Below are 57,671 nucleotides of genomic sequence, written 5' to 3' on the forward strand. Positions count from 1 at the left end.
CTGGATTCAAGGTCGCGGAAGGTGGTTCCGATCGCACGATGGGTCGGCGCCAGGCATAGGCTGCAATAAATCGCCTTGATCCAAATAAGCCCCGCTGGTTTGGCCGTGCGGGGCTTACCCCGACAGGCGAGCGAGGCGTGCGTTGATCAGGACTATGCGAGGATGCCATGGTCAAGACGCATGAGCAGCTTACAAATGTCGTCATACCCTGAAGGAGTGCACACTAGGCTGCAGGGGGCTCGAAAGCCTAGTCCACGCACAGGCCTCTTCAACCAGTCTTCCGCGATCTTCGAACTTCCGAATACCTGCAGTGCAATCATCGCAACCTGGTCATATCGGCTCCTAAAGCAGCGATGCTGACCACTCCATCCAGAGAATGACGAGTGCACACAGGGGGCGATGATTTGAAGCTCACTCATACGGCATCCTCGATAAACCTTTGATCATCACGATTGGGATTTTACGATGCCGCTCAGGTAGCTTTGATCCCGCATCGCGGCGAACATAAGCCTGTACCTGGCGGCCGGCACCAGGCCAGGCAGGTAGCTGCCGACGGCTAACGAACGACAACGCCGTGAGTGGCTAATTCGTCTACCAGCGTCTTACGACGAAGCATTTTGGGGATTTTGAACAGGCTTCTATAGCTGTAGAAAAAGCAGACAGGGATGAACAAGAGCCCGACGCCGTACGTGGCGGTCGCGATGATCAGGCCCGCGGGAATCGCCGCAAGCCCAAACACAATACCTTTCAGAACGCTTGATCTAGCGACCAGCCGCATATGGTCTAGGTCATACTCGACCTTGCCGTTACCCTTTTCAAAAGCCACGAGAACAATTGATTTTTTATTCAAATGCTTGTAGTACCAAGTTCGCGGGCTGTCAGTCACAATGGCACCATGTCGCTTTAAGTAATCCAACATCGCAACTTCTTTGAAGTGAAAAGTTTTCCCCTCACTATCTTCGCAACGTACCTGATCGTAGAGCGCGTCGATATCACCGCTCGCCTTTAGATTGTAGTTCTTGACCGTGAGGGTCATCTTTTTCAGGTCGGACATACCTTTCCTTAAGTAGTGGATGCTCTGAGGCGCCTGGTGAGCAGGCGTGTGTGCTCACCAGGCAGAAGTAATTGGCTCAGCCGTTAGGTGCCGTCAGTCATGGCCGGGTTCTTCAGGTAACAGGCCCACGGGTTGTCGAGGTGAAAGCTCAGCCGGCCTTTCACTCAACCATGCGGGTAATCGGGCGATGACGGTTCACGCACCTATTTGAGAATGCTCCGATAGGTCAGAGACAATCACGTAATGATCGAGACCAGTCATGCTTTGCACCAAGGTGTAACCCCCCCTCTGCTTCACAATACGAAGCTCGGGCGTCACAACAGTCATGCCATCGCTACTGATGCCCGACAGATCGCAATAGACCATTGCGGTGACCCGATTACCCACGCGGGCCGCGTCCATGAGGTACGCGTCAACCGTGACTCCCCAATCGATGCCGGCTGCCTGTACAACCCGCGGTGGAAGTCCGATCAATTCACAAGCACTCACGCTACTCACCATTCCTAGTCAATTTCGATAATTTTGTATGGGTCGAATCCGCAGTCTTCACCTGGATAACCGCGCTGGTTTGACAGCAAACGGCATCCACCCAGGACAGTGTCGATGGAGAAATGGGTATGGCCGAACGCCCAATAGTCGGCCCGCTCCATTAAGGAGTGCCACCTGTTGTAGTACGCAGCGCTGACATGCCCATCGTGCTCCTCCCCCGCCACCTCGGCCAATGGGGCATGGTGAGTGACGACAAACGTTTTCCCCGCGAACGGCCGCTTCAGCTCCTGGCTAAGAAACTCCCGCGTGGCGTGGTTCTTGGCAATAAGGTCGGCCGGCCGCAGGCGCCGATAATTCGAGTCCGCTCTAATCATTTTGAAGTCATTCATGGCCCGGCTGCAGATCATGGATGCGGCGGCCGTGTCGCCAGTGGCTGAAAAATCCGTCCATGCAGTCCCCACCAGAAATTTCACGTTTCCCAAGGTCAAGGACTCGTTCTCCATCACATGGACGTGGGCCGCTGCCGCCGCTCGCATCTTCTCGATTGTTCGATCGAGATGGCCCTTGTAGCACTCATGATTGCCAGCGCAGTACACAACTGGAGTCGTGAAGGTATCGTTTGCCCACAAAACACCTCGCGCTTGCACATCAATGTCGCCGGCGAGCACCACCACATCCGCCGACACATCTGGGGGGATGAAGCGGTCGAATTCGTTGTGCAGGTCTGAGTAGATGAGGACTTTCATGGACTGGTGGTTTGGCCTGGCTGCTGGCATGCGCTCACAGGGTCGAGACCCGATTCGCTGCACGCCGAAGCTGAAATTCGGTTTAAGCGTATATTGATAAAACCCGCATGGCAGAAGGGCCCGCTGTCGACGAGCATACCCAGTGCAAAGCCGCATGACTATAGTCACTTGCGTATGACGACGCAAATTCAGCATATCGTTCCGTTTGCACGGATCCGATTATGTCGCTTCGCTCTGCCTACGCATCGGCTTTGCAGTACCTCCGCAATCATCGCGACTCATCCAAGCAGGAGCTGGCCCATGCGGCCGATCCCTCCTATTTGAGCCGACTCGAAGCAGGTTCGCGCTCAGTTACCCTTGACGTCAGCCAGCAAATTGCCGAAGCGCTTGACGTGGATCCGCTCACCCTTTTGGTGCTGACATACGCCGCGGAACGCGGTGTGACGCCGCAGGAGATTCTGGAGCACCTGGAGAGCGACCTGAAAGCCACACGGCTGCTCCATTGTGAGATCCCTCCGCTACCTTCAAAGGCTATTCATCCTGTAACCGCTGCTGCTGAAGAGTTGCGCGCGCAAATTAAGGATCTTGCGGCTCAAGGTTTAAGCCAGGCAGAGGTTGCAAGGCAGCTAGGGGTCAGCCGTCAAACTGTTAGCAACCATTTGAAGAAACTCGGCTTGCAGGCCACCTGACACGTGAGTGAGTGTCAGGCTGGCTAAATACTTTCTAAACACTCAACGGAAGAAAACTGCTGGCGACTTTATTCATCTGCGATGGTTCAGATGTAAAAATCGCACGAGCCTGAGGCTCCCTTTGAAAAGTTGTGAATGGCGCAATAGATTGTGTGCCTATCGAGCCTTCGAAGCTCTACATTGCTATTGATGACCAGTCGGTGCGGGCTCTGGCACTTTCTACAAACGCTGGCTAGGACTTCTGGATTTTTCATAAATACGTAGGCGCCCTCACGCGCAGGGAGGCCACGATTGCGACCAATTTCAAAGATGCCCGAGTATCTGCATGTCCGTTTGGAACAAAAGAATTGAGAGCTGAACATGATGCATTCTGCGCCGGTTTTTTCGTAGTTTGCTAAACCATCGAGCACCTCATAAAAGGAGCGCAATACACTGACAGCGTCCAACTCAAAACTTGCCCCAATACCTCCATTATTCAAATTGATGGTTCTTTGCTTAAATCCGACTGTGCAATCATAAGAGCAAGCGCTCCAAAAAAAATAATAAGGCGGAACTTGCCAGTACTTTGCGCAAACCAAGGCATAAGCAAGGACGCCAGGGCATATCGCTCTTGCATCCATCTTTACCCACTCTTCTTTGCCAAGTTTTTTAAGCTTTTTGAGACAGGATCGATGAGGTTTCACATAGACGCGAAAAAGGTACCTGCGCAACGCCCGGACAACCGCTCGCATTTCAGTACTAGATATCACCCGACTGCCTGCAGGCATCAACTCATTATTGCAACATGCATACGCTGGAAATGTCCGTGAGCGCAAGGTGTGAGGGGGGGTATTTCTGAAGACAACAGTCGACTCAGAATGCCTAGTAGTGAAACCTGGCACGCCCAGTCGTTCAACTAAGTAGCCAAGCGCTACGTGGACATCTTGCAACGCACTGGCATGATTTACAGCGATCACATCATAAACTGTCTCGCCTAACAGTTCGTGACCTCGCTGAGCCCACGTGAAAAACGTATTGCACCAAGTCCGTATAACGTCAGCTAGATCTGCAGGCAATGGCTCGTTTTTTGCAACCCTTAAGATAATTGGGATGTGTTCACAGATACTTTCAGCGTTATAAATACCCTTCTGTATGGCCCACTGCTGATCAAGAATCTTTGAGCACTGCTCACATCGTTCTAGGGCATCTCCATGCCAAGGGCAGTGGGTGACAACGCCAAAGTAAAATACCACGGAATGGTAACCGTACTTTATACATTGAGGACAATGTCGGATCTGAACTCGCTCTCTCTGACTTGTTAAATCATGATCATATTTTTTAGGAGCCGGAAACCAACCATCGACAAATGATAGTTTCAGATCTACAGGTGACATTCCCAGTTCTGTGCTCAAGTCATGCAATGAGCCTGAGCAGTTCCACCATGTTTCCTGGATTGGGTTGCCCAATACGAAAACCTGCAGAGCATGATAGTCTGCGAGGCAATTACACCTCAGAATATCTAAGTAGACCTGCCATGAAGAAGGATATGATGCAACCATGGCAGGGTAAATGAGCATATTGCCACCTGGATAATTATTTTTTAGTCAGATTAGTTGTGTAGCTTGCCAAGTTTGCTTCCGCTACGGCTGCTTTAATGACATCCTGTGGAAGTTCAAACCCCGCATGATCGAGCTTTTTTGCGCGAATTAAGATCAGCCTGCATACTTCTAGCACATGAGCAGTCGGAAAAAGCTTCAAGCTTGCCTCGCGAATAGCTTGCTCCATTTGTAAAAAAATAAGCTTTGCGCTATCAGCCAATCTGAAACCGCCTGCGAAGGCTAGTGGTAGAAAGAACTCCGTATATGTGCATTTACTATTCGAAGGGTAGGTCATCTTCTCGTCAAAAAGTGTGAGGGTTTCCGTAAGCCATCCAACATTCTTGCAGTGCGGCAGGTCGTACACTTCATTCAAAAACCGGACAAGTAGTTCGGGTCGCCCTTGCTCCCTCAGCAAGGTAATTGAGTCATCCACCTGTGTCTGGGCGAATCCGATCACTGTCATATCGATCCCCTGCAAGGCGAGTTCGTTCTGCAAGAACTGGAGGTGTTCATATTCATGAATCAGCAATGCCTGCATTTCGTCAATCAACAGAACGAAATGCCTGCCATTCACCGACCTGAGCTTGTTCTCGATTGCCGCCATAGCATCTCGGCGCAGGTTTTCGAGTTTTGGCTGATTCGGGATTGCAAGATTCAAATTCCTCACAATCGTACGGATTATATGTTCATGGCGGCGTGGATCCGCAGTGATCATTAAGCAAAAACGATCTCTGAAACTTTGCCCTTCGTCAATGGCCGCACGTGAAAGCCGGCAGGCTGTGGACTTTCCCATTTGGGGATAAGCCCGGAAGCAGATACTCCTCTTATGCAGCATGACGCTCTCTGCGACAATATTTAACACTGGGGGTATGCTGGGCGTGACAATCGTATAGTCTTTTATAATAAGAGGATGGTTGGGGAAGTACTTAAGCTGCATCGCCAAATCTGTCGGCTCATAAACTTCCATCGACCGTTCCTCGTTAAATCTTCTTGATTAATGCGTCAATGTCTACACTATCCTCAGGCAACACCCATTCCCGCTCAGGAGCAGGGCGAGCAGGAACATCTGTCGTGGAGGTTGTCCCCCCACCATTTTCACTGTTCGTGCTCCATTCCATCTCATGCCTCAAGCGATCCAATTGCGACGCCAGTTTTTTCGACTTCGACTTGGTCTGAAGGCTGTGCTCTAGCTCCGTTGCCAGATGGTTATGAAAAACCACGACAGGACTTTGGCCCTCAACATTGCTCACAGTCTTTTTGCGTTTTCCGCTATTAACTGCTTTGCGGGTCTTCCTGGAATGTTTGACATCTTGCCAATGACCATCAACTTGGAGAGCTCCTAGAGAGCGCCCATCCAAGCGATACGCATAAATCGTCCGTAAGTCACTCTCATTGATTTTAAGAGTTATTACTTGATTGATGAGATCACTTGCCTTTCTGAGGTCGTCATTGGAATAGCGGGCCCGCTCGAAATTCACATAGGGCCTGATGCCATTTTCAATACTACCTCGTACTGTGCGCCTTTCTGATCTCAGCGCCAAGGCGATCGTATTCATCTTGTCAGTAGGTAGGAATCTAGGTATGAAATGATTATTTCCCTGACGTAGCCGCTGCTCTATAACTTGCAGCGGGGTTAAGAATGCCTTTCCTTCAGTTGGCTCTGCATTATGATTGGCAAAAACAGTGTAGCAGAGCTGCTCTAAATAGGAGCTTTTAATATTGTATCTCACTGCTGCTTTGCCTGCGCTGTCTCCTGAGTTGTCCCCAGGTCGAGATCCCACTGTGTTTACCGAGCGCTGAAACAATTCGCGTTCAAATTCTAAAAAAAGTCTTTCAATTCCAGGGCGTCTTTCAAAACGTCTAGGCGGGCCGTATTCCACAGCCCAACCTAGCTCCTTGCGAAGCTCGCAACTGACTTTTGTGGACAAATGCGCCAGTGCGTTGTCCAGCCGCAAAACTGATGGTACTACGCAGGCAAGTTCAGGATGAATCTCAGTGGGGAAGCCGGCGCCGGGTTTGAGCTCTAGATCTGGAATGAGCATATCAGGCTTTGGTAAATTTCGACTGAGCATCTCCCGTAACAACGAGATGACGTCTTCTGCATCTGCGTCCAGGCCGTACACCACATGAAACCACAACACTGCGAAGGAAGATGGTTCCAAAGCCACAATTACGTGGAGACGCTTAAGTACTACTGAGCTTACCAGGCCCAACGAATTTTCGAATGCGATTACAAACTCAGAATCGACGGTATGACTATCGATTATTGCAGAATCATACAGGTTTTTCAGGTTCGCTAGCGTGGACTTACCCCTCCCTACTGCCAAATGCGCAACTGCAGACACGTCACCTATGATATGAACGGCACGATCAAAATTTTCAGCACGAACTCTGCGAGTGAAGTCTGAAATCGTTTTAATACCGTAACTCTCGGTTGTGTAGGGCCATGCATCTTTGGGGTGGGATTTTTTCTCCAGAAACTTTATGAAGCTATGATGAACCGCTTTTGGCTTTATTGCAGTCTCATGTATGACTACATTTCCAGTGCCAGACTGAGGCTTCTCGCACTTCAAGATCAACGCTCGTAGATAGTCCTCTAGATCGGGGTATTGTTGAAATAGGAGGCCAAGCACTCCGGAAAGGCCACTCCCACCTATTCGCGGTGTAACTGGGGCCGTTCTTTTATAGATTTTTATTTGAATATTTCGTATCAACCCCGTATATCCGTACACAACGCCACGCGCATCGACGAGAAGACATTTCGCAATGAGCTTTCTCAGATAGTTGCCGCCAATCTTGGTTTGTTGCTTTATCACTGAAAGCGAAGCACCTGCCATATACATTTTCAAGGCAGAAACCCTACGATTGAACGTGTTCCGTGCATCCTCAGAAAACGAATCAGTGCAAACAGGCTCCCATGGCATCGTTGACTCAAGAAGCCGTATCGTGGTCGCACGACTGTTTCGTGCTGTCATGGTAAAGACCACCGGGTATTGTTACCAAACCCATCGACGCTTGCTTCCACTTTAATGGTGCCCGATAAGATCATTTGGCACATCGCACCAAGCGCGAGCGCAGTATCTTGAATCGGAGTGCTGGCTAGGAGTGTGCGCACATCCCCGCCCTTTTGCACTGAAATCGTCGAGTGAATTAAATCCATTTCTTGTTTAAGATTGTAGCTGCGCACCTGCGAGGCAAACGCAATGACCTTTACCCAAAAGCCGAGGTTCTTGCTCGCCAAATAAAAGTTTGTGCTTGGCAGGTCTACAAGCGTGCCTGTTGAAATGGCGCTGCCGACCTCCTTGAACCAGACGGGAACGCGGCGCACCTCATCCTTAGCATCGTCGCTTTTGAAAATCCTGTGCAGCTCAACAGCGCCATCCACGCAAAAGACTTTAGTGCATTTGATGACTTCGAATTTATCGTCTGCCGCTGGTTCCTCTGCCGAAACCTCGACCTCGACGCCAAGCTTGAAGGTAGCCACCTTTGGATTGGGCTCCAGATTTGTAACCCAGTGCAGAACCTCACAATCACCAACCAGCGCAATATCTTCCTGCAGCTTGTGGCTATAAAAAAGCCAAATGCTGTAGTTATTGCCCGTCGCCTTTCGTGAGGCTGTGAGCTGCCGTCTTAGGTGGGTTCTCGGGCTCGCCATGCTACCTACCCTGTCACTAAGGGATGTGAATTGCTTCCGAAAGCTTAGCTTTGCAGCAGGAGGGTATAGGAACTATTCGCAACAAAGTGGAGGGTTGAAATTTCAATCGGCGATGAAAACCGGGGGTTTACGGCTGTCGCTGGTGTGGATGTCTAGAAATCGTTGACTAAAGGGTTAACGGGAGTGCGGCCATAGGGTCACTATTACTTCTTTCCGCGTCCAAGGATTCACATTTACTACTGGCGAACGGAAACAACCCTAGTGGCTTACGTGCACGCGCAAGCGGCTGGCTTTTATCAAGCTGCTGATTTATAAGGGGGTTGTTGGAGGGCTAAAAGTGTCAGGTTTACTTCGGCGGACTCAATCCAATGTCGTGGCAATGCGCGAACTCTACATCCCTGCATCACAGACAATTGTCATCGAAGACAAATCGGCGGTTCAGGGATTTTGCTCGTTGCTGGACAACCAACTGGCGGCACTGTTCGTGGACCCTGACCAGCAAGGCCGTGGGCTGGGTCGTCAATTGCTCGAGCACGTCAAATCGTTGCGCACCGAATTGAGCCTGGGGGTTTACAAGGAGAATTCACGCAGCATCTCTTTTTACCAGTTTCAGGGTTTTACAGTGATCAAGGAGCAGATCGATCCGCAGACAGGCCATGCCGAGTACCTGATGAGCTACAAGAGCCACCTTTAAACGTCTGGACACCACATTCGTCCGTTGGACCCCTCAATCTTCGAGGTTTTTGCATGAAGCAATGTTTCGCCGTTCTAAGCAGCCTGTTACTGATTGCCGGTTGCGATGTTTCATTCAACACAAACGCCAGCGGTACACAGGCGTCCGCAGTCGTAGTCTCCGATCCAGGCTCTGCGCAACAGCAACGCCTGGTGGTCGATACCGCTGTGCAGTTCCTGATGTTGCTCGATGCCGGAAGAACCGACATGACCTGGGCCACAGCGGGCTCCGCGCTCAAGGCAACCACGACCGAGTCGAACTGGGTAAAAGGCATCGGGACGTTGCGCATGGGCCTGGGCGAGCTGAAGCAACGTGATCGAGCACAGATCACCTTCACCAAACAGCTGCCTGATGCGCCGCCTGGGCATTACGCTGCAGTTCAGACCCAATCGGCCTTTTCGAACCTCACCGTAACCGAGGCTGTGCTGCTGGCTGAAGAAAACGAACAGTGGCGCGTTGTCGGCTACAACCTCAGTAAAACCGTCGAAGTTGCTGCAAAAATGCGGCTCTTCTAGTAGCGTTCGTGAGGTTGGATTCGCAGCGGTTCAAAGGGCCCCTGCTACCCGCTAAACTAGCCTTTTCTTATAACTCAACTAAAGGACTATTTAGTTGAGTTATATTAAAATGTGGAAAGCAGCTGGTCACGCCTACCTGTACCCTGCCCCCTCCTGGTCAATTTGCTGCCTCATCAGGCAAACAATTTCAGCGCATCGTCATTCCACTCATGGCCCTGCTCCGACCAGCCGTTACCCACAGGTGGTGGAAATGCAGTATGGCAATAGCCCTGCTTGCCCGTGAAATCAAACACGGCATGAGGGCGATCGTTGATCAGCAATACCGCCTTGCTATGGTCCATGGACCAGCCGACCTTCACTGTCGAAGGCTTTTGCCGATCAGTTACCTCGTCCACGTTGTAGATGTGCAACGCATCCTGAATCGGGTTATCGGTAGCGGTGGTGTCAAGTGCATAGAAGTAGCCGGTCTCCTCGTCGTCCTCGAACACCACAACAAAGGCCCCCTCCTGTGCGGGCGCCTCGACTACAGTGGCTTGGCCTACGATGAGTTCCTGCTCTGCTGCGAGGTAGATGGGCATGCGAACGGTCCTTGTCACCGAATAAAAAGAAGGCGCGAATGATGCCTAGCCTTGCGTAGTGCTCGCAAGGCCCGGCACTCACATAAGTTTGCGTATGACCTGCAGCGCGCCAAGATGCACCGGGTAGAACCAGTACGCCCAATGGCGTACCGGCCAGATGCCGGTGGTGAGAGGCATGCGTAACAGCCACAGGCCGAACAGCGGTGCAAGGAACGCGGTGCCGAGTACCGCCAGTGAGTAGGCGTCCACTTCCATCGCCCTCGCCCACAAACTGCTGCGGGTATTGACCGCCACGCTGAGCAAGGCCGGCACCAGCCATACCGGCCCCGGCCGCTTGATGGCCAACAGCAGGGCCGCCGGCAGCAGGCAGCCGAGAAATCCGTACATCAGCCGCTCGTCCAGCCAGGCGGCCGCGACAGCGGCGCCCACGGCCAAGGCAGCACTGAGCGTGTTGCGATGCTGAAAGCCCCAGGCAATCAGCAGCCCTAGGGTCAGGGTGAACATCACATTGAGGGCGCCCAGCGCACTGATGGGGCGGTAAACCCCTTCGGATATCACGCTGAACACCAGCATCCAGCCCAGGTAGCGCGTGTTGCTTTGGCTGAGCAACTGGCCAGGGCGCGAACGCGCGACGTTGGCGGCGATCGCCAGGCAAAACAGCGGGAACGCCAGCCGTCCGGGTATGAACAGGGCGTGGGCGTCGGGCCACAACAGGCGCAGATGATCCAACAGCATGGTCAGCATGGCCAGCCACTTGATCAGGTCCAGCGGGATATCGCGCCGTGTCGCTACAGTCATGGCTCCTCGTTTGGGTCAATGGAAGGCCAGGCCATCATCACACTTGCCGGGCTACCCGCGCCAGCAACACCTCAAGCGGGTGCTGCAACCCCTGCCCCTCCTGGCGCTTGACCTGGCTGCGGCACGAATAACCATCGGCCAGCAACCGGCCACCCTGCCCATGCCGGGCCACGATCGGTTGCCAGGACTGCTGGTAGATGATCGCGGAGGTGGCCACGTTGCGGGTCTCGTGACCATAGGTACCGGACATCCCGCAGCAACCGCTCGCAAGCACCTGAAGCTTGAGCCCCATGCGTTCGAACACCTTCTGCCACAGCGCGATCGCCGCCGGCTCGTTGGTCTTTTCGGTGCAGTGCGGCAGGAACTGGTAGACCTCTTCGTCGACCACCGCTGCCGATTCTGGCAGCACCGACACCAGCCACTCCTGTGGCAAAGCCACGGTCGGGGCACCGTCGTTGCCCAGGGTCTTGCGGTATTCCTGGCGATACACCAGGGTCATCGCCGGGTCCAGCCCCACCAGGGGTACGCCCGAGGCCTGCAACAGCAGCAGCGACTTGGCGTTGAACTGCGCAGCCTTGGCGAACGCCCCCAGAAAGCCCTGCACCTGCAACGGCTTGCCATTGGGTGCAAACGGTGCCAGGTACACCTGGTAGCCGAGGCGGCTGATCAGTTCCAGCCACTGGGCTGCCAGAGGCGTTTCGAAGAAACGGGTGAAGGCGTCCTGCACCAGGATCACGCTGCGCTTGCGCTGTTCGTCGGACAACGCGGCCAGCGCGCCCACACTTGCCTGCTTTACGTTCCAGCGCTTGCACTCGGCTTCGAAGTCATGGGTGCTCAACAGCGGGCTGTCGACCATGCCAGCCATGTGCTGCAGCGCGTAGCGCACCGGTGTGGCGGCCATGATCGCGTTGTACAGTCGCGGCAAGCGCGCCAGGTGCGGGATGCTGAACTCCAGCGAGCCGATCAGGTAGTCCTTCATCGGGCGCAGGTAACGACTGTGGTACAGCTCCAGAAAGCGCGAGCGAAATTCCGGTACGTTGACCTTGATCGGGCATTGCCCTGCGCACGACTTGCACGCCAGGCAACCGGACATCGCCTCGTACACCTCATGTGAGAAGTCCTTGCGCCCAACAAGGCGCGCCAGGGAGTTCCAGGTGCGCTGCGCTACACCGGTTACCCTGCCCGCTCCCGCCAGGTTCAGCACGTCCACCCCCGCCTCGCCCTGGCGGCGCAGCCATTCGCGAATCAGCGAGGCACGGCCCTTGGGCGAGTGGATGCGGTTGCGCGTGGCCTTCCACGACGGGCACATGGCGTCGTTGGGGTCGAAGTTGTAGCACGCGCCGTTGCCGTTGCAGTGCACGGCGCTTTCATAGTGTTGCCACACGCGCTCGTCGATGGTGCGGTCCAGGTCGCCGCGCAGGGTAACCGCGTCCACCTCGGTCAGGCGCGCCGCCGGCACGCTCGACGGGGTGGCGATCTTGCCGGGGTTGAGCTGGTTGAACGGGTCGAACGCGGCCTTGAGGTCCTGCAGCGCCGGGTACAGCTCACCAAAGAAGTCCGGCACGTACTGCGAGCGCAGGCCCTTGCCGTGCTCGCCCCACAGCAGGCCCCCGTACTTGTGGGTAAGCGCCGCGACCGCGTCGGAAATCGGCCGGATCAGCTGGGCCTGGGCCGGGTCCTTCATGTCCAGGATCGGCCGCACGTGCAGCACGCCGGCATCCACATGGCCGAACATGCCGTACTGCAGGCCGTGGCTGTCGAGCAAGGCGCGAAACTCGAAGATGTAGTCGGCAAGATTCTCCGGCGGCACGGCGGTGTCTTCCACAAAGGGCTGCGGGCGTGCCTCGCCCTGCACGTTGCCCAGCAGACCGACCGAGCGTTTGCGCATGGTGTACACCTGGTTCACCGCCTGGGCACCCACCGCCAGGGTATGGCCCAGGCGCACCACCGAGGTGTCGCGCTGCAGGTGCTGGATGAAGGCGTCGACGGTCTGTTCAAGGGCATCCAGGTCGTCGCCGCTGAACTCGATCAGGTTGATGCCCAGGGTCTGGGTGTCGGGGTGCGGCGGGAAGTACTGGGCCACGCCGTGCCACACGATGTCCTTCATCGCCAGCATCAATACCTTGGAGTCCACCGTCTCGATCGACAGCGGGCTGTGCGCCATCAGCGCCTTGGCGTCGCGCAGTGCATCCATGAACGCGGCGTACTGCACGTTGACCAGGATCGAGTGCTTGGGGATGGGCAGCACATTGAGCCTGGCTTCGACGATGAAGCCCAGCGAGCCTTCCGAACCGCACAGCACGCTGTTGAGGTTGAAGGTGTCCGGGGTTTCGCGCAGGTGTGCCAGGTCGTAGCCGGTCAGGCAGCGGTTGAGCTTGGGAAAGATCGCCTCGATCAGCGCCGCCTTGTCGTCGGCAATGGCCTGGGCGCAACGATAGACTTCGCCGACCTTGTCGGTACGGGCGGTAAGGGCTTGCAACTGGGGGTTGTCGATCGGTGCGGTGTCCAGGCGAGCGCCGCCCAGCAGCACGGTGCTCAGTTCGAGCACGTGGTCGCGGGTCTTGCCATAGGTGCAACTGCCCTGCCCGCTGGCATCGGTGTTGATCATGCCGCCCACGGTGGCACGGTTGGAGGTGGACAGTTCCGGCGCGAAGAACAGGCCGTGGGGCTTGAGCGCGGCGTTCAGCTGGTCCTTGACCACCCCGCTCTGCACCCGCACCCAGCGCTGCTCGACGTTGATCTCGAGGATGTTGTTCATGTGCCGCGACAGGTCGACGATGATCCCGTCGGTCAACGACTGGCCATTGGTACCGGTACCGCCGCCACGCGGCGTGAGCACCACCGAGCGATGCTGCGGCTGGGCGACCAGGCGTGCCAGCAACTCGACATCCTGCGCGTCACGGGGGAACACGGCCGCCTGGGGCAGGCGCTGGTAGATGGAGTTGTCGGTGGCCAGCACGGTACGCAGGCCCATGTCGCGCGCGACCTCGCCCCTGAAGCCCTCGCTCTGCAGTGCATCGAGAAAACGCTGGTAATGGCTGGCGGGGACACGGTCGGGGGCAAGCAGAGCAATCATGACAAGGGATCCTGAGGCGATATATGACGCAGCGTCACATTCAAAACACGTATGCTTGGCAGCCAGGCAAGGTCTGCCGCATGCTTTATGGGGCTATGTTCCCGTGTGCGGAGCGGGCCTACAACTGAATTTCGTGTGACTTTTGCATGAGCTTTATGAATGAATCCAAGACGACTCACCCCTTCCATGTCGGTGCTTATCGCGTTTGAGGCCTCGGCGCGCCATTGCAGCTTCACCAAGGCGGCCGAAGAACTGGCGCTGACCCAGAGTGCGGTCAGTCGCCAGGTGCAGGCGCTGGAGGCGCAACTGGAGGTGGCGTTGTTCAGCCGCGTGGGCCGGCATATCGAGCTCACCGCCGCCGGCGCCCTGTATCACCACGAGCTGGCCGCGGCCCTGGCCCGCATTCGCAACGCGACGCTGCAGACCATCGCCCACAAGGCCGGCGACGGGCCGCTGCACCTGGCGGTGCTGCCCACGTTCGGCTCCAAGTGGCTGCTGCCGCGCATGAATGACTTCTACCGCCGCCACCCCGGCGTGCTGGTGCACATGCATTCGCGCATTGCCCCGGCCGAGCAGGACAAGGATCAGATGCACGCCTTCATCAGTGTCGGCACCGGGCATTGGCCCGGTCATGTGGCGCATCGGCTGCTGTCCGAGACGCTGGTGGTGGTGGCCAGCCCTGGCGCCCTGCCCGGCTACGCCAGCCTGACGCCGGCGGACATCTCGCAGCAGGCTCTGCTAAGCGTGGTGTCACGCCCCCATGCCTGGGCCGACTGGTTCGAACAGAACGGCCTGCAGCACCGGGCCATGCGCATGGGGCCGGGCTTCGAGCTGACTGCCCACCTGATCCAGGCGGCGGTGGCCGGTATCGGCATCGGGCTGGTGCCACGCATCCTGGTGCAGGACGAGATCGCCAGCGGTGAGCTGGTGGCCTTGTTCGAGCCGGTGGACAGCGGGCGTGGCTACTACCTCACCTACGCCACGCGCTATCAGCAGTTGCCAGCGCTGCAGGCGTTCACCCAGTGGCTGCTGTCGGTCGAGTTTCCCGACAGCTGAGCGACGTTACCGGCGCCCTGTAGGAGCCGGCCTTGCCGGCGAAGGCACCGACGCCGTTGCCGCAAGGTGCGCGCTGCCCTCTTCGCTGGCAGGCCAGCGCCTACCGGTTGCCGGGCACAAAGCCCACTGTGTTCGCTAGCGAACAGACGCCTGCGCCATGCGTCGCCACACTGGGGGCCAGACCCCGCGACGCGAGCACCTACAGGCCTTTATGGATAATTACTGGAGCCGTGCACGCGCCAGCCTGCGCAACGCAGGCCTTTGGCGCACCACACCCCGCAAGTTCGAATACGAAGCCATCCTGCGCTCCGAACTGTTCAGCGCCGAGCAGATGGCCGCCCACGGCACCTTTCTGGCCCAGCACCACGCCCTCAGCCCCCGCAGCGGCAAGGACACCCTGCTGGCACGGCTGGCCGACAACGAACGGACCCTGGCCAGCAGCTGCGCGGTGCTGATCGCCGAACAGCCCACCGCGCGACGGGTCACGCCGGCGGCCGAATGGCTGCTGGACAACTACTACCTGGTCGAAGAACACATCCGCATCGCCAAGACCCACCTGCCCAAAGGCTACAGCCGGGAGCTGCCACGCCTGGCCAACGGCGTGTCCAGCGGGCTGCCGCGGGTGTATGACATCGCCCTGGAAACCATCGCCCATGGCGATGGGCGCGTCGACGTGGACAGCCTGAGCCACTTCGTCGAGGCCTACCAGAGCGTCACCTCCCTGGCGCTGGGCGAGCTGTGGGCCATTCCGATCATGCTGCGCCTGGCGCTGATCGAAAACCTGCGCCGGGTCGCCTCGCGGGTCATGGCCAGCTGGGCCGACCGCAACCTGGCCAACGACTGGGCCGACCGCCTGCGCGAGACCGCCGGGCGCGATGCCAAGAGCGTGGTGCTGGTGCTGGCCGACATGGCGCGCTCGCAGCCGCCGATGACCGCCGCCTTCGTCGCCGAGCTCGCACGCCGCCTGCAAGGCCAGAGCGCCGCGCTGATCCAGCCGCTGACCTGGGTGGAGCAGATGCTCGCCGAATCCGGCCTGAGCATCGAGCGTCAGGTGCAGCTCGATGCCCAGCAGCAGGCAGCCGACCAGGTCTCGGTCAGCAACAGCATTGCCAGCCTGCGCCTGCTCGCCACCAGCGACTGGCGCGAATTCGTCGAGCACATGAGCCACGTCGAACGGGTGCTGCGCAGCGATCCTGCCGGCATCTACCCAGCCATGGACTTCGCCAGCCGCGATCATTACCGGCATGTCATCGAACGCCTGTCCCGGCACAGCGCACAGTCGCAGGCGGCAATCGCCCGCGCCGCCGTCGAACTGGCCGCCGGTGCGCCCAGCCCGCTGCCACACGCCAGCGCCACCACCCATGTGGGGTTCTACCTGGTCGGCGCCGGGCGAGCGCAGCTCGAGCGCCGCGTGCACGCCGGCGTGGCGCTGGGCGAGCGTTGGCGGCGCCTGCTGCATCGCGCGCCACTCACGTTCTTCCTCGGCCCGGTGGCGCTGCTCACGCTGGGCCTGAGCGCACCGCTGCTGTACACCACGCTGCGCGATGGCTGGCCACTGGCAGTGCTGCTTGCGCTGGCCCTGCCCACGCTGGTGATGACCAGCCGCCTGGCCATCGACCTGGTCAACTGGCTGGTGACCCTGAGCGTGACGCCCCGCCTGCTGCCGCGCCTGGATTTCAGCGAGGGCCTGCCCGCTGAGGCGCGTACTTTGGTGGTGGTGCCCACGCTGATGGCCAATGCCGCCGATATCGAGGAGTTGGCAGAGGGGCTGGAAGTGCGCTTTCTGGCCAATCGTGACGATTACCTGCACTTTGCCCTGCTGACCGATTTTCTCGATGCGCCCAGCGAAACCCTGCCTGAAGACGCCGCGCTGATGGCCCTGGCCGCCAGCCTGATCGAGGGCCTGAACCACAAGTACCCGAACGATGCGCGCTTCGTGCTGCTGCACCGTCCGCGGCGCTGGAACCCCGCCGAGCAGGTGTGGATGGGCGTGGAACGCAAGCGTGGCAAGCTGGCCGATCTCAATGCACTGCTGCGCGGGCACGGTCAGGGGCGCTTCATGTTGCAGGTGGGGGATGTCCAGGTGCTGGAGGCGGTACGTTACGTCATCACCCTGGACACCGACACCCAGCTGCCGCGCAATGCGGCCCGCCAGTTCGTCGGGGCCATGCAGCACCCGCTCAACCGCGCCCAGGCCGGCAGCGGTTACGCCATCCTGCAACCGCGGGTCGGCATCAGCCTGCCCAGCGCGGCGCGCTCGCTGTATGCGCGACTGTTCGGCAGCGACGCCGGCGTCGACCCGTACACCCGCGCAGTGTCGGACGTGTACCAGGACCTGTTCGAACAAGGCTCGTTCATCGGCAAGGGTATCTACGACGTGGATGCGTTCGAGCAGGCGCTGCAAGGCTGCCTGCCGGACAACCGCATCCTCAGCCATGACCTGATCGAGGGCTGCTACGCCCGCAGCGGGTTGCTCAGCGATGTTCAGGTGTTCGAAGAGTACCCGGCCCGCTACAGCGCCGACGTCAAGCGCCGCCACCGCTGGATTCGCGGGGACTGGCAACTGCTGCCGTGGGTGCTGCCCTGGGCGCCCACCGCTGGCGGCACCTATGCGCGCAACCGGCTGGATGCCCTGGCCCGCTGGAAGCTGTTCGACAACCTGCGCCGCAGCCTGGAGCCCGGTGCATTGCTGTGCCTGTTGCTGTGGGGCTGGCTGGCCTCGGGCCGGCCCGGGCTGTGGACCCTTGCCGCGCTGTTGCTGGTATTGACCCACGCGGTGCTCGGCACCCTGCTGGAGATGCTGCGCAAGCCTGTCGACGTACCCCTAGCGCAGCACCTGTGGGCGGCGCTGCGCGGCTGCGCCCTGCATTTCGCGCGCGCCGGCCTGCACCTGGCCTGGCTGCCGTATGAGGCCTACTACAGCCTTGACGCTATCGTGCGTACGCTGTGGCGCATGCTGGTCAGCAAGCAGCGCCTGTTGCAATGGAGCCCGTCACGGGAAGTCGAACGCACCAGTGTCAATCGTCTGGGGGCTCTGTACCGCAGCATGTGCAGCGCCCCGATACTGGCCCTGGTCGTGGGCCTGTGCCTGCTGCCAAGCCCCATGACCCTGGCCCTGGCGGCGCCCTTGCTGCTGGCGTGGCTGGCCAGCCCGGCACTGGCCTGGTGGATCAGCCGCCCCTCCCCGCGCGCGCACTTCGACCCCACTGCCGAAGACCTGCGCTTTCTGCGCAACCTTGCGCGCCAGACCTGGGCGTTTTTCGAGCAATACGTCGGCCCCGACGACCACTGGCTGCCCCCCGACAACGTGCAGGAACTGCCGGTTGCCCGCATTGCCCACCGCACCTCGCCCACCAACATGGGCATGGCCTTGCTGGCCCACCTGGCCGCCCACGATTTCGGCTACCTGGGCGGCGGGCGGCTGCTCGAACGCCTGCAGTCCATGCTCGACAGCATGGACGGGCTGGAGCGTTACCAGCGCCACTTCTACAACTGGTACGACACCCTCACCCTGAAACCCCTGCCACCGCTGTACGTCTCCACGGTGGATAGCGGCAATCTCGCCGGTCTGCTGCTGACCTTGAAGCCCGGCCTGCTGGGCCTGGCCGACACACCGCTGGATGACCCGCGCCAGGCCCAGGGGTTGCTCGATACCCTGGAAGTCTTCGGCCAGGCCTTGACCAATGCCGGCCTGCCCGCCACCGAGGTACAGGCGTTATGCCGGCGTCTGCAGGCACCTCAGCCACACGATCTGGCGCAGCTGCTGCAGGACGCACTCGATCTGCCGGCGCCCGCCGACGATGCGGATGCGCGCTTCTGGTTCGACAGCCTGCAACGTCAGTGCACCGAGCAGCGCGACGAACTGCTGCGTTTTGCCCTGCCTGCCACCAACGAACCGGGCACGCGGCCGCCGACCGGTTGCTGGCGCGACCTGGCGCGGCTGGACGCCGAGCAGTGGTGCGCTGCCGATCGCCCGCAGGTGCTGCAGGTACAGGCCCTGGCCCGCCAGCGCATGCAGCAGGCGGCGCAGCTTGCCCAGCGCGTCGAGGCCATGGCCGACATGGACTTCGGCTTTCTCTACGATGCCCGCCGCGAGTTGTTCGTAATCGGCTACAACGTCGATGAGCGACGCCTGGACAGCGCCTTCTACGACCTGCTGGCGTCCGAAGTTCGCCTGACCAGTTTCGTGGTCGTCGCCCAGGGCCAGGTGCCTCAGGAAAGCTGGTTTGCCCTGGGGCGCCTGCTGACCAGCAATGCCGGGGTGCCGGTGCTGCTGTCGTGGTCCGGCTCGATGTTCGAGTACCTGATGCCGATGCTGGTGATGCCCAGCTACGAAGGCACACTGCTCGACCAGACATGCCACGCGGCCGTCACCCGCCAGATCGAGCATGCCAGCCAGCTGGGCACGCCCTGGGGCGTTTCGGAGTCCGGCTACAACACCGTCGATGCGCACTTGAACTACCAGTACCGCGCCTTCGGCGTGCCGGGGCTGGGCCTCAAGCGTGGCCTGGGCGAGGACAACGTGGTCGCGCCCTACGCCAGTGCCCTGGCACTGATGGTCGCGCCCGCGGCCGCCTGCCACAACCTGCGGCGCCTGGCCAGGCAGGGGGTGGCCGGGCGGTTCGGGCTGTACGAGGCGGTCGACTACACCCCGGCACGCCTGCCCCCTGGCACCGATGCCGCCGTGGTGCGCTCCTTCATGGCACACCACCAGGGCATGAGCCTGCTGGCCCTGACCTCGCTGCTGCTGGGTCAGCCCATGCAGCGGCGCTTTGCCGCCGAGCCGGCCTTCCAGGCCTGTGCCCTGCTGCTGCAGGAGCGCGTGCCCAAACGCGCCACGCAATACCTGCATGCAGCCCAGGCGCCTACCGTCGACGATGCCAGCCAGGGCAATGAAACCAAGCTGCGCGTGTTCACCGACCCGGACCGTCGTCGGCCGGCCGTGCAACTGCTGTCCAACGGGCGCTACCACGTCATGGTCAGCAATGCCGGTGGCGGCTACAGCCGCTGCAACGACATGGCGGTAACGCGCTGGCGCGAAGACATCGCCAGCGACAGCCTTGGCACCTTCTGTTACCTGCGCGACGTGGCCAGCGGGCATTTCTGGTCCACGACCTACCAGCCCACCCAGCATCGCGCGCACAGCCAGGAAACCGTGTTCACCGATGCCCGCGCCGAGTTTCGCGTGCGCGAGTTCAACTTCGACTGCCACACCGAGATCGTGGTGTCCCCCGAGGACGATATCGAGCTGCGTCGCCTGCACCTGACCAACCGCGCCCGTACCCGGCGCACCCTGGAGCTGACCAGCTACGCCGAAGTGGTGCTGGCCTCGGCCATCAGCGATGCGCTGCACCCGGCGTTCAGCAAGCTGTTCGTGCAAACCGAGCTGGTGCGACCGCTGCAGGCGATCCTGTGCAGCCGGCGTCCGCGTGCCAGTGACGAAGCCGTGCCGTGGATGTGCCACCTGCTGGCAGCCCACGGGGCGGACATCGAGCAGATCTCCTACGAAACCGACCGTGCCCGCTTCATCGGCCGCGGCCGCACCCTGCAGGCGCCGGCCGCGCTGACGGACACCTGCGAGCAGCTGTCCGGCACTGCCGGTGCGGTGCTCGACCCGGTCGTGGCCATCCGCTGCCGTATCAGCCTGGAGCCTGGCCAGAGCGCCACCATCGACCTGGTCACCGGGGTGGCCGACAGCCGCGAGGCCTGCCTGCACCTGATCGACAAATACCGCGACCGGCATCTGGCCGACCGGGTGTTCGACCTGGCCTGGACCCACAGCCAGGTGCTGTTGCGCCAGCTCAACACCTCGATGGCCGATGCCAGGCTGTTCGAGCAGATGGCGGCCTCGGTGCTGTATGCCAACCCTGCATTGCGCGCCGAAAGCGCCGTGCTGGCCAGTAACCGGCGTAGCCAGTCGGGGCTGTGGGGCCAGGCGATCTCCGGCGACCTGCCCATCGTGCTGGTGCAGATCGCCGACCCGGCCAACATCGAGCTGGTGCAGCAGATGGTCCAGGCCCATGCCTACTGGCGCCAGAAAGGCCTGGTGGTGGACCTGGTGATCTGGAACGAAGACCAGGCCGGCTACCGCCAGCAACTGCAGGACCTGATCATGGGCCTGGTGACCTCCGGGGTCGAAGCGGCCCTGCTGGACCGCCCCGGCGGCATCTTCGTGCGTCCTGCGCAGCAGCTGTCCAGCGAAGACCGCACGCTGATGCGCTCGGTGGCACGCCTGATACTCAACGACAGCCATGGCAGCCTGGCCGAGCAGGTCCACCGGCGGCGCATCGAGCCGGCCCTGGCGCCGTTCACCCCCAGCCTGCTGCAAGGGCCGCAGAGTGCCGGCTACACGCTGCAGCCGCTGGCCATGGCGCCCACGCTGGGCAACGCCTACGGCGGCTTCAGCGCCGACGGCAGTGAATACATCATCAATCATCGCCCAGGCCAGCCGACCCCGGCGCCCTGGGTCAACGTGCTGGCCAACCCCGGGTTCGGCAGCATCGTCTCGGAAACCGGCGGTGCCTACAGCTGGTACGAAAACGCCCACGAGTACCGTTTGAGCCCCTGGCACAATGACCCGGTCAGCGACCCTGGCGGCGAAGTGCTGTACCTGCGCGACGAAGATTCCGGGCAGGTCTGGTCGCCGACCCCGGCGCCCTGCCCGGGCAGCGGCGCCTACCGAACCCGCCACGGCTTTGGCTACAGTGTGTTCGAGCATGTGCAGGACGCCATACATAGTGAGCTCTGGGTGTTCGTGGCGCTGGATGCGCCGGTCAAATTCTCGCGCCTGGTGCTGCGCAACACCGGCGATCGTGCGCGACGCCTGTCAGCGACCTGCTACGTGGAATGGGTGCTGGGGGACTTGCGCAGCAAGTCGGCCATGCACGTCGTCACCGAAGCCGACCCGTTCAGTGGCGCGCTGTTTGCGCGCAACGCCTACTCCATCGAATTCTCGGGTCGCGTGGGGTTTCTGGACTGCGACTGGCCCCAGGCCGGCCTCAGTGGCGACCGGGTCGAGTTTCTGGGGCGCAACGGTACCCTGGCCGACCCGGCAGCCCTGCGCCGGGCGCGCCTTTCGGGGCGCCTCGGCGGCGGCATGGACCCCTGTGGTGCGCTGCAGGTAAGCGTCGAGCTGGCCCCTGGTGAAAGCCGCGAAGTGGTGTTCCGCCTGGGCGCCGAGCAGGACGCCAAGGCCGCCACCCGGCGGGTGCAGCAGTACCGCGGCGTACGCGCCGCCAACGTCGAACTGGCGCGGGTCACGCAGCACTGGCGCACCACCCTGGGCAGCCTGCGCATCCACACCCCGGAGCCTGCGCTGGACGTGCTGGTCAACGGCTGGCTGATGTACCAGGTGATTGCCTGTCGCTTCCATGCCCGCAGCGGCTATTACCAGTCCGGCGGTGCATTTGGCTTCAGGGACCAGTTGCAGGACAGCATGGCCATGGTGCACGCCGACCCTGCCAGCAGCCGCGCCCACCTGCTGCTGTGTGCCCGCCACCAGTACGTGCAGGGCGACGTGCAGCACTGGTGGCACCCGCCGATGGATCGCGGCGTGCGAACCCGTTGCAGCGACGACATGCTCTGGCTGGCCCTGGCCACCAGCCGCTATGTGCAGATCACTGGCGACACTGCGGTGCTGAACGAGCCCGTCGGCTATCTGGACGGTCGCGCACTCAACAACGGCGAGGAGTCCTACTACGACCTGCCCGGTCATTCGCCCCTGCAAGAGCCCCTCTACCAGCATTGCCAGCGCGCGCTGGAGCACGGCCTTTGCGTCGGGGCCCACGGCTTGCCGTTGATGGGCAGCGGCGACTGGAACGACGGCATGAACAAGGTGGGCGAGCACGGCATAGGCGAAAGCGTATGGCTGGGCTTTTTCGCCCACGAGGTGCTGCGTCGGTTCGCCGAAACGGCGCAGTTGCATGGCGATGCCCGCTTTGCCCAGCGCTGCGGCGAGCAGGCGCGGCGGCTGCGCAGCAACCTGCAGGCCCATGCCTGGGACGGCGCCTGGTACCGGCGTGCGTATTTCGACAATGGCCAGCCCCTGGGGTCGGCCAGCAACCAGGAGTGCCGCATCGACTCTATCGCCCAGAGCTGGTCGGTGCTGTCGGGCGCCGCGCCCCTGGATCAATGCCGCAGTGCCATGGCATCGCTGGACCGCCACCTGGTGCGGCGTGATATCGGCATCGTGCTGCTGCTGGACCCGCCGTTCGACAAGGGCACGCTCGACCCCGGCTACATCAAGGGCTATGTACCGGGGGTTCGTGAAAACGGGGGCCAGTACACCCACGCCGCCGTGTGGGCGAGCATGGCGTTCGCCCGCCTGGGCGACGGCGCCCGCGCCTGGGAACTGATGCGCATGATCAGCCCCCAGAGCCAGGGCCATGCCACCCGCATCGACACCTACAAGGTGGAGCCCTACGTGATGGCGGCGGATGTCTACGGTGTGGCGCCCCATGCCGGGCGCGGCGGCTGGAGCTGGTACACCGGTGCGGCCGGATGGATGTACCGGCTGATCGTCGAATCGCTGCTGGGGGTGGAGCGCCAGGGCAACACCCTGCTGCTGCAACCGCTGCTGCCGCCAGAATGGTCGGGCTTCAGCCTGCAGTACCGGTATGGCGCCAGTGTTTATCACATCGATGTGCACCACGGCACACAGGCCGTACAGGTGCTGAGCCTGGATGGCGGGGTGATCGACGGCACAAGCCTGTCGCTGGTCGATGATGGCGCCGAGCATCAGGTCACCTTGCTGTGCGCTGCATCGGCAACCGCGACGTTACCCTTGCTAAAGGGAGTACCCTAGGGCCTTACCCTATGGATGCCGGCCCCATGTCCCATGATCCAGCCAGCGGGCAGAACCATCTGCTCGCCGCCCTGCCCGACCCGGTACGCGAGCGGCTGCTGCCGCACCTTGAGCAGGTTGCCTTGCCGCTGGGCAAGGTGATCTACGAGCCAGGCGACAGGCTGACGCATGTGTACTTTCCCACCGATGCCATCGTTTCGCTGCTGTACGTCATGGAAAACGGCGCCTCGGCGGAGATCTGCGTGGTGGGCAATGAGGGGCTGGTGGGCATTGCGGTGTTCATGGGCGGCGAAAGCACCTCCAACCGTGCCGTGGTGCAAAGTGCCGGGCTTGCCTGGCGCTTGCCGGGCCAGCGGCTCAAGGACGAGTTCGACCGCCATGGCGAGCTGTTGCTGCTGATGTTGCGCTACACCCAGTCGCTGATCACCCAGATGGCACAGACCGCCGTGTGCAATCGCCACCACTCGATCGATCAGCAGTTGTGCCGCTGGCTGCTGCTGTCGCTGGACCGCCTGACCGGTAACGAGCTGAACATGACCCAGGAGCTGATCGCCAACATGCTGGGCGTGCGCCGCGAAGGCGTCACCGATGCGGCCGGCAAGTTGCAGCGCCTGGGGGTGATCGAGTACAGCCGCGGGCACATCAAGGTGCTCGATCGGCCGCAGCTGGAACGACTGAGTTGTGAATGCTATGCGGTGGTGCGCAGTGAAACCCAACGCCTGTTGCCCTATTTGCCGTTACGTACCTAGTTTTCCATACCCAATACCCTACGGTACGTAACTCGTCACCGGTGCCAGGTTCTTGTAGAACCTCAATGCCTGATCATTTATTCCAAAGCAAAAGCCGAGAATCACATGGCTATCGTTATTGTTCAGGTAGCGGCCAAACTCCACCTCCGTCATTCCCTTGAGGTCGACTACCCTCACTCTTCCTCCCACTGCGCCACCATGGGTCGCCGTATCCGATAGGAAAAAATCTGAATTGATCAAGGTTGATCTGCGGATGCCATTACTGGCCCAGTTGGCTCCATCGGGTGCGCCGTGAGAGCCCGAAAAAATCAAGATCTCCCGTGGAACAGCATTCACACTCGTTCTACGGCGGAAATAACTCAGGGGCGTATTGAAGTTTTTTCCTGCAACGGGGCGGTTGCTACCGAAGATGATTTTATCCTGCCCCGTCGAAAAGCTTTTCCAGGCCCCCTTCGGTGCCGAACTCAGGGGTTGCGTGGTCACAGTCGGCAGGCTGGAAAACTTCGAAGCGCTTCTTTTCAGCAGTTGACCATTGCGCAGGCCACCCACTAGGCGATTGGCCTTCGCGGCAACTTTTGGCGCAGACGACCCAATCGACATACCTAACGAAGCCAGGCCTGTTCCGAACGATATCCAGCCCAGAATGCCCGCAGCCTTTTCGTTGCCACTGGCCTCAAGCGCCATCGACGCAGCTCCGCTACCCAGGGCAATGGCTTCCACCGCTACCGCTGCCACCGATACGGCTCCTGCAATGGATGTGGTGGCCACCGCCGCGACAGCGCCTGCCGCAGCACCTGCAGTACTCGCACCGGCACCGAGCAAAGCTGTGTACGCCGCACCTACCGCAGGCGCTGCGGTGCCGGCAGTCACGACCACTGCAATCGCCCCCATCACCAGCCCGATACCAGCCACGACCCAGTTCCACCACGCATGCCCGTCCGGGTCAACGCGGTTGACCGGGTCGCCGCTGCAATACGCATAGCGGTTCAAGCCGCCCGCACCATCGGGGCTTGCACTGTCGGGGCTGAGGAACATGAACAGGCACGGGTCGTAAGGGCGGTTGCTGCCGGGCATGTACAACAGACTGTCGGTTTCGCGCACTTCACCGGCGTAGCCCACCCGGCTTTGCGCGGTGCCGTTGTCCAGGCCATGTGCGCTGTAACCCACAAAGCAATTGCTGTCGCCGGTTTCAATCTGCACGCTGCCTTGCCCATCGCTGGCGCTGATCATAACCGTGCGTACCGCCTGGCTCAGCAGGGTCTGGGCGAACACGGTGCTGCCGGCACGCATCAAGGTCAACCAGCCCTGGTCGCTCTGCTCGTTGACCATACGCTGGCCGTCATAAAAACGGTGGCTCGTGGTGCCATTGACGCGGGTCTCGATCAGACGGCCCAGCGGGTCATACGCATAGTCGCAGGTACTGGTGCCGTCCTCCCGGCGCGTCAGGTGCCCCTGGCTGTCCCAGGACAATGCCCGCCACAGTTGTCCGTCATGCCGCTCCCTTGTCAGTTGACCAGCGGCGTCGTATTCAAGGTCGATGATCAGAGCCTGCGGCCAGCTGTGGGTGATCTGAACCGGACGATCTGCAGCCACATCGCTGTCGTAGGCGAACCTCATGTGGTTGCATTGACCATCCTCGTACTCGGTGTCGATCTGTTCATAACCGTCGAGCGCATTGAAACAGAACGTCTGGCGACGAATGCGCTGCCCGGTGCGGGGGTCGGTGACCAGATGAGGCCCTTGCGTGGTGGCTTCGACCAGGCGATTGCGCACGTCGTAGCGGTAGTGCTCTTCGCTCAACAAGGTAGCCTGCTCCGCCTCCAGCGATTCCCACGTGCGTGTCGCCACCTGATCCTGCTGGGTCCAGCTCAAGCGCTGGCGAAAGCGCTGCATACCCGAGATACCATGGCACACCCATGTCCGGGTGCACTCACGGCCCAGGAGGTCGTAGGTCAGGGTCTGCTGCTGGGACTGGCCGTGCTGGCCGTCGGTGGTGAGGGTCTGCGCCAACCGACCGAATGCGTCGTAGCCCAGTTGCAAGGCCAGCGGGCCGCAGTGCTGGCCACTGATACGCCCCACGGCATCGTAGGTGCAGTAAGTCATCTGGCCGTGTACATCGGCAAACGACAGCACGCGACCGTTCAACGAATACTGCCAGCCGCAGGTATGGGGCTGTCCTGCATGGTGCCAGTGCTCGGCACTGGTCACACCCGAGGCGGTGAAATCCCAATCTATCTGCCCCAGCCCGTCGGTGGCCCGGGTAAGGCGACCGTGGGGCGGGCTGTAGGTGAAGGTACTTTCACTGTTTTCGCTCGGCCGCGCGATGCGCTTGAGCTGATAATCCAGCTCGGGTTCATAGCCGAAGTGCGTGACACTGCCGTTGGAGCGTGTGAGTGCTTCGGGAGGAATCTGCCCCGGCACATACGCCAGGGTTTCCTGCTGCCCGCCGCAATCGCGCGTCAGGGGGCGATCCAGGCCATCGAATGTCTGCTTGAGCAGCAACGTCTCGCGGGTTGCGGTGCATAGTGAAAGGGTTGCTATGGCATCGCCATCGCTGTGGGGTGCGAAGCGCCATTTCACGCGGCTGTGGTCTTGCAGGGTACGCTGCGCGACCCGGCCGTCACGGTCGTAGACGGTGGACGTGGTGCGCTGCTCGCCATCGGGCGTTTCTATCGTATGGGCTACCGGACGCTGAAGCGCATCGAGTGTCCAGCGCTCCCGGCGCAACAACGGGCCACCCCCAGGCTCATGCAGCTCCACACGTTCGACACTGCCGCTTGCATTCAGGTACAGCGTGGTGCGAGGCCCTTGCTCCCCGGTGGCGCTCTGTTGCCAGGACACTTGGGTACGCTGGATGGGGTCGTGCTTTGTATGGTCCACCGTGCCGTCTGCATGCTGCACCCGGCATGCGGAGCCCCAGTCATCGTAGTCGGTGAGCACCGTACTGCTACAAAACGGGGTGTTCTGGGCGGCCGCCCAGTCCTGCGAGGTCTCACTGGTGACATTGCCCTGTACGTCGTAGGTCACTCGGCGCACTTCACGCAGGGGGGCACCGGGGCTGTCCAGAAACTCGAGCAGTTCGCGCACCGGGCGTCCCTGACCATCCAGCTCCACACGCAGGCGCTGGCCGTTGCTATCGGTCTGCTCGACGTACACCGTTCGATCACGCTGCAGGCCAACCAGCTGGTAGGTACAGCGGGTGCTGGTCGCATACGGCGTGTTCGCGCTTTCTATGCGGCGTATGGTGCGGCCCAGTGCGTCGTGGTCAAAACGGGTCACGGTACCGTGTTCGTTGCGTTCTTCGATGGTCAGGCCCGTCAGCACGTGGCGCAGGGTCGATGAGCTGATTACCAGGTGGTCATGGCTGATCCGTTGCTGGGTTTCGCACAGCAACGGGCCTTCGAAGGTGCGCAGGAAATTCGTGGTGGCGGCGTAGCCGTTGTAGAGCGTGACACTGGATATCGGTAAGCCATGGAACGGGCTGTCTGCTGCCTGCTCGACACGCTGCAGGATTCTGGCCGTTTCAGCTTCCCCGCTATCAATCGCTTCCCGAGCCACTTCGCTGTCCAGCACCAGGTGCTGTCGATCCTCTGCCTGGCGCTTGTGCAGCCTGACGTAGGCATAGTCGGTGTGCGCCACATGACCCGCTGACCGTGCATCGGGTGCCGGGGCAGTAGTGGTGAAGCGCTTGAGCCAGCGCACGAACCTTCCCCCGTCATCCGGGCAGCCCTGCGCGCCACCCAGCGGATAGTATTCGCGGCTTTCGCTGCGCCCATCGGCGAATCGCTGGTTCAGTACATTGCCATAGGCATCGTATTCGCACGTGTCGCGTTCCTCCCTGAACCGGTTGCCGGTTTCATAGCGGGTAATGCGGGCAATCGGCAGCTGACACCAGGCCGGCTGGTCGTCCCAACCCACCGCAGGGTCGTCTGCGTACACGCTCTGCTGGCAAACCCTGCACTCGCCGCGCACGGTCAACTTCTGCGTCTGCAGGTGATAGTGATTCCAGGTGTATTCGACACTTTGCACCTTGCGCCCCTGTTCGTCGTGCAGGGTTTGCAGGCATCCATAGTCATAACGTGGCAGAAGATAGAGGTTGTCCTTGCCGTCTGCCCATTCACCTGCCGAGACACCCCCGTAGCCAAAGCAGTTGTTCGAGCCGATCAGGGCGTAGGTGGTGTAGGCCACCGGCTGGGCCGCACCGGGGTCGTGCCGATGCGTGGACACCCTGGGCAAAGCGGTCAGCGGCGCGCCCTGTGGCAGCCGAAGCCCATTGTTCCCCGTGGCGTAATCGACTTCGTCCGTGCTGCCCAGCGGCCCCAGCACCTTGCTCGGGAACAGCAATCGGCTTTGCGGATCCTGCCAATAGGTGAAGGCCCAGCGGTTGCCGCCATCAGGCAGGATCAGCTCATTGAGCCGGTCACTTCGCAGCAGCGTGACGACTGTGGTGCTGTCAGAACCCGGAAACATCACGAAGCGGGTTTCATCCCTATCATGCTGGACGTCCAGCAACAGACGCTGCTCGTCGCGGATGGTCCACAGCAGGTAGGGGCCACTGCCTGCAAGCCATTCAAGGTACGCGCGGCGCCCCTGGGCAGAAACGATCTGCTTGAGCATGGCCATGCCGCTGTTGTCCTGGACCTCGAGGTACTCGCAGACGCCATCCTTGTAGTCGATGCGAAAGCAGCGAGCCCTGTCGTCAACGGTGAACACCTCGAACGAACACAGCTTCTGGTCTTCGAACACCAGTTGCCCGCCCTTGCTCAAATCCGAACGGTCGCTATCGAACTTGAACGTGTCGCCCGAATTGATCCGTAGCTGACCGGTGTTGAAATCGAGCATGGACAACCCGAGCGTCCAGCCGAGGCCATACCCGCTGTCGGTGTGCGAGCCCAGTGGGCTGAAATGCAGCGCAGGTTGAATGACCGGCCCGGCAAGGTGGTTGGCGTGCAGTGCCGGCAGCTCGCAAGCCAGCGTGAACTGGCTGGTTCTGGGGTCCACGCCGGTGCTTACATGGCTCAGAAAATTACTCGCCTGGGTGTAGAGCGCGCCGGCGCGCAGGCGCCGGGTAACGTCGTCAGTCCTCGTCATCCGTGGCGCTCCGGCTTTCGGCACCCGTTGCCAGCGACAGCCGCAGGCTGCGTGAGCCGGACGCAGAGGTATCGGCGTAATGGATCATCAAGGTGTGGTCGTTGCCATACGCGTCAACGAACAACAGCGGGCGCGGGCCACCTTGCTCTCGGGAGGACTGGCTATGAAACGGTATGTTGTTGCCCCCCTGAAGTACCACAACGACGCTCTGCGGGCGTATCCTTGACACGCTGGGCACTGGCCTGAAGTCGTCGCCCAGCTCGATCAGAGGGTTGTAGGACACCTCGCTGTGGCCCGGGGCGGCGTAGCCGACGTGGGAGGCCCGGGTGTCACTGGGCGAACGCACGGCCCACTGGATCATCCCGAAACCCGTAGGTTCCACGGCACGCAAGGCCACCCAGGTGCTCAGCACATATTCCCAGATGAAAAGATCGGAATTTCCCTCACCGCCTACCAGTTCCCGCTCAAAGCTGTAGTCGTCAAGGCCGAACACAGGGATGGGCTTTGTGCTGATATCGACGTGCTCGTCGAAACTGGTTTCGCTGCCGTCCGTGACGTAGAAGTACTCTTCAGCGCCCTGTATGCGGGTGATGCCCGCCCAAAGGGTGACATTGGTGCCCGCAAGGGCACGGGAATGCACGTAGAACCGGCGGGTGTAGACGGCAAGTGCTTCGCCCTCTGAAGCTGCATGCGCGCTGGCCTGTGCTGACGTGCCTGGGTAGTAGTCGTAGGCGTTGCGTACCGTCCTGTAGAACCATTGGGCTTGCCCGTTATCCTCGCACTGCAGCGCAGTGTAGGTACCGTCATCGTTGCGTAGCAGCAGGCACACGCTGTCGAGCTCTTGCTGGGAGACGTCCTGATTGGTGCGTGGCTGTATTTCCACTACAACTTCCACCTGCTGGCGCAGATTCGGGTAAAGGTGTCCCGTTGGCGAGCCTAGTCTCATACGTATCTGCGACAGCCAACTCCCCAATGGTGGCGCAGCTCGCGAAGATGCAAGCGCCTCGAATGATCGGGGAGGCACCCCTTCAACGGTCAAGGTATACCCCCAGGGTGCCTGGTTGCTTGCATTCGGGTCTTCGGAATGCAGGTGCACCGACAGATCGAAGCGGTTGCCATAGACATCCATGCCGTAGGTGTAGCTTTGCTGGAGTCTCTTCAGAACGACGTTGAAGTAGGCGATCATGCCCACCGCAATACAGATTGCGTCACGCGGTGATCTCAGGGGGCTGAGAAGGTCGTAGTAGGCCATCATCATTTCGGTTGAGCCCACGATCGTGGGGGTCGATGCCGTGCTGTTGGGGGCTCCGATGCAGGTTGCCTTGTTCAAGTGGAGCGACGATCCATAGGCGGGTTGTTGCATGCTGTGGATCTTCACGACATTGGCGGTTCGTGGGTTCTGCAATGTAACGTAGGTATTTTCGACACGTGCCGCACGCCCTCCGGCCTCTGAGGAGGCGCCCTGGAACACCACCACAGGCCTGGATACGACCAACCCGTGCCCTACCCTGTATTGCGTTGGTTCTACAGCCTCTATCTGAACGCTGCTATTGAAACGCCCTCCTTCGCCTTGGCCACCATACGGGACATCAAGATTGTTGGTCGTCCAGACTCTGCTTTGCACTCTGATCCTGGCTGCAAACTTGAACACCGTGCGCGCATCAACACTGGGGTCCAAATGCAGGTAGCGTACAAAGGTCTGATAGTCATTGCTGTCAGTATGTTTTTTTTTTGAAGTCTTGCCACTTCTGACGGTGCCTTCATCATAAGGCAGTATCCCGGTTTCGGGCGGCTGCGTCCCAGAAACCCACCCCCCGGGCGCGGTGATGTACGGAATTATCTCGAGGCCGCCAACCGGTAACAGTACCACTTCGCCATACGAGTTACGGGCTTGTAAGGTTATGATCACTTTTGATTTTTGACGACCATTCGCGAACAGATGTGCTTTGGCATTCTGTTGTCCTCTGAACGCATCTGCCTCGATCAGAAAATAACTCAAGGTTGCAACTGCAGTGTCTGTAACGTGGGCCATGATGTCGCTTCCTGCGGTTGAGTGGAACGGGTTGCCGGGAGTGGGCTTTATCCATCGGCTGATACATAGACGCAGGACACCTTGCCCTCCAGCTTCCCATCCTTGAAGCCCTCGGAGATGATGCCCCGGGTTACCTCCTGGCCAATAGCGACATAATGGGCCTTTGAAACACTTATTTTTGCAGTCATCTGACCATAGATCGGATTGACGATTTTATAGTGCGAATAGGACTCATCCGAATTGCAGTGCCCGGCATTGTAAATGCCGAACCTTACGCCATCCCTAGGGTTTTCAACGGCGAAGTTATACATCTCGTCATTGTCGCAATCATTGTTGGCAAAGCGATGCATGCCGACGGTCATCTGGATAGTGCATCCCCCGCTGTTTTTCTTGTACAAATGCAACACTGAAATACCCTGTGGTGCAGGAGGAGGCGTTGTGGACTTATTCATGAAAAGGATGATGACCAGCGAGAGCACAATCATTATCACGAAAAGCGTGAAAGCAATAAGGGGGCGCGAAAAATGGAGGTTCATGAGGATGCCCTTTATCTGGCAGCGTGGCATTCAGAGTGTAAGATCACTGCCCTCCCGGTCAAGTTGCTAGTTAAACAAGTTCATGCTGAGCACCTGTGTTTTCAGACTGGTAATATTGCCAGTTGCAAGGCATGAAACGTGTGTGGCAACACTGGGCACATCGATTGAAAGTTACGCGTGCTGAACCCTCTGCCCAGGCTGGCACACTCATTCACTTGCAACAAAAGCCTTGACCGGCTCGCACCATGGCGTTACGTTCTCGCCCGCATTTTTGCAAGCCTGCACAGGAGTCCTGCATTGGACAGTTGCCCTAGTCGATTGCGACAGGTACAGCCGGCGAGCTAGTCCAGCAGACCCTTCTGCCACTGCTCGCCGAACACGGTGGTCAGTGGCGATCCGCATCCCTGGCGGGATGACGCATCTTCATTTCCCCTCCCCGCTTGACGCCCCTCATCGTGACGAGGTGTGTCGGCTGCTCGTACCCGTTGCCATCCCCGAAATCTTTACGCGCACAAGTGCGCTGACGCCGGCTGTCTGCCGGTGCCTTGAGGTGGTTCATGGATTGGAAAGTATTCTTGCTGCGCGTGGCTGTCGCGCTGGTACTGGGGGCGCTGATCGGCGCTGAACGTCAACTGCGTCAGCGCCTCACCGGGCTGCGCACCAATGCGCTGGTGAGCACCGGCGCCTGCCTGTTCGTGCTGGTGACCCAGGCCGTACCGGGCATGCTCCCGGCCGACGCTTCGCGGGTGGCGGCCTATGTGGTGTCGGGCATCGGTTTTCTGGGCGGTGGCGTAATCATGCGCGACGGCATGAACGTGCGCGGCCTGAACACCGCTGCCACGCTGTGGTGTACCGCCGCCGTCGGTGTGCTGTGCAGCCTGGGGTTACTGCTTGAGGCGAGCCTGGGCAGCCTGATGGTGCTATGCGCCAACATCCTGCTGCGTGACATCGCCCAGCGGCTGAACCAGCAGGATGTGTTACCGGCCAGCGAGGCCGAGCAGCGTTACGAGGTGCGCATCGTATGCCGCGCCGAAGACGAGATCCAGGTACGCAGCCTGATGCTGCACAGCTTTGGTAGCAGCGGCCTGCGCCTGCAATCACTGCACAGTGAAGACCTGCCCAACCCGGCCAAGCTGGAGGTGCGGGCCGAGTTGATGGGCGACCCGCAGGCGCCCTCGCAGCTCGAGCACCTGGCCAGCCGGGTGAGCCTTGAGAAAGGCGTCAGTTCGGTACGCTGGCAGGTATTCGAGCTGGCGTCGGACTGACCCGCTTCAGCAACTGGCGCGCCACTCGCGGATCTGTTCGTGGGTGGCCGTCACCCCGCCGCACACCACCACCAGCACCGACTGATATGCCTTGAGTGCCTCACTCGGTGCATAGGCCAGCGCCAGCGCTGCACCACAGGCCGGCTCCACCAGGATACGGTGGTCGAGCAGAAAACGTTCGCAGGCATCCAGCGCCTGAGCGTCAGTCACCACATGGCTGTGAATCGGCCGTTGCTGGCTGAGTTCGAAGGCCTGCTGGCATACCTGCTTGGCCCCCAGCGAGGTCGCCACGCTGGTCACTGCGGGCAGGGCCGTCGGGGCCTTGCTGGCCATCGCGGCAGCCAGCGAGGCGGCGCCGTCGGTCTCCACGGCAAATACCGGCACGTCAGCCCAGTCGTTACGCGCCAACCCCTCGCACACCCCGGCCAACAGGCCGCCCCCGCCCACCGAGAGCACGATCGCATCGGGCTTGAACCCACTGATGACCACCTCGTCGATCAGGCTGGCATGGCCTTGCCATAGCAGCGGATCGTCGAAGGGGTGGATGAAGGCCGCGTCGTCGGTGAGCAGCGATTGCGCATAGGCATTGGCCTCGTGCCAGGCGCTGCCGTGCACGATGACCTCGGCGTCCTCCTGGCGAATCAGCTGCCTGGCGCGCTCGGTGGTGGTTTGCGGCACCACCACGGTCACCGGCAAGCCCAGGCAGCGGCCCGCATAGGCCACCGCAATACCGGCGTTGCCCCCCGACGAGGACACGAAGCGGCGCTTGCCTTGCCTGGCATAGGCCTGGCAAGCCAGGCCCACGCCACGCAGCTTGAACGAGCCACAGGGCTGCAGGGCGTCGAGCTTGAGCCACACGTCCTGGCCGCTGGCCAGGCTGAGCGGGCGCGAAGGCACCAAAGGGGTTTCGAGATGCAGGGACATACCAGGCTCCAGGTCAGGCCAGTTCGACGATCGATTGAATTTCAACGCTTGCTCAGCGGTTGCGGATTTCATCGAGGTAGTTGTAGATGGTGTAGCGTGTCACCCCGAGTGCGGCGGCAGCTTTCTCGACGGCGCCCTTGACGATGAACAGTCCGCCATCGTGCATCTGGCGCACCGCCTCGAGCTTCTGCGCCTTGGCGATACGCCGGCCCTGGCTGCGTGCGTCGTGCAGGGCAGCATCGATGATCTGCGCCATCAACTGCTCGAGGTCGGGTTGATTCTCGGTGGGCTCGCCGGGGGCTGCCCCGGTGCCGGGCAGCAGTTGTTCCAGGCACGCCTGGGCGGCGGCGATGCCACTGAAGTCGGTGTTCACGCACAGGCTGGCATAGGGCTCGCCCAAGGCGTCGCGGAACACCGCAGTGGCACTGCGCAGGGTCTTGCCGTCGCGGCCCAGGCTCGGGTAGTTGCCCACCACCACCGGGGTATGGCTGCCCTTGTCGCGCAGGGCCTGCAGCACCGCATTGAACCCCTGGTCTTCACGAGGCCCGGCCAGTACCGGGCTGCCGATCTGACGCCCACTGACATGCCCGTTGGCAATGGCAATCACCGAATGTTCCGGCCGGGTCAGGTCGTGCAGGACCACCTCGGTGGTGCGTCCCAGCACAGTGCCAAGCATCTGCACCGTTGCGTGCAGTACGCCCAGCACCAGCTGGCGTTCAGGGGTTGTATCGAGGGCCATCGAGCGCACCACAAGAAAAAACGAACCGAGAAAATATCAACATAAAGTTTAATTTTCAACGGTTAGTTAAAATCATCGCAGCACAAAATCGCGTGCTAGCCACCATCGGTATCGATATCGGCATCAGTGCGCGGCTTGCGCTCACGTTGTGGCTTGAAGTCAGGGCTGTAGGGGTTTTCCTTGTGAGGTTCGGGTGTATTGCTCTGCTCCTGCCCTCCTTCGTCCGGGCGTCCGGCATCCTGCAACGGCACCTCCACATCGCGTTCAGGCAGGCTCTTGCCATCGTCCGGGCGTTTCCAGGTTTGCGGCAGCGGTTGTGGCTGGTCTTCAGCAACGGGCTCGCGGTTGCGCGGGTCATGAATCATGCTTGGCGTCCTCCAGTACAGGTTCAGCGTCGTTCATCCGACAGTGGCGTCGGCTCGTCAGGTTCGGGCACTGACGGGTTGGTGTCGGGAATACCCTCGACGTCGTTAGGGTGTTCGCGGCGATCGTCGTCGCCACGCACGTTCGGGTCAGTCACCGGGTCGTGTTCGCGTCGCGGGTCGTTGAGCGGGTCCTTCCACAGGGGGTCATCCTGCGGGCGTGGATCGATAGCCATGGCGGTCACCTCAGGTCGTGGTCCGACAAATGCGGGCCCTGCAGTTTTTCGAGGCCCCTGGACGTGGTAGGTGCCAGCCAGCCGATCAATGGTCAGGGGCCGCGTACTCGCCAGCGAAGGAAAAATATGCTCTGTGCCCCGCAAAATCCGCTGCAACCTGCGGGGCACGCAAGGCCAGCACGCGGTAAGGTAGGCAAAAACTACAACCTGAGGTGTTTGCGTGGCGTCCTATACCCTGCGTCAGCTTAGATATTTCGTCACCACGGTCGAATGCGGCAGCGTGGCCGAAGCCTCGCGCAAGCTGTACATCGCACAGCCATCGATATCCACGGCCATCAAGGGGCTCGAAGACGGGTTCGGTGTACAGTTGCTGATTCGGCATCATGCCCAGGGGGTTTCACTGACCCCGGGCGGTGCGCGGTTCTACCGCAAGGCTCAGGAACTGCTGCGCATGGCCCATGAGTTCGAGCAGAACGCCCTGGCGGACAACGACGTGGTGAGTGGGCAGATCGACATCGGCTGTTTCGAAACCGTCGCCCCACTCTATCTGCCGCGGCTGATCGCCGGGTTTCGCCAACGCTTTCCGGGCGTGGAAATTCGCCTGCGCGATGGCGAGCAGCAAGAGCTGGTACAGGGGCTGACGGCCGGCCGCTTCGACCTGGCGATCTTCTACCAGCATGACCTGGACAGCACCATCGAAACCGAGCCGCTGACCGCGCCGCAAAGGCCCTACGCCCTGCTGCCTGCTGGCCATCGCTTCGCCGGTCAAGCCCAGGTCTCGCTGCGCGACCTGGTACTTGAGCCGATGATCCTGCTGGACGTGCAACCCAGCCGTACCTATTTCGTGAGCATTTTCGAGGAACTGGGCCTGAACCCGAACATCGTGTTCGGCTCGCCCTCTATCGAGATGGTGCGCGGCATGGTCGGCCAGGGTTTCGGTTTCGCACTGCTGGTGACGCGGCCACGTTCCACCATCAGCTATGACGGCCAGCCACTGGTGTGCGTGGATATCGCCGAAGACGTGACCGGTTCGGCACTGGTGGCCGCCTGGCTCAAACGTGCGCAGCTGACCAAGCCTGCGCAGTTGTTCGTGGATTACTGCAAGGAGCAGTTCAGGCTGTGGCTGGCGTGAAAGCGGGCCGATCACTGCACGCTGTAACTGCGTCTGCCTGCCAAGTGCTTAGTTTCAGCAGGTATCAATAAAGCGACAACTCACGACCTGTGCTCGGCCGCAATAAAGTGCGGGCCTGCAACAACCTAGGGGTTGCAGTTGGCCTTGACCGCCGCCTCGTGGGACACATAAGGGCGATGCGGCTCGATGAACCAGGATGCTTTGGTTCGGTACGTGGTCAGCAGGCAGACGAACTGGCGACGCATGCTGTTGGTGTTGCTCCACTGCCGGTCACTGCCGGCCTTGTTCAGCAGCTCCTGGAACGCCAGGTCGGTCTGGTCTGCGGCGATAGTGCGGGTACAGGCGGAAGGCTTGATTTCCAGGCTCCACTGGTTGCCATTGATCGCGCCCCATTTCACCGAGTCTATGTAGCGCGGGCAGCGGCCTGGCACCGGTTTCGGAGGCACGACCCCGGTCGAACCTGTTTCGGCTTGATCGGCAACGATAAAGTCGAAGCGAAAGTGATCATTGATGTTGGCAGGTGGCGTCAGCCGCACAATGGGCACGATGATGCCGGTGTCGGCCCGAAACTCCTTCTGGTTGAGCCTGGCAGCGGCCAGCCCGTTCGGTACCCCTGCCGGCCAGTGGGCAGGCACACCCACTGGCATATAGAAGAATGCCTGGATGGGCAGGGTTCTGGCACGACCCGCCGGCCATGTCGTAACAACAAGTTCGTTCTGCTCGCTGAACCCTTCTGCGGCCAGTATGTTTTTTATCTGCATCATGAGCATGAAGTAACCGGCACTGTTGGCAACGCCCCTGCGCATGTCGAAGCCGCATTGATTCAGCGGGCGGTACTTGGCGGGCTGGTACCAGATCCCGAGCCATTGTTGAGGCGTGGTGACGCCCTGGCTCTGGCATGACCGACTGTGTGGGTAAACAACTCCCTCGTAGACCATGGTGCCGCAGGGTGTGTTCCTGAACCAGTTCCAGCCATCCATGCTGTAGGCGCACTGCACCATCAGCAGGTCCTTGCCCGCTGGCCTGCGGTCCTGGGGATACATGATCAGACCGTCGTTGAAGCCCCACGCCACTGACCTGAACCTTGCGTCGTAACGTATGTAGGAGAACGACGTTCCGCCACTTCTCGCCGAGGTCGGGCTAGGGTCCCAGATGCGAAATGCCCCGGGGTTCTGCGGCCGCTGGGTGACGCGCATCAGGACACCGCTGCATAGAAACGGCGGTTTGCCTGAATCACCGCAATGCGAGTTGCCTGCGCTGTAGTTGTACCTGAGGTCGGCTACGGTGGCGTTGCCGTCCTCCAGCGGGCTGCGTGGTGAGCCAGGCGCCCACTGTGCCAACCCCGGCGCACTGGCTGCGACGCACCCCAGAAACATCAAAACCTTTAACCTGTTCATGGTCCACTCCTTGTGCTGCAGTGCTGAAACTGCCTGTCAACGTGGCGTCGGATTGCAACCGGCAGCCACCGATACGCGATGAGACACATCGGGTCGAAAAGGCTCCAGGTTCCAGGTTTTCTTGTAGCGGGCGGTGGCCAGGTGGCACACCAACTGACGACGCATGCCGCCCCCGTTGTCGAGGCGCCAGCGCCAGTCACTGCCGTAGCGCTTGTACAGTTCCGCGTAGGCGGCGTTGGTTTCGTCCTGGCGGATGCGTCGTCCGCAATAGGTAGGCGTGAGCTCCAGGGTCCAGGCGTTCTTGCGGATGCCTGGGTCGTAGCGGTAGCTCCACTGCCCCGACTCGAAGTAGCGCGTGCAACGTGCGCGCGCAGCGGCTTCGCCAGGCGAAGCGTCGACGGAGGAAAGCTCGCTGCTCGACGCCTGGGTGCCTGGCGCATGAGGCGTCGACTGCTGGCTCGGATGGATGCAGCCAGTCAGCAGTACTGCTGCCAGCAAACAACAAGCTCTGGTGGCAAGATGGATGGGCATCACCGGCTCCTTTGGCAGGATTGCCCATGTCGATCACACTTCAGGGGTTGCCGTTGGCTGCCATTGCGGGCTGGTGACGCGCATACGGGCGGCGCGTCTCGATGTTCCAGGGGGGCTTGTTCGGTACGGACAGGCCGGGCCAGCGTATGTCGCAAGGTGTTCATGTCGCTCTCCCACTGTCTGCCCAACGGCAAGGCAAACAGTAACGGTGAGCAACACCAGCCCGCTACTGACAGAAGTATCAGTAGCGGGGGCTAAGGCCTGGGTGGGATATTGGCTCGAATCAGCGCGCCGCCCAGGCATTGAAGCGTTGTTCCAGCTCCTCGCCATGGTCAACCCAGAACGCCGCATCCACTGCTCGCGCCTGGGCCAGGTTGGCTTCGGCAGTGGGCAACTGTTTCTGTACTTCGGCTGGCAGCAAACCCAGGGTCTGCTTGTTTACCGGGCCATACGGAATGTTTTCCGAGAACACCTTCTGCGCCTGTGGCTGGCTGGCGAACGCAATGAAATCCTCGGCCAGTTTCTTGTTCGGCGTACCCTTCACCACCGCCCAGTATTCAGGGTCGAACAGGCTCTGCGGCCATACGATGCTCAGCTTCATGCCCTCCTTCTGCGCAGCCGCGATGCGCCCGTTGTACGCCGCGCTCATCACCACATCGCCGGCAATCAACCACTGCGCAGGTTGCGCCCCGGCTTCCCACCACTGGATGTTGGACTTGATCTGGTCCAGCTTGGCGAACGCGCGGCTCACCCCTTCAGGGGTGCCGAGCACCTTGTACAACTCATCGGGCTTGACGCCGTCGGCGAGCAAGGCGATCTCCAGGGTGTACTTGGCGCCCTTGCGCAGGCCGCGCTTGCCGGGGAAGTCCTTCACGTTCCAGAAGTCCGCCCATGAGGTCGGCCCCTTGGCCAGCTTGGCATGGTCGTAGGCCATCACCATCGACCATACATAGGTGGCCACGCCGCACTCGGTGAAGGTGCCGGGCACAAAATTGGCCTGGTCACCGAAACGTTGCGGGTCGAGTTTCTCGAACAGGCCTTCATCACAGCCGCGCAACAGCTCGGGGCTTTCGACCTCGACCACATCCCAGCTGGTGTGGCCGACGTCGACCATGGCCTTGATTTTCGACAGCTCGCCGTTGTACTCGCCTGCCACCACGGTGCCCGCACCGCTGGCATTGAATGGCTGGAAGTAGGCCTTTTCCTGTGCCTGCTTGGTGGCGCCGCCAAACGAGATGACGGTCAGGTTCTGCGGGGCGGCAAACACGGCACTGCTCAACAGGGCCAGGGCAAACGGAACGCTGCAACGCAAGGATCGGGTCATGGCTCACTTCCTCGACTAGGCCGACACGCTCGTGCGCGCCGGCGGGGTTTTGTTAGGCGACCGCGGGTACGGTCGTCCTGCTCTACGGCAGTAAAAGGTGCAAGGTTGGCCGGCTCGTATGCCGATCTGTGTGTTATGTCTCGCTCAAAAACGCCGCCAGACGCTCCATCAGCCGGTCACAACCAGCCAGCTGTTCGACGCTGACGTATTCGTCCGGCTTGTGTCCCTGGTCCATGCTGCCCGGCCCGCAGACCACCGCCGGTATCCCGGCCTGGTCGAACAGCCCGCCTTCGGTGCCAAAGGCCACCGTGCTGAAGGCATCGCTGCCGCACAGCCGGGCAATCAGCTGCGCCGCCGCGCTGTCCGGTGGCGTGGCAAGCCCCGGGTAGCTCGACAGCGCTTCGAAACGAATGTCGCTGTCGGCATTGACCGCCTGCATCGCCGGCACTACTTCACGCGCGGCAAACGCCTGCAATTCATCGGCCACCGCTTGCGGGGCGAACGCCGGCAGCGCCCGCACCTCGAAATCGAAACGGCAATCGGCCGGCACGATGTTCAGCGCCGTGCCGCCCTGGATCGTGCCCACCTGCACGGTCGAAAATGCCGGGTCAAATCGTTCGTCGTGAAGCTCCGGCGCCGCCAGGCGCGTACCGATTGCGCCCAGCTGGCCGATCAGCCGCGCCGCCTGCTCGATGGCGTTGACGCCATAGGGCGCGTAGGCCGAATGACAGGCCGCGCCGTGCACATGGCAGCGCATGGCCAGCTTGCCCTTGTGCCCGAGCACCGGCTTGAGTTCGGTGGGTTCGCCGATCAGGCACAGCGCCGGCATCGGGATACGCCGTGGCAACACCTCGAGCAGGCTGCGTACCCCCAGGCAACCCACCTCTTCGTCATACGAAAACGCCAGGTGTACCGGGCGGCGCAACGGGCTTGCCAGAAACAGCGGCACCGCCGCCAGCACCGAGGCCAGGTAGCCTTTCATGTCGGCAGTGCCCCGGCCGTACAGCTTGCCGTCCTGCTCGCTCAGGTCGAACGGCGGCACCGTCCAGGCCTGGCCGTCCACCGGCACCACATCGGTGTGTCCGGACAGCACCACGCCGCCCTCCACCCCCGGGCCGATGCTGGCCAGCAGGTTGGCCTTGGTGCGTTCGGCGTTGTAGATCAGCTCGCAGTCCACCCCCAGATCGTCCAGGTAATCGCGCACGAACTCGATCAGCGCCAGGTTCGAATCCCGGCTCACCGTGGCGAAGCCGACCAGCTGCGCCAGCAGGGTGCGGCTGCGCCATTCACTCATCGCCGGGCACTCCGTAGCTGGGCGCCTGCGTCGGGTCCAGGGCGCGGGTCAGGTAGTCCTGCAACTGGGGTTCATAGGCGGTCCACAGTTTGTGCAGTTCGCCGATGGGATTCTCGTCGGCCCAGTCCACCCGCAGGTCGACGATCGGCCAGGTCAGGTCGCCGACCACCGACAGTGCCGCCGAGTGCACCGCCCCGGCCTCGCCGCCTGCGGCCTGCCCCGCCTGCAATGCCGTGAGCAACCGGGCGGCCAGGCAGCCCTCGCTGCGCTCGAAGGCCTCGACCATGCGTTCGATCACCGCGCTGCTGGCCAGCAGGTTGCCGGCGGCCACGCATTGATCGCCTGCCACTGCATTGTGGGTGCCCAGTGCGTGGCTGCCACTGAAGAGTGCGGTGCGCCCCTGGGCATCCACCACCGCTACCTGACGGTACTGGCCATAGCCATTGCTCGACAGCGCCTGGTCCAGGGCCGTGGCGGGGGCCAGCCCGTCGGCCAGGCCATCGAGAATCTGCGGGCCCAGCGCCGGCAACGTGATGTTCTGGCTCGACACCGCGCCCACGCCGGCGCGCAGCCAGGGGCAACGCGCGCCCACGGCGATGCTCGACGAGCTGATGGCGATACCCAGCTGACCGGTTTCGGCGCAGCGTCCGACGATAGAAAAAGTCATGTGCCGCTCCTTATTCGGGGATCACCGCGATCACGTCGATTTCCATCAGCCATTGCGGTTGGCCCAGGGCACTGACCACCAGCCCGGTGGAAATCGGAAACACGCCCTTGAGCCATTTGCCGACCTCCTGGTACACCGGCTCGCGGTAGCGCGGGTCGATCAGGTAGGTGGTGGTCTTGACGATGTGGCTCAGGTCGCTGCCGGCTTCTTCGAGCAGTTGCTTGACGTTGCGCATGGCCTGTTCGGCCTGGGCCCGCGGGTCGCCAAGGCCGACGAGTTGGCCGTCGAAATCGGTGCCCACCTGGCCACGCACGTAGACCGTGTTGCCGGCACGCACGGCCTGGCACAGGTCGTTGTCCAGGGTCTGGTTGGGGTAGGTATCCTTGGTGTTGAACATGCGGATGCGGGTATGGGTAGGCATCAACGTACTCCCAGTTTCTGGACGTTGGAATCACAGTGGGCGGCAGCCTCGCGTTGCGCGGCGTCGCGGTAGTCGAAATAGGTGCGCTGTTTCACGATGTGCTCGGCGATGTGCCGGGCGTCGTGCCACACGCCCCAGATAAAGGCGGAGCCACGGCGCGACAGCCACGGCAGGCCGACGAAATAGATCCCCGGTTCGCGGGACACACCGCGCTGATGCTGTGGCTTGCCGTCGGGCTTGAAGGCATCGACCTTCAGCCAGCTGTAGTCGGTCGAGTAGCCGGTGGCCCAGATGATCGAGCTGACACCGGCCTTGGCCAGGTCCAGCTCAAGAATCGGTTGGGTCAGGCACTGCGGGTCTGGCAGCATGTGGCGTGCTTCGGGTTCTTCGGGCAGGTCCAGGCCGTTGCGTGCAATGTAGTCGTCGGCGGCATCGAGCAGCGCCAGGTAGTTCTCGTCGCCGCGGGCGATGTTCTCGGCCAGGTTGGCCTCGAAGCTGACCACACCTTGATCGAATGCGCGGGTCAGGCCCACCAGCGTGATGCCCTGGTGGGCCAGCTTGCGAAAGTCCACGGTATGTCCGCCACGGGCACCGCTGACCGCGATGGTCACGTGCTCCTTGCCGGGCTGCACGCCTTCGGCGTCCCACAGGCCGAGCACCCCCAGCCACCAGCAGAAGTCGCGATTGCGGTAGGCACGTGGCGGGCGATCGTGCGCGCCCACCGACAGGTACACCTGCTTGCCGGCGCGCTGCAGTTCATCGGCGATCTGCACACCCGAGGAGCCCGCGCCCACCACCAGCACCGCGCCTTCGGGCAATTGCCGGGGGTTGTGGTAGTCGGCCGAATGCAGCTGGGTGATGCCGGGAAGCTGCGGGGCGATGGGCGGGATCACCGGGCGCTGGAACGGCCCGGTGGCCACCACCACCTGGTTGGCCTCGATCAGGCCCGTGGAGGTCTGCACCGTAAAGCCCGGGCGACCTTCGTTGCGTTCGACCTTGAGCACTTCGACACCGGTACGAATGGGCGCGTCGATCTTCTTGGCATAGGTCTCGAAGTAGGCCGCCACCTGATCCTTGCCGGCGAAGGCGTCGGCATCCAGGCCTTCGAATTCCAGGCCCGGGAAGCGGTCGTGCCAGGCCGGGCCGTTGGCCACCAGCGAGTCCCAGCGACCGGTGCGCCAGGCTTCGGCGATGCGGTTGCGTTCCAGCACCAAGTGCTGCACCCCGAGGCGGCCCAGGTGCTCACTCATGGCCACGCCGGCCTGACCGGCGCCTACTACAAGCGTATCAATTCGGGTTTTTTCAACGGTCATGGCTGTGCGCTTCTGCATGAGGGGGTTGCCCGCATTCTGTGCGCCGCCGGGTATTAGCGAAATTATGATTTATGTCGCCACTGGCAAGGAAAAAGCGTGCCCCCGTATTGCCCATGCCGGGGGCGCTTGCACAACCCTGGTGCTTTGCACAGACTGCGTGGGTCCCCATTGCAGAGCGTACCCGATGTCCTTTTCCATTCGCCTGGCGACCCCTACCGATGCTCCCCTGCTGCCTGCCATAGAGCGCTCTGCGGCCCAGGCCTTTGTGCAAGTGCCGGCACTGGCGTGGATTGCCGAGCACACGGTGCTCAGCAGCGTCGAGCACCTGGAGTTCGTGGCTGCCGGGCTCGAGTGGGTGGTGGTGGATGGGCGGGACCGCCCAATTGGGTTCGTGTGTGCCAGCGCGTTCGATGAGTCGCTGCACATCGAAGAGCTGGCGGTGGATCATGCGCAGCAAGGCCAGGGCCTGGGTCGGCGATTGATTGCGGCCGTGCGCGCGCATGCCGAGGCCCAGGGCTTCGCGGCCCTGACCCTCACCACCTTTGTGGCGGTGCCGTGGAATGCACCGTTTTATGCACGGTTGGGTTTCGAGAGACTGGAAGAGGCGTCGTTAAGCGGTATGTTGCGCCGGCAGATGGCGTACGAGGCTTCGCGAGGGTTGCAGGGGCGGTGTGCGATGCGCTTGTCATTGCGCGACTAGCTGGCGCCCCAAGACGCCGGCAAGGCCGGCTCCTAGATTCGCTGCAACGCACCCTGCCCTGTCAGGGGTGAGTCGGCAGCCCTGTCTGCTCGGCTTCAGCTCGGTCTGAGGCTTGCTCCTTTGCCTTCAAGGCCTCCAGCTCTGCATCGCGCTGCTCGACCTGCGCCTGCAATTGCTCAATCACCTGCTGTTGCTGGCGTTGTTCACCCGCCCCCTGCTCCACCTGCTGCCCCAGCACCTGGTTCTGCCGCAGCAGCTCCTCCCGCGCACCCAACGACTGCGCCAGGCTGGCCATCAAGGTCTTGATCTCCTGTGCCTGTTGCGCCTGCTGGTCCTGCAGCGCCTGCCGCTCACGCTGCACCTGACGCGCCTCCACCAGCAAGCGCTCGTTGTCGCGGTTGAGCCGCGTCAGTTCGTCCTGCTTGACGATCAGGCTCTGCTGCAACTGACGCACCTCGACCTGCAACTGCTGCACCTGCGCCTCATGGCGGCGCTGATCCTGCTCGCGCTGCTCACGCGTGGCGGTGCGGTAATGCTCCAGTGCATCGCGGGCATGCTGGTGCTTGTCTTCCAGCGACTGGATCTGCTCGTCCTTGTCGTTCAGGCGCAGGTTCAACTCACCTACCGCCTGATTCAAGGTGGCATTGCGCGTCTGCTCGGTCTGCAGGGTACTGCGGGTCGTGGCCAACTGCGCCGACTCACCCGCCAGCGCCTCGGCCTGAATCTGGTGTTGCTGCTGCAGGGTCGCCAGCGCCTGCTGGATCGCCTGCAGTTCGCCCTGCAACGCCGCCTTTTCATGGTCGAACACGTTCTGCGCCGCTTCGATACGTGCGTCGCCCTCCTCCACCAGTTGCTGGGCCAGCTGACTGACCAGGTTGGCCAGGGCTTCGCTCATGCCCGGCTTGTCCGCCGCCAGTGTCGGTTGCTGCGCGTCCAGCTCCTTGAGGTAGCGGTGAATCGTGGTCTTGGACCCGGTGTTGCCCAGCTCGATGCGTACGGCATCGATACTGGGGTGTTCTCCACGGGCCAATAGCGCCTGACGCGCCTTCTGCACGATTGCCTTGTTGATACCGCCACGGGCCATGGGTGCTCCTACTATTTCGTAATGTGGTACGTACTATGTAGATACATACTAAATGAAATTGAAAAAATGCCTATAGAAATCAGAATAAAAGATGAAATAATCACGGCTTATCACATGTGATAGGCAAAAAACGCCCGGTTGCAGTCGCTCAGCCGTACACCGATGGAGAACCTGCCGATGAACAAGCTCGATCGCTACCTGGACGCAGCCGTAAGGGACAACACGCGGCGCAGCTATCGCGCGGCCGTGGAGCATTTCGAGGTGAGCTGGGGTGGCTTTCTACCGGCCACGGCCGACAGCATCGCGCGCTACCTGGCCGATTACGCCGAGCAGCACTCGATCAACACCTTGCGCCAACGCCTGGCCGCGCTGGGCCAGTGGCACACCAGCCAGGGCTTTCCCGACCCCACCAAGGCGCCGCTGGTGCGCCAGATGCTCAAGGGCATACGCGCGGTGCACCCGGCGCAGGAGCGCCAGGCAGCCGCCCTGACCCTGGAACACCTGCAGCGCACGGTCGACGCACTGCACGCCAAGGCCGTACAGGCGCAACAGGCGCACTGCCTGCCCGAGCTGCTGCGCGCACGGCGCGATGTCGCCCTCCTGCTGATCGGGTTCTGGCGAGGGTTCAGGGGCGATGAGCTGGCGCGCCTGCGCGTGGAGCACATTCAGGCCCAGGCGGGCGTGGGCATGCAGCTGTACCTGGCGCAAAGCAAAGGGGACCGGCAGGGCCGCGGGGTCAGTCATCGCACCCCTGCCCTGAAGAGCCTGTGTCCGGTACAGGCCTACATCGACTGGATCAGCGTGGCGGGCATCGCCCGCGGGCCGGTGTTTCGCAAGCTCGATCGCTGGGGCAACCTGGGCGAGCAGGCGCTTAACAGTGGCAGCCTGATCGTGCTGCTGCGGCGGATTTTTGCAGATGCCGGGCTACCCGCCAGCCTCTACAGCAGCCACTCGCTGCGTCGTGGCTTTGCCACCTGGGCCAGTGGCAATGGCTGGGACATGAAAGCGCTGATGGCCCACGTGGGTTGGCGCGACGTGAAATCGGCGCTGCGCTACGTGGATGCGTCGGTGTCGTTCGGGGAGCTGGAAGTGTTGCCGGCCAGAAGGGACGTGCTGACAGCCGACTGAGCATTGCGGTGAGGCCACCCGGCGCTCACCGTCACACCCCTCTCACAGCTTCGCGATCGACACCTCGGTCGATTTCACGAACGCGATCACCTCGCTGCCAATCCTCAGTTCCAGCTCATGCACCGACCGCGTGGTGATCACCGAGGTGACGATGCCGGCCTGGGTCTGCACGTCGATTTCCGAGACCACCGGCCCCTCGATGATCTCCTTGATGGTGCCCTTGAACTGGTTACGTACGTTGATCGCCTTGATGGTCATGGTGTGGCTCCTTAGCAGTTGGGAGCACCGTCGTTGCAGTGCGTGAATGCAGAGTGCACCGCAAAGATAAAAATCAAAAAGAATAAATAACGACAAATATAGATCTGTTTGGAATATGAAAAGCTGTATATCAACATTCCTAAACGTTATTTATTTAAGGTTTTTTAGATCATTTAGCATCGACAGGGCCCGGCCTTGAGGCCCGAACCTTTTTGCACAGGTAACCCGCGTGAGCGCCACGTTGCATACCCCTCGATCGACCCCGCTGCAGATTGCCCGCGACCTGGCCCAGACATTCAGCCGCAGCGTGGTAGAGCGCGACCGCAAGGGCGGCACGCCCAAGGCCGAACGCGATGCCCTGCGTGCCAGCGGCCTGCTGGCCCTGAGCATCCCCCGCGAGTTCGGCGGGCTGAACGCCACCTGGAGCCAGACCTTCGATGTGGTGCGCGAATTCGCCCGGGTCGACAGCTCGATTGCCCATGTGTTCGGCTTTCACCACCTGATGCTGGCCACCGTGCGTCTGTTCGGCGCACCTTCGCAATGGCAGCCCTGGTACGAGCTGACGGCGCGCAAGAACTGGTTCTGGGGCAATGCCCTCAACCCCCTCGACACCCGCACCATCGTCAAGCACCACGGCAGCTGGCGTGAATTCTCCGGCAAGAAGAGCTTCTGCTCGGGCGCCAGCGATTCACAAATGCTGATTGCCTCGGCCGTGGACGAGGCTGCCGGGGGCAAGCTGCTGATTGCCGCGATACCCAGCGGTCGCACCGGCATCACCCTGCACGACGACTGGCACAACATGGGCCAGCGCCAGACCGACAGCGGCAGCGCCACCTTCGAACGGGTGCGCGTGGAAGAAGGCGACCTGCTGCTCGACCCCGGCCCGCTGAGCACGCCGTTCGCCTGCCTGCGGCCGCTGATCGCCCAGCTGCATTTCGCCAACATCTGCCTGGGCATCGCCGAAGGCGCCTTCGAAGAAGCGCGCCAGTACACCCTCAACGAGACCCGGCCCTGGTTCAAGTCCACAGCCCTTGATAGCCGCGACGATCCTTATGTACTGGGCCACTTCGGCGACTTCTGGGTACGCCTGCAAGGCGCCCGGCTGCTGCTCGACAACGCCGCCGGCGAACTCGACCGGGCCTGGGCCAAGGGCGCCGCGCTTGGCGCAGACCAGCGCGGCCGTGTGGCGGTGGCCATCGCCACCGCCAAGGTGGCGGCCAGCCGCGACGGCCTGGAGCTGTGCAGCAAGGTCTTCGAGGTCACCGGCGCCCGCGCCACGCAGGCCTCGGTGGGGCTCGACCGGCACTGGCGCAACCTGCGCACCCAGAGCCTGCACGACCCGCTGGATTACAAACTCCACGAACTGGGCGACTGGGCCTTGAACCAGCGCCTGCCGATTCCGACGTTCTATTCATAGTGTGACTGCCATGCAATTGTTGACCCTACCGCCCTCGCCCGCGTTGGCCACCTCGATCCGCGCCACCGCGCAGGTGTTCGAAGACCCCAAGTCACGTGCGCTGCTGGCGCACCTGCAACAGGTGGCGCCCAGCGAAGCCAGCGTGCTGATCATCGGTGAGACCGGTACCGGCAAAGAGCTGGTGGCGCGCCACATTCACAACCTCAGCGGGCGACGTGACAAGCCGTTCGTGGCTGTCAACTGCGGCGCGTTTTCCGAATCGCTGGTCGAGGCCGAGCTGTTCGGCCACGAGAAAGGCGCCTTCACCGGCGCCCTGGCGGCCAAGGCCGGCTGGTTCGAAGAGGCCAACGGCGGCACCCTGTTCCTCGACGAGATCGGCGACCTGCCGATGCCGATCCAGGTCAAGCTGCTGCGCGTGCTGCAGGAGCGCGAAGTGGTGCGCCTGGGCTCGCGCAAGAGCATTCCCATCGATGTGCGGGTACTGGCCGCCACCAACGTGCAGCTGGAAAAGGCGATCAATGCCGGGCACTTTCGCGAAGACCTCTATTACCGTCTGGACGTGGTCAGCCTGGAGCTGGTGCCGCTGCGCGAACGCCCCGGCGACATCCTGCCGCTGACCCGCCACTTCATCGATGCCTACAGCCAGCGCCTGGGCTACGGCCAGGTGCGCCTGAGCGCCCAGGCCGAGCACAAGCTGCGCACCTACGGCTGGCCGGGCAACATCCGCGAGCTGGAAAACGTCATCCACCACACCCTGCTGATCTGCCGCGACGGCCTGATCGAGCACGACGACCTGCGCCTGTCGAACATGCGCATCGAACGCCAGGACGACAGCCCCAGCCAGGACGACTCGGCCCAGGCACTGCTCGAACGGGCCTTCCAGAAACTCTTCGAGGAACAGGCCGGCGCGTTGCACGAACAGGTCGAGGACGCGCTGTTGCGCGCGGCCTACCGCTTCAGCCACTACAACCAGGTGCACACCGCCAACCTGCTGGGCCTGACCCGCAATGTCACGCGTACCCGCCTGATCAAGATCGGCGAACTGGCGGTCAATCGCCGCCGGCCCACTGGCGCCACCCAGGGCGAGCGGGTGCTCAACCTGTCGATCTGATCAGCCACGCGCGGCATACACCGCATTGCCGGCGTCCGCCGCCAGGCGCCGGAACACCAGTGCCGAGGCCATGCACGCCAGCCCGCACAGCAGCATCACCCAGGCCACGTCGCTGGTGACGGGGGTGGTGTGCCCGCGCAGGTTCATCAGCACCCCCAGCAGCGAGGCGGCCAGCCCCACCGACAGGCTCATGCTCAACTGCACCGTCATCGCCGACAGGCTGCTGGCCCGGCTGCTCAGCGCCGCCGGTACATCCGCATAGGTCAGCGCGCCCAGGGTGCTGAACTGCAGCGAACGGATCACTGCGCTGGCGAACAGCATCAGCACGACCACCCAGTACGGCGTATCGCTGGTAAAGCTGGCACAGGCCCCCAGGGTCAGCCCGGTGAGCAGCGCATTGCCGGTGAGCGTGCGACGGATGCCGAAGCGGCGCACCACGCGCACTGCCAACAGCTTCATCAGAAACGCCCCTGCGCCGCCCGCCAGGGTCAGCAGCCCCGCATGCAGCGGGCTTAGGCCAAAGCACAGCTGAAACATCAGCACCAGCAGGAACGGGCCCGACGAGGTACCCAGGCGCAGCAGGTTGCCGCCCCAGAAGCTGATGCGGTAGCTGGGAATGCGCAGCAGCGACAAGTCCAGCAGCGGTTCGGCGCAGCGCCGTGCATGGCGGATGTACCACGCGCCGCACAGCAGCCCCGCCCCGATCATCACCGCCACCCACGCTCGCGGCAGCAGGCCGTGGCCCAGCGCCTCGAAACCGAACACCAGCGCCCCCAGCGCGGTGCCGCTGAGCAGCAGCCCGCGCACATCCAGTGCCCGCGCACGAACCCCGGGATAATGCGGTACATGGCGCAGCACCAGCACGATGCCCACCAGGCCGATGGGCAGGTTGATCAGGAAGATCCAGTGCCACGACACGAACGTCACCATCAGCCCGCCCAGCGGCGGCCCGATCATGGGCCCGATCAGCGCCGGAATGGTCAGGTACGACAGGTTGCGCATCAGGTCTTCGCGCGGCGACCAGCGCAGCAGGATCACCTGCCCCACCGGCACCATCATCGCCCCCGCCGCGCCCTGCAGCATGCGCGCCAGGCACAGCTGCAACAGCGAGGTGGATGCCGCGCAGGCCAGCGACGACACGATGAACAGCACGATCGCCACCACGAACAGCCGTCGTGGGCCGAAGCGGTCGGCGGCCCAGCCACTGACTGGCACGCACAGCGCGGCGGCCAGCATGTACAGCGACACCACCAGGTTCATGCGCACGCTCGGCGCGCCGAAGTCGCTGGCCATCTGCGGCAAGGCCGTCATCACCACGGTGGAGTCGATCAGTTCCATGCACAGCGCGCAGCCGATGATCATCGGCACCTTGCGCGAAACCGGCCGCAAGGCCGGCAGGGGTTCGGCCATGGTCACTCAGAACAGCCCCGAGGTCGGCGGCGGCGTGCCCTTGAGGTACCAGGTGCCGACCGCCGAGGCCTTCCAGTGGCGCGGGTTGTGGTTGGCCACCGTACGCGCGTTGCGCCAGTGCCGGTCGAGGTTGTGGCTGCGCCCGGTGGTGGACGCACCGCCCACATCGAACAGCAGCTCGGCGGCCCGCAGCGCCGATTCGGCGGCAATGTACTGGGCCTGGGCCACGTCGATGGCGGCCTGATCCACCGCCTGCGGGTCCAGTTGCAGGGCCCAGGCGCGGTCGATCACCGCTGCGGCCTTGAGCACCACCGCTTCGGCGGTGAAGGCGCGCGCGGCCACTTCGCCCACGCTCAGTTGCACATAGGGGTCGTCCACCGACTGGCTGGCGCTGCTGTGCTTGATCGGTCGCGCATGCTCGCGGGCAAAGCGCACTGCATCCTCCTGGGCATTGCGCGCGATGCCGGCCTCCACGGTGGCGAGGAACAACTGCAGAAACGGGGTGACGATGGTGCGCTTGCCCTCCTCCACGGTGCGCGGACGAATCTCGCTGGCCAGCACCTGCACATCGTTCAGGCGCGTGGTGCCACTGGCGGTCAGGCGCTGGCCCATGGCGTCGAAGTCGTCCACCAGCTCCAGGCCCAGGCGATCGCGCGGCAGCACGAACGACACCGGCCTGTCCTGTTCGTCCAGCGCCACGGCGCTGACCCAGTCGGCGTACAGCGCGCCCGTGCTGTAGTACTTGCTGCCGCTGACGCGAAAGTGCTCGCCATCGGGCACGATGCGTGCGCTGATCGCGCCATTGGCGCCGCCCACCTCCCAGCCTGCGTTGCCCAGCACGGCGCCGTCCAGGTAGCGCGCGAACCAGCGCTGGCGTTCCTGCTCTGCACCGCTATGGTCGGCGGCCAGCAGCCCTTCGACGAAGGCAAAGCCCGGGCGCAGGGCCTGGGCCACATTGGAGTCCACCGAGGCCACCCGCAGCAGCAGGCCGATCACGTCGCTCACCGAGCCGCCGGGGCCACCGTAGGCGAGCGGGATGCGCACGGTATAGAGCCCTGCAGCGGCCAGCTGGCGTATGGCGTCATACGGCAGCTGGCGCTCACGTTCACGCTCGGCTGCACCGGCCGCAATCTCGGGAAGCAAGGCATCCAGGCGTTGATGCAGGTGCGCAACGCTGGTCAGTGCGTGTTGGGGGGCGTGTTTGGGGACTTCGGACAAATGCGGCATGGGCGCCTCCTTGGGCGTTTGAAAACTCTCAGGCAGATTCGGTAGCGGGTGTTTCGTCGAACTGGCCAGCGGCCTGGCGACTCCACAACCGGTGGTACTGGCCGCGCTGGCGCAGCAGTTGTGCATGGCTGCCGTCCTCGATCAGGCGGCCCTTGTCGAACACCAGGATGCGGTCCAGGTGCGCCACCGTGGACAAGCGGTGCGCGACCACCAGCACGGTCTTGCCGTGCATGATTTCGTCGAGCTTTTCCTGGATGAAACGCTCGGTGAGCGAGTCCAGGCTGGAGGTGGCTTCGTCCATCACCAGGATCGGGGCGTTCTTGAGCAACACCCGGGCAATCGCGATGCGCTGGCGCTGGCCACCCGACAACTTGACCCCGCGCTCGCCCACCAGCGAGTCGTAGCCGTGTTCCATGCTGTCGATGAAGTCGTCGGCGCCGGCGCGGCGGCTGGCATGCACCACGTCTTCGAAGCTGGCCTCCAGGCGCCCGTAGTGGATGTTCTCGCCGATGCTGCGGTGGAACAGGCCAGGTTCCTGGGGGATCAGGCCGATCTGCTGGTGCAGCGAATGCTGGGTCACTTCGCGCACATCGCGTCCATCCACCAGTACCTGGCCGCTGTTGACGTCGTACAGGCGCAGCAGCAGGTTGAGCAGGCTCGACTTTCCCGAGCCCGAGGTGCCCACCAGGCCCACGGTCTGCCCCGCCGGGATCACCAGGTTCAGGTGCTGGAAGATCGGCTTGTCGGGCGCATAGCCGAAGCTCACGTCGCGAAACTCGATGTCGCCGCGCACCGGCGGCAGCGCCCGTGCGCCGGGAAGGTCCACCACCTCGTGGGGCCGCACCAGGGTGCGCACGCCGTTGGCGATGTTGCCGGTGGCCTCGAAGAACTCCAGAAAGCGCCGCGACAGATTGCTCACGTCATTGATGATCAGCAGCGACAGGCTGGTGGCCATGACGAAGGTGGCGATGTCGATGCGCCCCACGTACCACTGCTGCAGCGCAAGCCCCAGCATGCCCAGCTTGAGGGCCACGCCGCCGGCCGACTGGAACCAGCGGATCTTCTCCATGTACCAGAACGAGCGGTAGGCCGCATCCACCTCGCGGTCAAGGTAGTGCCCCAGGTAGCCGTGCTCGAACGGCTGGCGAGCGAACAGGCGGATGTTGGTGAGGTTGCTCACCGCGTCCACCACCTTGCCGTTGCTGGTGCTGCGCGCCGCCGAATACTGCTGCGCCAGCGGGTGGCTGCGCCGCGCCAGAACATAGCAAACGCCAATGAACAGCAGCGACCAGCCGAGCATGAACGCGGCCAGCAGGCCCGAAGCGCTCCACAGCAAGGCGGTGGCCAGGCTCAGGGTCAGCGCCAGGCCGAGCATGTCGAACAGCAGGATGCCCAGGGTCTGGTTGACCCCCAGCGCCACCTCGGCGATGCGGTGCGCCAGCGCCCCGGCGAACTCGCTGCTGACAAAGCGCTGGGAATGGCGTTGCAGGTAGGCGAACAAAGCATGGGTCACGGTGCGCCGCTGCAGCGGCAGCACCTTGATGTGGCAGGCGGCGGCGCTGCGGGCGCTCAGCAGTTCCAGCACCAGCAGCGTGCCGAACAGGCTCAGGGGCGCCACCAGCCCCGGCAGCGCGGCGTGCACCGAGGCGGCCTCGGTCACCTGCCGGGTGATCAGGCCCAGCGCCCAGGGGATCAGCACCGCGCTGACCACGGCGATGCACTGCAACAGCAGGATGCTTGAGTACCAGACCTTGTAATTGCCGATGCACAGGCGCACGAAGGCCAGCGGCGTGTCCGGCAGGTGGTCGATCTTCCAGTGGTGCAGCCGTCGTCGCGGCGTGTGGCGGGTCGAGAAATGCAGGCTCATGGTTCAGATCGCCAACTTGAGGAATTCGAACGAGGTACGACGGCCGCTTTCCAGGTGCGGAATGGCCTCCAGCAAGGCCAGGGTGTAGGGATGCTGCGGGTGGTCGAACACGTCGCGTACCGCCCCGCTCTCCACCGCCACGCCGTCCTTCATCACCAGCACCTCGTCGCTGACCTGGTTGATCACCCCCAGGTCGTGGGAGATGAACAGGCACGCCAGGCCCAGGCGCTGCTTGAGGTCGTCGAGCAGTTCGAGGATCTGCGCCTGCACCGACACGTCCAGCGCCGACACCGGCTCGTCGCACACCAGAATCTGCGGCCCGGCGGCCAGCGCGCGGGCAATCGCGATGCGCTGGCGCTGCCCGCCCGACAGCTCGATGGGGCGCCGGTCGAGCAGCGCCGCGTCCAGGCGTACCAGGCCCAGCAGTTCCTCGGCCCGCCTGCGCCAGTCGGCGCGCTTGTGCCCGGCCACCTCCAGCGCCTCGAATAGCACGCGCTGCACGTTGTAGCGTGGGTCGAAGGAGCTCAGCGGGTCCTGGAACACCACCTGGATGCTGCGCCGCAACTGACGCTTGTGCGCCTCGGAAAGCTTCAGCCAGGGCTGGCCCTTGATCTGGATATCGCCGCTGTCGGGGGTTTCCAGGCCAAGGATCATGCGCGTCAGGGTGGTCTTGCCCGAGCCCGACTCGCCGACGATGCCCAGGGTCTTGCCGCGGCGCAGTTGCAGCGACACCTGGTTGACCACGGTGCGCATCTGCCCGTCCGGGCCCTTGAACGCCTTGCTCAGCTGGCGCACCTGCAACAGCGGTGGCTCCTGGGTCGGCGCCACGATGGCCAACGGCGTTCGTGCTGCCCCCGGCGTGCGCCGAAAGTGCACCGCCCGGCCGGCACGCAGCAGAAACTGCGTGTAGGGGTGCTGCGGGTCGTGCAGCACCGCCTCGACGCTGCCCTGCTCGACGATCACGCCGTTGTGCATCACCGCCACGCGGTTGGCCAGGCGCGACACCACCGCCAGGTCGTGGCTCACGATCAGCATCGCGGTGTTCTCGCCGCGCAGCGATTCGAGCAGGCTCAGCACCTGCGCCTGTACCGTGGCGTCCAGCGCGGTGGTCGGCTCGTCGGCAATCAACAGGCGCGGGTTGCAGGCGATGGCCGAGGCGATCAGCGCCCGCTGGCGCAGCCCGCCCGACAGTTGATACGGGTACTGGCGGGCGCGCAGTTCCGGCTGCGGCACGCCGACGGCGCGCAGCAGCTCGATCACCCGGGCCTGGCGCTGCGCGCGGTCGAGCCCTGTATGCAGCTGCAGCGGCTCGGCGATCTCCTTGCCCACCGGGCGCAAGGGGTCCAGCGCGCCCAGGGCATCCTGCATCACGAAGCCGATCTGCGCGCCGCGCACCTGGCGCCAGGTGCGCTCGTCGAACTCGCGCAGGTCGTGCCCGGCAAAGTCCAGGCGGCTGGCCTGCACCTGGGCATGGGCGCCGGTCAGCCCGGCCAGCGTGCGTGAGGTGACACTCTTGCCCGACCCCGACTCGCCCACCAGCGCCAGGCACTCGCCCTGGTGCAGCTGGAAGCTGATGCCCTTGAGGGTGGGCACGGCCTGGGCGCCAAAGCGCACGTGCAGGTCCTGTACATCGATAAGCGGTGCGCGACTCATGGGCGTTTACCTTCGCTGCGGCGCAGCAGTTCGCGGCCGATCGTACTGATCGAGACCACGGTCAATGTGATTGCCAGGGCGGGCCAGGCCACCAGCCACCAGGCGTTGGCCAGGTAGTTGCGGCCCACAGCGAGCATGCCGCCCCACTCCGGCTCCGGCGGCGGCGCGCCAAAGCCCAGAAAGCTCAGGGCCGCGCCCGAGACGATGTTGCCGCCGATGCCGATGGTGGCCAGGATCAGGATCGGCTTGATGGCATTGGGCAGTACATGGCGCAGGATCACCGCGTGCCGGCCCAGGCCCAGGGTGGTGGCGGCCTCGACGTAGCCGGCACCGCGCACTACCAGGGCCTGTGCGCGCACCAGGCGTGCATAGCGCGGCACGCTGGCGATGCCCACGGCAATGATGGTGTTCAACTGGCCCTGGCCGAAGAAGGTGATGATCACCAGGGCCAGCAGCAGGTCGGGGAATGCCAGCAGCACATCCACCCCGCGCATCACCGCACCGTCCAGCCAGCGCGGGCCGAGCCCCGCCGCCAGGCCGAACAGGGTGCCCAGCAGCAGGCCGATGGCGGTGGCCGACAGGCCCAGCACCAGCGACGGGCGCACCGCGTACACCAGCCGGGTGAGGATGTCGCGGCCGTTTTCGTCGGTACCCAGCCAGTACAGGCTGTCGGGGGCACGAAACGCCTGGCGCGCACTGGCCTCCAGCGGGTCGCCCGCCACCAGCCAGTGCGGCTGGATGGCCGCAATCACCAGCAGCAGCACGAACAGCCCGGCCAGCACCAGGCCCGGGCGGATGGCCCAGCGCCGCACCTTGCGCCGCCGGGCCACGAACAGCGGCTCGGCGGCAATCAGGCCGACGCTCGCGCTTTGATTGATGGGCGCCATGGGCACCTCCACAGGCTAGGGGTTGCGGCTCAGGGCGCCGGGTTCGGGGTGTGCGCGTGGATCTGCTCGATGCGCGCCAGGGTCTCGCTGCTCAGTTGCAGCTCAAGCGCGCCGATGTTCTCGCGCAGTTGCGCCAGGCTCGTCTGCCCGGTCAGGGCGCTGCTGACGAACGGCTTGCCGATCACCGCAGCCAGAACCAGTTGCGCGGGGCTCACGTCCAGCTCGCGGGCCAGTGCCACGTAGGCGGCAATGGCCTGCTGCGCCGACGCGCTGTCGTAGCGGTTGAAGGTGCGGTACACCGACGACAGGCGCGAACCTTCAGGCCGTGCGCCGCCCAGGTACTTGCCGGTGAGCGCGCCGAAGGCCAGCGGCGAATAGGCCAGCAGGCCCACCCCTTCGCGGTGGCTGAATTCCGACAGGCCGCCTTCGTACAGGCGGTTGAGCAGGCTGTAGGGGTTCTGGATGCTGACGATGCGCGGCAGCCCCAGCACCTCGGCCTGGCGCAGGAACTGCCCTACCCCCCACGGGGTTTCGTTGGACACGCCGATATGGCGGACCTTGCCCGCCTGCACCTGCTCGGCCAGCACCTGCAGGGTTTCGCCGATGGCAATGGCCTGCGGGTCGTCGACATACGGGTACTCGCGCTGGCCGAAGAAGTTGGTGCTGCGGTCGGGCCAGTGCAGCTGGTACAGGTCCAGGTGGTCGGTCTGCAGGCGCTTGAGGCTGCCGTCCAGCGCGGCGACGATGTTGGCGCGGTCGTGGCGGCTGAGGCCATCGCGGATATGCGTGCCGCTGCCGGGGTTGCGCGAGGGGCCGACGATCTTGCTGGCCAGCACGATATCGCTGCGCCGGCCGGTCCGGGCCAGCCAGGTGCCGATGAAGCGCTCGGTGCTGCCCCAGGTGTCGGCATGGGTCGGGGTCGGGTACATCTCGGCGGTGTCGACCAGGTTGACACCATGGTCCAGCGCCAGGTCCAGCTGCTGGTGGGCGTCCTGCTCGCTGTTCTGGTGGCCCCAGGTCATGGTGCCCAGGCCGATGACGCTGACCTTGATGTCGCTGTTGCCCAGTGTGCGGTAGTTCATGGGGTGTGCCTCGCTAATCGGTTCAGACGGCCTCTGCCGCACGTTGGTACTGGCTGGCCGGGTAC

The 57,671-nt window shown here is 62.5% G+C and carries 45 protein-coding genes (1 of these 45 running past the window's edge); 12 read left to right on the top strand and 33 right to left on the bottom strand.

Annotated elements, in window-relative coordinates:
* Positions 1-152 precede the first annotated feature (152 nt).
* The 3 genes from B4I46_RS25485 to B4I46_RS19990 all read right to left on the bottom strand — a co-directional run bounded on the left by B4I46_RS25485 (position 153) and on the right by B4I46_RS19990 (position 2,289).
* On the bottom strand, positions 153-419 hold the full coding sequence (locus tag B4I46_RS25485; RefSeq protein WP_313717810.1) for an antitoxin Xre/MbcA/ParS toxin-binding domain-containing protein: 267 nt from the start codon (positions 417-419) through the stop codon (positions 153-155).
* Positions 420-556: 137 nt separating this feature from the next.
* Positions 557-1,054 (bottom strand): hypothetical protein, encoded by a 498-nt coding sequence (locus tag B4I46_RS19985; protein ID WP_286901494.1) that lies wholly within the window; start codon positions 1,052-1,054, stop codon positions 557-559.
* A 503-nt stretch (positions 1,055-1,557) separates the two neighbouring features.
* Positions 1,558-2,289: a metallophosphoesterase family protein gene (locus B4I46_RS19990; RefSeq protein ID WP_286901495.1), complete on the bottom strand. Its 732-nt coding sequence runs from the start codon at positions 2,287-2,289 to the stop codon at positions 1,558-1,560.
* 221 nt (positions 2,290-2,510) lie between these two features.
* On the opposite strand from B4I46_RS19990, the gene B4I46_RS19995 reads away from it, so the two are divergent.
* Positions 2,511-2,978: a helix-turn-helix domain-containing protein gene (locus B4I46_RS19995; protein WP_286901496.1), complete on the top strand. Its 468-nt coding sequence runs from the start codon at positions 2,511-2,513 to the stop codon at positions 2,976-2,978.
* An 86-nt stretch (positions 2,979-3,064) separates the two neighbouring features.
* Here B4I46_RS19995 and B4I46_RS20000 read toward each other — a convergent pair whose 3' ends face one another.
* From B4I46_RS20000 to B4I46_RS20015, 4 genes are all read right to left on the bottom strand, one after another.
* Positions 3,065-4,534 (bottom strand): hypothetical protein, encoded by a 1,470-nt coding sequence (locus tag B4I46_RS20000; RefSeq protein WP_286901497.1) that lies wholly within the window; start codon positions 4,532-4,534, stop codon positions 3,065-3,067.
* Between the two features lie 16 nt (positions 4,535-4,550).
* Positions 4,551-5,522, bottom strand: coding sequence for an AAA family ATPase (locus tag B4I46_RS20005; protein ID WP_286901498.1), 972 nt, complete (start codon positions 5,520-5,522; stop codon positions 4,551-4,553).
* 13 nt (positions 5,523-5,535) lie between these two features.
* Entirely contained in the window at positions 5,536-7,404 is a 1,869-nt protein-coding gene (locus B4I46_RS20010) for a hypothetical protein (protein ID WP_286901499.1), read from the bottom strand.
* 122 nt (positions 7,405-7,526) lie between these two features.
* The gene (locus B4I46_RS20015; RefSeq protein ID WP_286901500.1) at positions 7,527-8,210 is read right to left on the bottom strand and encodes a hypothetical protein; all 684 of its coding nucleotides are present in this window, start codon (positions 8,208-8,210) and stop codon (positions 7,527-7,529) included.
* A gap of 379 nt (positions 8,211-8,589) precedes the next feature.
* Between B4I46_RS20015 and B4I46_RS20020 the strand changes: the two genes are divergently transcribed.
* Positions 8,590-8,904 carry a GNAT family N-acetyltransferase gene (locus B4I46_RS20020; protein WP_286901501.1) on the top strand — a complete coding sequence of 105 codons (315 nt, stop codon included), beginning with the start codon at positions 8,590-8,592 and terminating at the stop codon, positions 8,902-8,904.
* 53 nt (positions 8,905-8,957) lie between these two features.
* Positions 8,958-9,458 (top strand): DUF4019 domain-containing protein, encoded by a 501-nt coding sequence (locus B4I46_RS20025; protein WP_058540192.1) that lies wholly within the window; start codon positions 8,958-8,960, stop codon positions 9,456-9,458.
* A 173-nt stretch (positions 9,459-9,631) separates the two neighbouring features.
* Here the strand turns inward: B4I46_RS20025 and B4I46_RS20030 are convergent, their stop codons facing one another.
* The 3 genes from B4I46_RS20030 to ydiJ all read right to left on the bottom strand — a co-directional run bounded on the left by B4I46_RS20030 (position 9,632) and on the right by ydiJ (position 13,910).
* A complete protein-coding gene (locus B4I46_RS20030) occupies positions 9,632-10,036 on the bottom strand; it encodes a DUF2251 domain-containing protein (RefSeq protein WP_123752687.1) in 405 nt (134 codons plus the stop codon).
* Between the two features lie 78 nt (positions 10,037-10,114).
* Positions 10,115-10,834: a TraX family protein gene (locus B4I46_RS20035; protein ID WP_054914505.1), complete on the bottom strand. Its 720-nt coding sequence runs from the start codon at positions 10,832-10,834 to the stop codon at positions 10,115-10,117.
* 37 nt (positions 10,835-10,871) lie between these two features.
* Positions 10,872-13,910 carry a D-2-hydroxyglutarate dehydrogenase YdiJ gene (gene ydiJ / locus B4I46_RS20040; protein WP_286901502.1) on the bottom strand — a complete coding sequence of 1,013 codons (3,039 nt, stop codon included), beginning with the start codon at positions 13,908-13,910 and terminating at the stop codon, positions 10,872-10,874.
* A gap of 159 nt (positions 13,911-14,069) precedes the next feature.
* On the opposite strand from ydiJ, the gene B4I46_RS20045 reads away from it, so the two are divergent.
* The 3 genes from B4I46_RS20045 (at position 14,070) to B4I46_RS20055 (ending at position 24,518) form a co-directional block, all read left to right on the top strand.
* On the top strand, positions 14,070-14,966 hold the full coding sequence (locus B4I46_RS20045; RefSeq protein WP_286901503.1) for a LysR substrate-binding domain-containing protein: 897 nt from the start codon (positions 14,070-14,072) through the stop codon (positions 14,964-14,966).
* Between the two features lie 211 nt (positions 14,967-15,177).
* Complete coding sequence (locus B4I46_RS20050; RefSeq protein WP_286901504.1) at positions 15,178-23,769, top strand: glycoside hydrolase family 94 protein; 8,592 nt, start codon at positions 15,178-15,180, stop codon at positions 23,767-23,769.
* Positions 23,770-23,795: 26 nt separating this feature from the next.
* Positions 23,796-24,518, top strand: a complete 723-nt coding sequence (locus tag B4I46_RS20055) for a Crp/Fnr family transcriptional regulator (protein WP_043862791.1) — start codon at positions 23,796-23,798, stop codon at positions 24,516-24,518.
* 18 nt (positions 24,519-24,536) lie between these two features.
* Here B4I46_RS20055 and B4I46_RS20060 read toward each other — a convergent pair whose 3' ends face one another.
* From B4I46_RS20060 to B4I46_RS20070, 3 genes are all read right to left on the bottom strand, one after another.
* Positions 24,537-29,141, bottom strand: a complete 4,605-nt coding sequence (locus B4I46_RS20060; protein WP_286901505.1) for an RHS repeat-associated core domain-containing protein — start codon at positions 29,139-29,141, stop codon at positions 24,537-24,539.
* 454 nt (positions 29,142-29,595) lie between these two features.
* Positions 29,596-31,641, bottom strand: a complete 2,046-nt coding sequence (locus tag B4I46_RS20065) for a hypothetical protein (protein ID WP_286901506.1) — start codon at positions 31,639-31,641, stop codon at positions 29,596-29,598.
* Positions 31,642-31,688: 47 nt separating this feature from the next.
* Positions 31,689-32,177: a hypothetical protein gene (locus tag B4I46_RS20070; RefSeq protein WP_152644121.1), complete on the bottom strand. Its 489-nt coding sequence runs from the start codon at positions 32,175-32,177 to the stop codon at positions 31,689-31,691.
* A gap of 557 nt (positions 32,178-32,734) precedes the next feature.
* Between B4I46_RS20070 and B4I46_RS20075 the strand changes: the two genes are divergently transcribed.
* Positions 32,735-33,442 (top strand): MgtC/SapB family protein, encoded by a 708-nt coding sequence (locus B4I46_RS20075; protein ID WP_043862787.1) that lies wholly within the window; start codon positions 32,735-32,737, stop codon positions 33,440-33,442.
* 6 nt (positions 33,443-33,448) lie between these two features.
* Here the strand turns inward: B4I46_RS20075 and B4I46_RS20080 are convergent, their stop codons facing one another.
* From B4I46_RS20080 to B4I46_RS20095, 4 genes are all read right to left on the bottom strand, one after another.
* Positions 33,449-34,366: a pyridoxal-phosphate dependent enzyme gene (locus B4I46_RS20080; protein WP_054914512.1), complete on the bottom strand. Its 918-nt coding sequence runs from the start codon at positions 34,364-34,366 to the stop codon at positions 33,449-33,451.
* A gap of 52 nt (positions 34,367-34,418) precedes the next feature.
* On the bottom strand, positions 34,419-35,105 hold the full coding sequence (locus B4I46_RS20085) for a helix-turn-helix transcriptional regulator (RefSeq protein WP_054914513.1): 687 nt from the start codon (positions 35,103-35,105) through the stop codon (positions 34,419-34,421).
* Between the two features lie 95 nt (positions 35,106-35,200).
* Positions 35,201-35,470, bottom strand: coding sequence for a hypothetical protein (locus B4I46_RS20090; protein ID WP_043862785.1), 270 nt, complete (start codon positions 35,468-35,470; stop codon positions 35,201-35,203).
* A gap of 23 nt (positions 35,471-35,493) precedes the next feature.
* The gene (locus B4I46_RS20095) at positions 35,494-35,703 is read right to left on the bottom strand and encodes a hypothetical protein (protein ID WP_043862784.1); all 210 of its coding nucleotides are present in this window, start codon (positions 35,701-35,703) and stop codon (positions 35,494-35,496) included.
* Positions 35,704-35,923: 220 nt separating this feature from the next.
* Between B4I46_RS20095 and B4I46_RS20100 the strand changes: the two genes are divergently transcribed.
* On the top strand, positions 35,924-36,835 hold the full coding sequence (locus B4I46_RS20100; RefSeq protein WP_043862783.1) for a LysR substrate-binding domain-containing protein: 912 nt from the start codon (positions 35,924-35,926) through the stop codon (positions 36,833-36,835).
* Positions 36,836-36,960: 125 nt separating this feature from the next.
* On the opposite strand, the gene B4I46_RS20105 is transcribed toward B4I46_RS20100, so the two are convergent.
* The 7 genes from B4I46_RS20105 to B4I46_RS20135 form a co-directional block, all read right to left on the bottom strand.
* Positions 36,961-38,232, bottom strand: a complete 1,272-nt coding sequence (locus B4I46_RS20105) for a DUF2599 domain-containing protein (protein ID WP_286901508.1) — start codon at positions 38,230-38,232, stop codon at positions 36,961-36,963.
* A gap of 36 nt (positions 38,233-38,268) precedes the next feature.
* Complete coding sequence (locus tag B4I46_RS20110; RefSeq protein ID WP_078480985.1) at positions 38,269-38,763, bottom strand: DUF2599 domain-containing protein; 495 nt, start codon at positions 38,761-38,763, stop codon at positions 38,269-38,271.
* A 283-nt stretch (positions 38,764-39,046) separates the two neighbouring features.
* Complete coding sequence (locus B4I46_RS20115; protein WP_043862780.1) at positions 39,047-40,087, bottom strand: ABC transporter substrate-binding protein; 1,041 nt, start codon at positions 40,085-40,087, stop codon at positions 39,047-39,049.
* 133 nt (positions 40,088-40,220) lie between these two features.
* Entirely contained in the window at positions 40,221-41,381 is a 1,161-nt protein-coding gene (gene argE, locus B4I46_RS20120; protein WP_282361000.1) for an acetylornithine deacetylase, read from the bottom strand.
* Positions 41,374-42,048: a DUF1028 domain-containing protein gene (locus B4I46_RS20125; protein ID WP_043862778.1), complete on the bottom strand. Its 675-nt coding sequence runs from the start codon at positions 42,046-42,048 to the stop codon at positions 41,374-41,376. The genes argE and B4I46_RS20125 overlap by 8 nt, the downstream gene beginning before the upstream one ends.
* Before the next feature lie 10 nt (positions 42,049-42,058).
* The gene (locus B4I46_RS20130; RefSeq protein WP_003182257.1) at positions 42,059-42,469 is read right to left on the bottom strand and encodes a RidA family protein; all 411 of its coding nucleotides are present in this window, start codon (positions 42,467-42,469) and stop codon (positions 42,059-42,061) included.
* Positions 42,469-43,800 (bottom strand): flavin-containing monooxygenase, encoded by a 1,332-nt coding sequence (locus B4I46_RS20135; RefSeq protein WP_371920436.1) that lies wholly within the window; start codon positions 43,798-43,800, stop codon positions 42,469-42,471. The genes B4I46_RS20130 and B4I46_RS20135 overlap by 1 nt, the downstream gene beginning before the upstream one ends.
* 166 nt (positions 43,801-43,966) lie before the next feature.
* Here B4I46_RS20135 and B4I46_RS20140 point away from each other — a divergent pair, with 166 nt between their 5' ends.
* Entirely contained in the window at positions 43,967-44,482 is a 516-nt protein-coding gene (locus tag B4I46_RS20140; protein WP_088514917.1) for a GNAT family N-acetyltransferase, read from the top strand.
* A 61-nt stretch (positions 44,483-44,543) separates the two neighbouring features.
* Here B4I46_RS20140 and B4I46_RS20145 read toward each other — a convergent pair whose 3' ends face one another.
* Entirely contained in the window at positions 44,544-45,566 is a 1,023-nt protein-coding gene (locus tag B4I46_RS20145) for a DNA-binding protein (RefSeq protein ID WP_043862775.1), read from the bottom strand.
* A 177-nt stretch (positions 45,567-45,743) separates the two neighbouring features.
* Between B4I46_RS20145 and B4I46_RS20150 the strand changes: the two genes are divergently transcribed.
* Complete coding sequence (locus tag B4I46_RS20150; RefSeq protein ID WP_185061867.1) at positions 45,744-46,694, top strand: site-specific integrase; 951 nt, start codon at positions 45,744-45,746, stop codon at positions 46,692-46,694.
* 42 nt (positions 46,695-46,736) lie between these two features.
* Here B4I46_RS20150 and B4I46_RS20155 read toward each other — a convergent pair whose 3' ends face one another.
* The gene (locus tag B4I46_RS20155) at positions 46,737-46,952 is read right to left on the bottom strand and encodes a TOBE domain-containing protein (protein ID WP_043862773.1); all 216 of its coding nucleotides are present in this window, start codon (positions 46,950-46,952) and stop codon (positions 46,737-46,739) included.
* A gap of 241 nt (positions 46,953-47,193) precedes the next feature.
* On the opposite strand from B4I46_RS20155, the gene B4I46_RS20160 reads away from it, so the two are divergent.
* Both B4I46_RS20160 and B4I46_RS20165 read left to right on the top strand, forming a co-directional pair.
* Positions 47,194-48,369 carry an acyl-CoA dehydrogenase family protein gene (locus B4I46_RS20160; protein ID WP_213086009.1) on the top strand — a complete coding sequence of 392 codons (1,176 nt, stop codon included), beginning with the start codon at positions 47,194-47,196 and terminating at the stop codon, positions 48,367-48,369.
* A 10-nt stretch (positions 48,370-48,379) separates the two neighbouring features.
* A complete protein-coding gene (locus B4I46_RS20165) occupies positions 48,380-49,480 on the top strand; it encodes a sigma-54 interaction domain-containing protein (protein WP_043862771.1) in 1,101 nt (366 codons plus the stop codon).
* Here B4I46_RS20165 and B4I46_RS20170 read toward each other — a convergent pair whose 3' ends face one another.
* The 7 genes in view from B4I46_RS20170 to B4I46_RS20200 are tightly spaced (at most 29 nt apart) and all read right to left on the bottom strand, a layout consistent with a single transcriptional unit that may run on beyond the window.
* A complete protein-coding gene (locus tag B4I46_RS20170; RefSeq protein ID WP_286901524.1) occupies positions 49,481-50,890 on the bottom strand; it encodes an MFS transporter in 1,410 nt (469 codons plus the stop codon). It lies immediately after the preceding gene.
* 6 nt (positions 50,891-50,896) lie between these two features.
* Complete coding sequence (locus B4I46_RS20175; RefSeq protein ID WP_043862769.1) at positions 50,897-52,117, bottom strand: acyl-CoA dehydrogenase family protein; 1,221 nt, start codon at positions 52,115-52,117, stop codon at positions 50,897-50,899.
* A 28-nt stretch (positions 52,118-52,145) separates the two neighbouring features.
* On the bottom strand, positions 52,146-53,984 hold the full coding sequence (locus B4I46_RS20180) for an ABC transporter ATP-binding protein (RefSeq protein WP_116054009.1): 1,839 nt from the start codon (positions 53,982-53,984) through the stop codon (positions 52,146-52,148).
* A gap of 3 nt (positions 53,985-53,987) precedes the next feature.
* Entirely contained in the window at positions 53,988-55,637 is a 1,650-nt protein-coding gene (locus B4I46_RS20185) for a dipeptide ABC transporter ATP-binding protein (protein WP_058540182.1), read from the bottom strand.
* A complete protein-coding gene (locus B4I46_RS20190; RefSeq protein ID WP_063611979.1) occupies positions 55,634-56,524 on the bottom strand; it encodes an ABC transporter permease in 891 nt (296 codons plus the stop codon). The genes B4I46_RS20185 and B4I46_RS20190 overlap by 4 nt, the downstream gene beginning before the upstream one ends.
* A gap of 29 nt (positions 56,525-56,553) precedes the next feature.
* Positions 56,554-57,606: an NADP(H)-dependent aldo-keto reductase gene (locus tag B4I46_RS20195; protein WP_286901526.1), complete on the bottom strand. Its 1,053-nt coding sequence runs from the start codon at positions 57,604-57,606 to the stop codon at positions 56,554-56,556.
* A gap of 22 nt (positions 57,607-57,628) precedes the next feature.
* A protein-coding gene (locus tag B4I46_RS20200; protein WP_054914522.1) for an LLM class flavin-dependent oxidoreductase crosses the window boundary here: on the bottom strand, positions 57,629-57,671 show its 3' end. 1,301 nt of this gene lie beyond the right edge of the window; the window shows 43 of its 1,344 coding nt (coding positions 1,302-1,344); the start codon falls outside the window, past its right edge; it ends in the stop codon at positions 57,629-57,631.

It is taken from the genome of Pseudomonas sp. UBA7500 (assembly GCF_002478435.1).
GTDB classification, from domain to species: Bacteria; Pseudomonadota; Gammaproteobacteria; order Pseudomonadales; family Pseudomonadaceae; genus Aquipseudomonas; species Aquipseudomonas palmensis.

Coding starts and splice junctions, on each gene's coding strand:
- B4I46_RS25485 (WP_313717810.1), bottom strand. CDS start 419: ATGAGTGAGCTTCAAATCATCGCCCCCTGTGTGCACTCGTCATTCTCT.
- B4I46_RS19985 (WP_286901494.1), bottom strand. CDS start 1,054: ATGTCCGACCTGAAAAAGATGACCCTCACGGTCAAGAACTACAATCTA.
- B4I46_RS19990 (WP_286901495.1), bottom strand. CDS start 2,289: ATGAAAGTCCTCATCTACTCAGACCTGCACAACGAATTCGACCGCTTC.
- B4I46_RS19995 (WP_286901496.1), top strand. CDS start 2,511: ATGTCGCTTCGCTCTGCCTACGCATCGGCTTTGCAGTACCTCCGCAAT.
- B4I46_RS20000 (WP_286901497.1), bottom strand. CDS start 4,534: ATGCTCATTTACCCTGCCATGGTTGCATCATATCCTTCTTCATGGCAG.
- B4I46_RS20005 (WP_286901498.1), bottom strand. CDS start 5,522: ATGGAAGTTTATGAGCCGACAGATTTGGCGATGCAGCTTAAGTACTTC.
- B4I46_RS20015 (WP_286901500.1), bottom strand. CDS start 8,210: ATGGCGAGCCCGAGAACCCACCTAAGACGGCAGCTCACAGCCTCACGA.
- B4I46_RS20020 (WP_286901501.1), top strand. CDS start 8,590: ATGCGCGAACTCTACATCCCTGCATCACAGACAATTGTCATCGAAGAC.
- B4I46_RS20025 (WP_058540192.1), top strand. CDS start 8,958: ATGAAGCAATGTTTCGCCGTTCTAAGCAGCCTGTTACTGATTGCCGGT.
- B4I46_RS20030 (WP_123752687.1), bottom strand. CDS start 10,036: ATGCCCATCTACCTCGCAGCAGAGCAGGAACTCATCGTAGGCCAAGCC.
- B4I46_RS20035 (WP_054914505.1), bottom strand. CDS start 10,834: ATGACTGTAGCGACACGGCGCGATATCCCGCTGGACCTGATCAAGTGG.
- ydiJ (WP_286901502.1), bottom strand. CDS start 13,910: ATGATTGCTCTGCTTGCCCCCGACCGTGTCCCCGCCAGCCATTACCAG.
- B4I46_RS20045 (WP_286901503.1), top strand. CDS start 14,070: ATGAATCCAAGACGACTCACCCCTTCCATGTCGGTGCTTATCGCGTTT.
- B4I46_RS20050 (WP_286901504.1), top strand. CDS start 15,178: ATGGATAATTACTGGAGCCGTGCACGCGCCAGCCTGCGCAACGCAGGC.
- B4I46_RS20055 (WP_043862791.1), top strand. CDS start 23,796: ATGTCCCATGATCCAGCCAGCGGGCAGAACCATCTGCTCGCCGCCCTG.
- B4I46_RS20060 (WP_286901505.1), bottom strand. CDS start 29,141: ATGGCCATGCTCAAGCAGATCGTTTCTGCCCAGGGGCGCCGCGCGTAC.
- B4I46_RS20065 (WP_286901506.1), bottom strand. CDS start 31,641: ATGGCCCACGTTACAGACACTGCAGTTGCAACCTTGAGTTATTTTCTG.
- B4I46_RS20070 (WP_152644121.1), bottom strand. CDS start 32,177: ATGAACCTCCATTTTTCGCGCCCCCTTATTGCTTTCACGCTTTTCGTG.
- B4I46_RS20075 (WP_043862787.1), top strand. CDS start 32,735: ATGGATTGGAAAGTATTCTTGCTGCGCGTGGCTGTCGCGCTGGTACTG.
- B4I46_RS20080 (WP_054914512.1), bottom strand. CDS start 34,366: ATGTCCCTGCATCTCGAAACCCCTTTGGTGCCTTCGCGCCCGCTCAGC.
- B4I46_RS20085 (WP_054914513.1), bottom strand. CDS start 35,105: ATGGCCCTCGATACAACCCCTGAACGCCAGCTGGTGCTGGGCGTACTG.
- B4I46_RS20090 (WP_043862785.1), bottom strand. CDS start 35,470: ATGATTCATGACCCGCGCAACCGCGAGCCCGTTGCTGAAGACCAGCCA.
- B4I46_RS20095 (WP_043862784.1), bottom strand. CDS start 35,703: ATGGCTATCGATCCACGCCCGCAGGATGACCCCCTGTGGAAGGACCCG.
- B4I46_RS20105 (WP_286901508.1), bottom strand. CDS start 38,232: ATGAACAGGTTAAAGGTTTTGATGTTTCTGGGGTGCGTCGCAGCCAGT.
- B4I46_RS20110 (WP_078480985.1), bottom strand. CDS start 38,763: ATGCCCATCCATCTTGCCACCAGAGCTTGTTGTTTGCTGGCAGCAGTA.
- B4I46_RS20115 (WP_043862780.1), bottom strand. CDS start 40,087: ATGACCCGATCCTTGCGTTGCAGCGTTCCGTTTGCCCTGGCCCTGTTG.
- argE (WP_282361000.1), bottom strand. CDS start 41,381: ATGAGTGAATGGCGCAGCCGCACCCTGCTGGCGCAGCTGGTCGGCTTC.
- B4I46_RS20125 (WP_043862778.1), bottom strand. CDS start 42,048: ATGACTTTTTCTATCGTCGGACGCTGCGCCGAAACCGGTCAGCTGGGT.
- B4I46_RS20130 (WP_003182257.1), bottom strand. CDS start 42,469: ATGCCTACCCATACCCGCATCCGCATGTTCAACACCAAGGATACCTAC.
- B4I46_RS20135 (WP_371920436.1), bottom strand. CDS start 43,800: ATGCAGAAGCGCACAGCCATGACCGTTGAAAAAACCCGAATTGATACG.
- B4I46_RS20140 (WP_088514917.1), top strand. CDS start 43,967: ATGTCCTTTTCCATTCGCCTGGCGACCCCTACCGATGCTCCCCTGCTG.
- B4I46_RS20145 (WP_043862775.1), bottom strand. CDS start 45,566: ATGGCCCGTGGCGGTATCAACAAGGCAATCGTGCAGAAGGCGCGTCAG.
- B4I46_RS20150 (WP_185061867.1), top strand. CDS start 45,744: ATGAACAAGCTCGATCGCTACCTGGACGCAGCCGTAAGGGACAACACG.
- B4I46_RS20155 (WP_043862773.1), bottom strand. CDS start 46,952: ATGACCATCAAGGCGATCAACGTACGTAACCAGTTCAAGGGCACCATC.
- B4I46_RS20165 (WP_043862771.1), top strand. CDS start 48,380: ATGCAATTGTTGACCCTACCGCCCTCGCCCGCGTTGGCCACCTCGATC.
- B4I46_RS20170 (WP_286901524.1), bottom strand. CDS start 50,890: ATGGCCGAACCCCTGCCGGCCTTGCGGCCGGTTTCGCGCAAGGTGCCG.
- B4I46_RS20175 (WP_043862769.1), bottom strand. CDS start 52,117: ATGCCGCATTTGTCCGAAGTCCCCAAACACGCCCCCCAACACGCACTG.
- B4I46_RS20180 (WP_116054009.1), bottom strand. CDS start 53,984: ATGAGCCTGCATTTCTCGACCCGCCACACGCCGCGACGACGGCTGCAC.
- B4I46_RS20185 (WP_058540182.1), bottom strand. CDS start 55,637: ATGAGTCGCGCACCGCTTATCGATGTACAGGACCTGCACGTGCGCTTT.
- B4I46_RS20190 (WP_063611979.1), bottom strand. CDS start 56,524: ATGGCGCCCATCAATCAAAGCGCGAGCGTCGGCCTGATTGCCGCCGAG.
- B4I46_RS20195 (WP_286901526.1), bottom strand. CDS start 57,606: ATGAACTACCGCACACTGGGCAACAGCGACATCAAGGTCAGCGTCATC.